Here is a 57,671-nt window from a genome sequence, read left to right as displayed (position 1 = left end):
CCCCAACCAAACCATAGTTTTCTATATTGAGAATCTTAATTCCATTAATAAATAATACGATTAAAAATAATGGAAGCAAAATTGTGGCAAACTGCAACTTTCTTCTAGAGAGAATTGCCAAAGAAACCAACAATGAAAATAAAGTTTGCACACTTCTGAAAGAATCAAAAAAGAAAAATGAAGTAGTAATTAATAAAAAAAATACATATAAAAGTGTATTTATATCAAGTTGTAAAATATTTTTTTTCAATAATTTTATAAATGACATATATTTTAAAATTATGATTAATTTTTGCTTATTTTTTTATTAAAGTAGTAACTCAAGAGTAGAATAGTTGAGTGGCAATAGATTTTTTAGGTTAATTTGCATCGAGATAACTTAGAATTATGTTAACCAATTAGGATCGGCAAAAAATCAGCTTGAAGCAACTGAACTATATTTTAAAAACAAATTTATTCTAATTGTGAATTATTTTGTATTTTTTTGACAATTTGAACAAACTCTTGGCCATATATTTCTAATTGTTTTTGGCATAAATTTTTAGCTATGGCTTCATTCGATAAGTTAGGGCCGGGAATGAGTTGAGGGAGGAAAAATTTGATTTTATCTGCCAAATCTTGAGCAGAATTATGCTTAAAATAATGAGAATGAGGTGGGTTTTGTTCCAAATGGACTGGAATATCTGAAAGAATCATTGGTTTGCCCAATAGCCTTGCGTCTTCAACAACTGTACTCCACCCTTCAAACAGGGATGGCTGAATCACCGCCAGGGATCGTCTCATCAACTGGATTTGATCGAGACGAGGTATTAAACCAATGATTTTGAAATATTCAGATAATTCATATTTATCAATTAAATCAAGGATTTCTTTTTGATAACCTGGAAAACGCATATCATTTAAGTGGCCAGTACAAACAATTACAGGGTTGATATTTTCTTGTTTTAAAATCTTTAAAGATTCAAGAATAATTTGATGATTTTTATGTCTCCAGAATTGATTACTGACTAAAAAAAAGCGATCTGGAAGTTGATACTTTTGCTGAACTAATACTGGATCGGAGGTAAACCATGCCATCTCAGGTATTGTTCTAAAATTTAGCACAAAATTTTGAGCGACACTATCTGGGTAGAATTTTTTGAAATCTTCTAAGGCAATTGCACTGCTGAAAATAATACCTGGAGCCTTTTTTGCCATAAATTTATATACTTGTTCTCGGGCTATAATAATTTTTTTCGATGAAAAGTTGGGTAAATATTTGTGCTGCAAATCAGGAATCCAAGCCGCCCACTTACAAGCAAAATTGCAAGAGAAACCATAAGTTCCAAGAATAGGATACAAAAAATCTATATTTTCTCTCTTAACTATTTGAGATAAACCTTGATCTGGCAAAAAAGGAAATTTTCTTAAAATCATCCACCAAAGGCGGTTTCTAAAATTTAAAGATAAGCTATTTTCTACACATACCTTGTTTACAAGATCCTGAATATCAGCATAAAGTTCCGGTTCTGAGTTTGAAGGAATAATTAAATATAGCTCTACATCAGGTAAGCTCAAAGAAGCGATCGCCTTAACTAAATTTTGAATATAGATCACTCCCCCCATCCATGTCTTATCGGCTGACATAATGAGTCCTATTCTTAGAGGTTTTACCATCCTAATACCTCAGCCCGACACCATTGAGCATAAACTTTCAATCCTCTTTCCAAAGAGACTTCAGGTGTAAATCCTAAATTGGTTAATTGGCTAATGTTAGCTTGCCAATTAAGCGGATCTCCTGTGGGGACAATTCCATCAAACTCAACTTCTATTTTTCTTTCCAGTTCAGGGATAATCAAATCCGGTAATTTTTTAATTTTTGTTTCTAATCCACTAGCTAGATTATAAATATCAGCTTCACAGGGAGACAGTTCTGAAATAGTTTGAATTGCCTTAGCTACATCAATAACATGAATGAAATCTCGACTCTCATTTCCTATGCCTTTTAACTTTACGATAGATTCTGTCAAAGATTTATGACAAATATCCCAAATAACTTGTCGTCTTAAGCCAGGACCATAAGCTGAAAAAATCCTGACAATTGCTGTTGGTAATTGATATATTTTATAGAATTCTTGACAAAGTTGTTCGCAGATTAGCTTATGAAAGCCATAAGGAGAAATCGGCTTTGTTTCTTGAGTTTCTGCGATCGGCAAAGAATTAGGGTTTCCATAGACCGCAGCACTAGACAGATAAATAGTCTTACAGTTGGGGGCATAAAGCCGTAAAGTGTTTAAGAGTTCAAATGTAATTTCTACGCTAGTTTTAAAGTCAGCATTTGGTTCAGTTAAAGAAAGCCCTACTGAAGCCCTACCGATACAGTGGATACAAATTTGCGGTTGTACTTGCTGAATAATCTGAGTTAATTCATTTGAGGGTAAAACCAATTGGTAATAATGAGATAAAGCTTGATTAGGAGCATTCTCCTGCGGACGAGTTCCCAGTCCGACAACTGACCAGCCAGCTTCAGCAAACTGACGGGCCATATATCGGCCTATAAATCCGGTTACACCAGTTATTAGAACAGTTTTCAACATTATTCGGGCTTAATAGCAAGGAATGAATAGAGACGACCAGGAGTTTTATCAATTAAGGAACGACAGGAATTCATCGCAGATACCACGCTTTTTTGAGATCCTATCCAATGAGCTAAAAATTTACCCACATATTTTTCTAGAAAAATAGCTATTTTATTCTGGTTTTGTACTCGCGTTACTGGAAAATAATTGATTACAGAATCAGAAGGTCCATAAACAAGCTTTAAATTTAATCCCGCACCAGTTATAGCCTGACGGTAATCTTTTAGCAAGAAAGCATTTTCTCCACCATAGAGATGATGCAAAGGATGAGATTTCAGAAAAACTGTTAAGTCTTCTGGTTGTGAGATAGTGTGTTCTCGTGTGGCCAAGAAGACACCTCCAGGACGCAAAACTCTGCCTGCTTCCCGACATAGCTGATTTAGATTTGAGGCATGGTGCAACACTTGACGACCATACACAATATCAAAAGTTCCATCGGCAAAGGGTAAAGTCTCAGCAACGGTTTGTTCAACAACAATGCTCAAATCTGCCTGTTGAGCGAGTTGCTGAATCGCCCCTGCGCCCACAATAGAACTAGGATCGGGTTCTATTGCAATAACTGTACATCCTGAACGAGCAAACGCATAACTAGAGATGCCATTGCCTGCCCCCAAATCCAATACCTTCCCAGGAATCCAGGATTGCAAAATTTCCGCAACAGCTTGCCATTCTTCGCTATTGGCAAATCGTTGAGATGCTACTATTAAAGGATCGTCGTAATAACATGCTTTGACCAATTCTTGGGCATCAGGCTGAGTTTTCAGCCATTCCACGGCTTGTTCCCAAGTTAAAAATTTAGCGTTCATCTTCGGGTATCTCTCGAATAATGCGGGCTGGATTACCTGCAACTATTGTCCAAGGTGGAACATCCTTTGTAACAACTGAACCCGCTCCGACAATAGCTCCTTCTCCGATTGTTACTCCTGCCAAAATGATTGACATACATCCAATAAGAACATCATCGGAAATAACAATAGGTTTTTCTTGGAGATCGATGCCTTTGGGATGACCACTCGTAATAATCTGTTTGAATTGCTCATGTCTCAGCTTGGCACTAATTGGATGGGTAGCATTATCAAAAATATTAACGTTATGAGAAATTAATACGCGATCGCCAATTAAAATACTTTTAGCCGACCAGATTCTAGTATCTTCTCCAATAAAACAGTATTGACCAATTTTAATACTTCCTGCGTGTGCGAAAGTTAAAAGTTCTCCCTTAATGTGAGTAAAGGATCCCATCTGTATTGCATCCGTTTGTCCAAGATTATTCAAAATTTTACTGCTGCTGTATAAAACCGCTCCTTCTTTTATTAAGAATTTTTTTTTGATAAACAGCTTTTTAAACTTACTAAGCATAGCTATTTGACCATTTCTAAACATACAATAGCTCGTGAAGCTGCTGCATAATCAGGCTCGTATGTTTTCTGCTGATGGATATCAAAGTAAGTAGCGTTCTTAGACGCTTCTCTCGATGAAGGTTTCCAGCCATCAGCATCGTACCTAAAGTGAAATTCAGTAATAGATGTAGGCGCAAAAGTTTCGATCACTTTATCTAGCATTGGACTATCAAATACCTGAAACCAACCATGATTTTTAGTGCGGCCAAATGGAAATGTTAAATATAAAGTTCCACCTGGTTTTAAAATTCGATTATATTCTTTGATCGCGATTAAATAAGCATCTTTTTGATTTTCTTTTTTTAAGATATCCTGTGTATAAAGGAAGTTGTTGTCTAAACCAATATGCTCAATCGTTGAAATACTGGCAATCCAATCAAAATAATTATCTCTGTAACAAGTTTCTCTTAAATCCTCATAAACATAAGAAATTTTTTGTTTCCAAAAACATACTTGTTCTGGGGCAAGTGTCGAAATAAAAGTTTGTTTATTTTTCAAGTGGTGATGAGATAGCAAAAATTCATGATTGAGAGCTGAACCAGCATCCAGTAATTTGCCTGGATTTTTAGGAAGTCTAGAAAACAACCAGGGGTATTCAAGAACCCTTTCATCAAGCCTCAAGCCATAGTTATCTTCTAGTTCATTAGCCTCAAACTTCCCCGAAGCAAGTACCCGCATTATTTCCCTCCGTTTGTAAACTTCATAGCCACGAATCCAAGGTTTTTTACCTCTCAGTAAAAACCATGCATAATTAATACTATCTTTGATAGGGCGTAAGAATTTCATAAATTGTTTACGGGCATTACAAGCATTTGTTTACACATCGATTTGAACTCAATTAAAGTAGCTTAAATTTACCAAGATGGTAATATTATTATTTTTATTATTATCTCCACAATGACACTGCATATTGACTATTTATGACTTGGATGACAGAGACCTATTGTCAATCAAAAACTATTGCATCTATGATTAACTCTTCTCCCTTTAACAGGCAAAAAACAACTTGGCTTATATTTATTATGTTTTAAAATGTAATTCTGGTGGTTTTTGATCTAAAAATAGTTCCATTTTCTTTTAAAAATTATTTTTCACTACTTGTAAATATATTTTTTGAAACCTATTTTTGAGGAAATTTCTTATCATAGACATTACTTTTATTAATAAGTGGAATTTTTATAATGATAATTTGAATTTATTACTAATTTTCCATGCTTTGTGTAATATCTTGAGAAAGACATTAGGTTGTCTTGTCTCTAATAATATAGTATTAAAAATTTTTTCTTTATAAATGCTTTCTTTTATAAGAGATGGATATCGATATTCTACTTGCTCTTTTTCTAACCTAACAAAATATTCTTTTGTTTGTATGTGACTATAACCACAGTTTGTACCACTACCATCGAAGCCTATGTTTGCTACCAGTGACTTGATGGGAAAAAGACTTAATCCTTCAGCCCTAAAAACAGTTAAATACCAATCTATCCCCCAGGAATCCACTTTTCCTTTGATTTTCTGCTGTAACATTCGGAAATAAGGATAAGATCCATCAAGATCAAATTTTCGTCTTAACTGGGGATTTTTTTTTAATTGCTGATATCCTGTAATGCCTGAATTAAACTGTTTCCAAGCTCTATCCCAAGTAGCCCATCCCCATGTGGTTGTAAGAGGCAAAAAAATCGCATCAGTTTCCGATTGTTTTATATCAAATGGAAACATATGACCAGAAATTTGCATAACTTTAGCTTCAGATTCATATAAATTTAAAGCATCATTCATGTATTTTAAAAAATAAGGAGAAACGATTAGATCATCTTCTAAAACGATAACGCGCCCATGTTGTTTGCACAAACTTGTTGTGGCTGAAATAATCGACTGGGCTAAACCGAAATTAGATTCACGATAAATTATTTCTACTTTTCCACACCATTGCTGACTTCTAACCACCTCTCTAACTTGTTGCACAGGTTCTCTATCTTGAGTAAATTTAGCAGCATCACAAAAAATATAAAGAATACTTTGCTGTGCTAGTTTGCATTGAGATAGAGAAGTCAGCGCTTTGAGTGTATGCTCGGGACGCTTATAGGCAAAAAAGGCGATCGGTGCTAAGTTTAGAGATTGCATAGTGATAGGGCGGCTGGCTCAAATGATAAATTTAATAACTTAATAAATTATAATTTAATTTGAATCAAACTAGAGGTACAACTCTATTTATCATAATTATTACTCATTCCCAAAAATTTTGTTTCATAGACCTATATGATTTGTTTTAGTCTTTGACCAATGTCTAAATTTAGAAATTACAGATAATAATGTCAGAAAAAACCTCATCCAAACTAAACAGTAGCATGAAAGTTTATACCGATTAGGGCAACATAGAAAAACAAATCTAGTAAAAATTATAGGATTGCCTGCTGATTTCAAAGAAAATATTTGCTTTATAAAAACGGAAAAAGATTGATTATCGTATTGATGGTATCCAGTTGATTGTTCGTCTAAGCATAACTTCAAAGTTGAATCAGTAATTAGATTCATCCCCTGGCGCTGGGCTCTTATGGTAAATTCATAGTCTGACAGATAATGAGGCAGTAATCGGGGATAAAAACCACCAATTTTAATGAAATCTTTGATTTTTAAAAAAAGTCCTCTGGTGGAAAGACAATTAATCTCATCTATATTTTCGGATGGGGAAAAAGACAATTTTTTCCAATCGACTTTAACGCCAGCAGTTATTAAACGACCCTGGTCTCTGCTGTAACACTGAGCCTGCAATAATGTATGAGGGCTTGCCATAAGAATTTGTACAGCTTGATCGAGAAAATTGGGGTCAAACTCAGTATCATCATTGGCAATCAAAGCTATTTCATCTAAAGATATATGATTGGATAACAACCATTCATATCCTTCCTGTAAAGAGCCAGCCCACCACCAACTACCATTACCCCTGATAACGGTTAGATTTTTAATTTTTTCCCGTACCATCTCTGCTGTTTCGTCCGTGGAACCATCATCAATTAAAATGAGGTGATAGTTCTGGTAGGTTTGACTTTGCAAGCATTTTATAAAGCGTTCGGTAATTGATCGGCGGTTGTGAACAGGTAAAAGGATATAAACTTTAGGATTCATCAATTTTTTTCAGAAAAAATATATAATTATCCCCCAAGCCAAATATATCGAAAAATCTTGTGCTTAAGTGGTTAAGCTTAGTTTTATGAAAAAGACCCATAATTCTAATGACCAGTTTATGAGTAAATTTTTTTTCCCGTGCATGATCCCAAAACACGGAGGAAACTCCATTTTTTGGGAATAATATCAAATGAATCCACTGGTATAACAACCATTCAGAATTGGTAATCACCTTAACTTTTTCCAAGGTCAATCCTGCTTTTGTGGCAGCTATTTGCATGGATTTTCGGGAAAAATAATGAATATGGTAAGGAGCATGATAGTTGATCCACCGACTGCGAAAAACCCTAGCTCCCCAACCATTAGGATTAGGCGTACTCAAAATAGCGATTCCATTTGGCTGGAGAATCTGACCAATATTTTTTAAGGTTTGAATAGGATCTACATTATGCTCAATTACTTGATCCATTGTTACATAATCAAAAAAGATATCTGGGTATAAAGTTGGATCAAATAAACCCACATGAACTTTATAACCAAATTTTTCGGCTACACGAGTAATGTTACTGTCTATTTCTACTCCATAAGCGTTACAATTTCGAGATTGATAATACCCTAATGATTCTCCAAATCCACAACCAATATCAAGTACAGTTACGTCTGTTGGAACCCAGCGAAAAGCCGAACTATATTTACCATCTAGCCAAGCTCTAATACCTTTAATTTCTTTGTGAGGTTTGTATTTATCAATGTTAAATGTTGACCTGGGGTAATACTCAGAATATAATTTTATTATTTCTTGGCTACTACTAATAGGATTTGCAATAAATTGATGATGACAGTTAGAACAAAAGGCTATTTTGAACTGACCTGGGTATCCATAGCGATCATCGAAAACTGTTAGCTGATGCCGCTGAGATATATTTATAGATTGACAAATGGGACATTTCATTTATTTCGACTCTATATGATAATTTAGGCTATTTAATAGAGAAAATATGTACATATAACTTAACCTAAATTTCATAACTTTAACCTAAATAATGAAATCAAAGAGCCAACTATATTAATTTTTATTAATTATGGCTACCAAAACAATTGAGTGCGTAGATTTTTTATAATTAGTTTGAATAAATGTTTATAAATTTTTATTTTGTTATTCCATTCTAAGTAATTGGAGTTAAATCCCATAATATATTCACATATTTGCGCCGCTTCAAATACATTTTTGACTCCCAACGAAGATGAATCTAAATATATCATCCCATTAAACAACAATCTTTGATATGGTTGTATAAGTTGAACATCTACTTGATTTTTGTAAGGAGTCTTTAATAATTTTCTTTCAAACCACTTTTTTAAAATTTCATTATCAACTATTGACTCTTTAATATAATTAAGACTATCCATCCATTCTGCTTCATTAGAAGCTTGTATAGATTTTACACAATTTTCTAATAACAGAGTTTGATTAACATATAAATCAAAGTCTGTTTTATACAAAACATCCTTAGCCTGTAGAAAAGATTCAGCTATTACTGCTGGGATATACGTCAGATTAGGAACTTGGGGATGCCATTTATAACCAAATTTTTCATTTAAAAAATTAAACTCTTGAGTTATTGAATTATTTTTTCCTAAAAATGTAAAGCACAATCCATTACTCTTAGCTGAACCTCCATTAATGCTCATAGGAATACCTAAAGAAGCATATTTACCGCTCAAATATGCAAATACAAAACCAGAGTAAACGTCAGGCGTTTGAGAACTAAATACTCGACCAGTTTTTTCTATTAACAATTGAACTAAATCTTTATGGATCACCGAATTATATAACATAGGTAAAAAATCATATGGTAATTTATAATTACACACTTTTTTGATAATTTTTTTGCCTGAGAAAATATGATTCATTTGTTCAAATGGAATAGATAGACTATTAGGCTTATTTGGGGAATTAGGCCATCTATAATAAGCTCTGTTCCATCTAATCGCTTTGACATTTAGCACTTCTAATAGCCGATCTAATTGATAAAGCGCATGAAACAATAATCCATCGTCATCGCCAAGTACAATTAAATATTCACCTGATGCATGAGAAACGCCTAATTCCCAATTCTTGCTCATTGCCAAAGGTTCATCTGAACGAAAATATTTTATTTTGGGTGAGTTTAATGAATCAACTACTTGTTTAGTAGATGCAGAGCTACAATTATCAGATACAATAATTTCGTAATTATCAAAATTATATTGATTAAGACAGGTTTTTAATGTGTAAAAAAGAGTGTCATGTCTTTCTCTAGTAGGGACTATTATACTAAAACGTGGATTTAACATAATCAATTTAGGATTTATTTGACAAGTTCAATAAAAACAAATATTTTTGGTAGTAAAGAAGTGCGAAGTGCAATAAACTGCCATTTAAGGCTAATTTTTTATTCGCTTGAGATACCCATCAGGGGCAACAGTAATTAATAGTTTGTGCTGAATGCTTTTATCAATTTCAAATTGGGGGTGGGTTTTTAGATATTCCCACACAGCGGTTTTAGGGTTGTTGCCTACTCCCCAAGGTCGATCTCCAAACATATCATCAGGCAAATCTTCGATGATAGTGTCGAAGACAATGCAATAGCTGCCAACTGAAACTAATGGTGCATAAGCTTCTAGTTCAGCCAAAACATGATCGTGGGTGTGATTGCTATCCAGACAGACTAAGATTTTATTCTTATGTGCCGCTTTAGCCTTTACCTGGGCAATAATTTCTGGATCAATGCTAGACCCTTGAATCATTGAAATGCGCTTAAACATTGGATGAGTCTCTATTGCCTCCCGATTATGTTGACGAATGTCAATATCCAAACCCAATACTGCAGCATCTTGAGGCCCTCCGCAAGCCGCGTTAAGTTCTAGCATAGAGGCTGAGAAGATCAGTGAGCCACCGTGAGCAATGCCAGTTTCGATAATCAAATCAGGCTGAATTGAGTATATCAACTCTTGCATTAACACAATATCTTGTGGATACTGGATAATCGGTCTTCCTAACCATTCAAAATGATAAGAATACTTCAGTGATTGAGCCTGTTGTATCCAGTGCTGTGATACGCTTTGCATTTTATGATTTTGAGTTTGTTGTTCAATTTCTTTGGCACAATCTTCTTTAAATTTTTGATAACTCATCTTTTTCATTTTGTATAACTCAAAACCTTACTGTATTTTTCTAAACTCGTTTCCAAACAATATTCAGGAGCCCAGCCCTTTGCTACAATAGCTGCGTTACTGCCCCCCAAAAAAGAATTTACATCATCAGAAGAATGCCCCATTGATAAAAGAAAGTTCGGATCTTGAGCTAGGATTTTACCAAGTTTCTGAATAACTTCAGCCAGTTGAATCGGACGACCCGAACAGATATTGAAAACATCCGAATCTTCTTGATTAGTGAGAAAAATTAACCCATCAGCAACCAATTCAACAGGCAGAATATCACGCCATTGATAAATTCCTATGGCAAAAGGTGGACGTAACCTCAAAAAAGCCTGGATAATGGAAGGAATTAACCGTTGAGGGCTTTCTCCTAATCCAAACGGCATAAAGATTCTACCCCAAGCTAGAGATACATCCTTAAGATCGCAAATTTTTTCTGCCAAACGACGTACACAATCTTTTGCTACGCCATATAAGGTTGTTGGATGACTTGGTGTTTTCTCTTCATGGCAATAGCCAAAAGACCAGTCATATTCAGCACAAGACCCAGCCACAACTACCCGTTCTCCCCCTTGTTCTACAAAAGCAGGAATTAATTTAACCGTAGCATCACACCAACTTAAGTTAAATGGTGATGTCCAATACTTTCCATGTTCAGCATACCAAGCCAAGTGCAGGAGATGAGAAGGTTGATATTCGGAAATCCACCGATGTTCTTTTTCTTTTAGTAAATCTACCTCAACAAAGGTTAAACGAGAATCTAATGCAGGAGCAGAGCGACCAATCACTAATACTTGATATCCTTGCTCTAACAAAAGACTAAGGACATAGCGACCAATAAAACCAGTAGCTCCGGTAATTGCAACTTTCAAGGTGCTACCTCCAGATGAGGAACTGCCGTTACAAACTCTCCATCCCACTCCCGAATATATTCAAGTTGAACCATTATTTCCTTTTTTAGATTCCAAGGTAAAATCATTACATAATGAGGTTTGGTATTTTTAAGATAGCTTTCCTCCACTATCGAAATACGACTCCCAGGCATAAATTTTCCTTGCTTCGCTGGATTACGATCCACAACAAAAGGAATTAAATCGGGACGAATCCCCGCATAATTCATTAGGGTGTTTCCTTTGGCCGCTGCGCCATAACCTACGACCACTTTACCGTGGCGTTTGGCCTCAAGCAAAAAGATCAAAAAATCATTTTTAACATGATTAAGTTGGGTCTGAAAATCAGCATAGTAGTCAGCATTTGAAATTCCAATTTTCAACTCTTTGTTCATTAATTTTTCGACGCGATCGCTCACCGGATGCACCCCAAAATCCTGCCGTTGAGCAAAGACTCGTAGGCTACCCCCATGAGTCGGGTGTTCCTCCACATCGAAAACAATCAAACCATTAGCAGCAAAAATTTGTTTGACTGCTGTTAGTGATAGATAGGAAAAATGCTCATGATAAATCGTGTCAAACTGGTTTTCTTCAATCAATCTCAACAGATGGGGAAACTCAAAGGTTGCGACTCCTTGGGGTTTCAATAATAGGGCAAAGCCTTCAACAAAATCATTGATATTGGGTACATGAGCTAAGACATTATTGGCGATCGTTAAATCCGCCTGTTTTCCTTCACTCGCTAACTTTTTCGCTAACTTAGTCCCAAAAAACTCTTCTACAATTGAGATACCCTTGCCACGAGCCGCTGCTGCTGTACTCGCTGTGGGTTCAATCCCTAAACAGGGAATACCACGACCCTGAACATATTGCAACAGATAACCATCATTCGCTGCCACCTCAACTACATAACTGTCTGGATTGAGTCCAAAACGCTCAACCATCTCAGAAACATAGCGATCGCAATGAGCCAGCCAACTGCTAGAAAACCCACTGAAATAGGCATACTCAGCATCAAACAATTCATCCGCTTGAGCAAAATCTTCAGTTTGGACTAACCAGCAGGATTCACAGACTAACACCCGCAAAGGAAACCAGCGTTCGGGAGCATGAAGAGTCTGCTCAGTCAGATAAGCATTGGAAGGAGGCGCACTACCTAAATCCACCAAAGGTAATTTCAGTTCGGAACCACAGTGACGACATTTCATATCACAATCCCCCGGAAATCTTCAGACAATAAGGGATGAGACGCATCGCGGGGGGAAACATCTGTTGCTTTCAATGGCCAAGGAATATTAATCTTAGGGTCACTATAGCGAATTCCTCCTTCAGATTTCGGATCATAATATGCGGTGTGTAAATAAAGCAACTCACTCCCTGGTTCTAATAATTGAAAACCATGAGCGCAGCCTTGAGGAATCACCATCATATCAGCATTAGCCGCCGATAATTCGGCTTGATACCACTGCAAGAATGTCGCTGAACCTTCCCGTAAATCCACTGCCACATCCCAAACTCGACCCGTGAGGCAACGGAGCAGTTTCATTTCAGCATGAGGTGGATATTGAAGGTGCAGCCCTCGAATTGCACCAATTGCTTCCGTGCGAGACAGATTGACTTGACGAATGGGTTCCCCTTGCAATAGGGAATCAAGTTCGCGATCGCAAAATGCGCGATAGAAAGTTTCCCATTCATCCTGAAAGGGTGTAGTTTCAACAAGATAAACCCCTTGAATTGGCGGAGAAACAATTTTCATAGGGCATTAACCAAAGTTGATTGAGTTTCTTGATATGCAGCAATTTGCGATAAAGAATATTCCCGCATATCTTGCCCTCGCAACCAAGCCTGATGCCAATCAACAGTAGCTTGGAGTGCCTGTTTTACAGACCAGCAGGGTTGCCATCCTAGCTCAGTCCGAGCCCGAGTAATATCCAACCTCAATAGCCCAGCTTCATGGGGATGATTTTCGCAAGCGTCTATTTCAACTCCTGCATTTTTGCCCCAAAGATGAGCTAGGGTCGTTGCTACTTTACCCACCGTTGCATCCCCTTTGGCATCGGGCCCAAAATTCCAAGCACAAGAATAACGACAGCCCTCTGAACTCAGAAGCTTTTCAGCCAGAAGTAAATAACCGGAGAGGGGCTCAATTACATATTGCCAAGGACGGATGGCATGGGGGGAGCGTAATTTCACCAATTGTCCCTTTTCAAAAGCTCGTAAGCAATCAGGGACTAGGCGATCAACTGCCCAATCACCCCCCCCAATCACATTACCTGCTCTAGCTGTAGCAACTGCAATTCTATGTTCTAAATAATTATCAACATTAAAAAACGAATTACGGTAAGCCCCTGTTACCAGTTCAGCACAAGCCTTACTACTACTGTAGGGGTCGTACCCACCGAGTGGCTCAGTTTCTCGATATCCCCAATCCCACTCGCGATTTTCATAACATTTATCGGAAGTAACATTGACAACGGCCCGGACTCCCTTGGTTTGGCGCACTGCTTCTAGGAGATTAACCGTACCCATGACATTTGTGGCATAGGTATCTACAGGGTTTTGGTAGGACTCTCGGACTAATGCCTGTGCTACCAAATGAAAAACAATCTCTGGGCTAAACTCAGCCATGACTTGCTTTAATCTAGGGAGTTCTCGGATATCTCCGAACACAGAAGTCATTCCCTGTGCCACTCTAGCCAGTTGAAATAAACTCGGTTGAGTAGCAGGTTCCAAGGCATAACCCACGACGATCGCCCCCAAGGATTGAAGCCACAAAGCCAACCAACTGCCCTTGAAACCCGTATGACCTGTGAGAAAAACTCGTTTTCCCTGCCAAAAACTAGGCTCCATTACCATACCTTCCAAGGAGCTTGTCCGGAACACCACAATTCTTCCAACAGATTCCTGTCTCTGAGGGTGTCCATTGGCTGCCAAAATCCATAGTGATTAAACGCAGTTAGTTGATTTTTACGGGCTATTTCTTGCAATGGATCACTTTCCCAACTGGTCTTATCCCCTTCAATAAAATCGAATACCTGGGGTTCTAACACAAAATAGCCACCATTAATCCATCCCCCATCCCCTTGCGGTTTTTCCTGAAAATTCAATACTCGCCCTTGTGGATCAATATTTAATGCCCCATACCGACCAGGTGGTTGTACGGCTGTAATTGTTGCCAATAAGCCGTTTTTCTGATGATAATTAATTAATTTGCTAATATCAATGTCACTGACTCCATCGCCATAAGTAAAGCAAAAAGTTTCATTTCCTACATAATCTTTAACTCGTTTCAACCGCCCACCAGTCAGAGTATTTTCTCCTGTATCTACAAGGGTTACTCGCCAGGGTTCAGTATGTTTATGATGTACTTCCATTTGATTGGATTGCATATCAAAGGTGACATCAGACATATGTAAAAAGTAGTTGGCAAAATATTCTTTAATTATATAGCCTTTATAGCCACAACAAATAATAAAATTGTTAACTCCATAAGCTGAGTAAGACTTCATGATGTGCCAAAGAATGGGGCGTTCTCCAATCTCTACCATTGGCTTTGGTTTGAGATGCGTTTCTTCACTCAGGCGAGTGCCATATCCTCCTGCTAAAATAACGGCTTTCATAGCATTTCTGCAACATTCCATTTCAATTGAGGTCTAACAACTCCTGGAATTGGTCCTATGTAGCCATTTCTACCAGGAGTCCCTTCGATTGGATCTTTTACATTAAAAGAAAGTGTATTTTTTTCGTAAAAATGGACTTTGACCGTTGATTCAAATGAGCTTAAAGCCAAACCTACAAAATAAACTCCCTCATTTAAAAAATTTCCGGGAATCCGACATTCTGCAATGTAATCACCTGGATCCATAATTTTTGCCTCTTGATCTGATGATACGAATGCACAGGTGCCATCCGATTGATAAAAATGAAAATTTGGCACAAACTTAATATGAGTTTTTTGAAGAATTCTATATTTCATTTGCACTTTGATTGGTTCTTGAATTTGAACCTCTGTAGCCAATTTTTCAAAATCTATTTTATTAACAGAACCAGCCAGCAAAATAGCATACTCATCACCTATTGGTTGAGGAAATTTAGTAAAATCAACTGAAGCGGGTGAAGATTCTGGATTAAAATAATAAATTATGAGATCAGAAGTAGAACCCATTTGGGAAATTCGACCAGCATCAAGCAAAATACACTTGGGGCAAAGAGATGTAATCATAGGCATACTGTGACTTACGAATAATACTGTTCTTCCTCCTTTTGCCACCTCCCCCATTTTCCCCAAACACTTTTTTTGAAACTGAGCATCACCTACAGCAAGAACTTCATCTACAATCAAAATTTCTGGTTCCAAATGAGCCGCTACTCCAAATGCCAATCTTACATACATCCCTGAAGAATATCGCTTTACGGGCGTATCAATAAACTTTTCTATGTCAGCAAATGCCACAATTTCATCAAACTTTCGCTTAATCTCCGCCCTGGTCATCCCCAGAATGGCACCACTAAGATAAATATTTTCCCTTCCCGTCAATTCTGGATGAAACCCAGTTCCTACCTCTAACAGGGAACCCACTCGTCCTCCCAAAATGGCCTCTCCTTTGGTAGGTGGCGTAATTCGGGATAAAATCTTTAATAATGTACTCTTCCCCGCACCATTTCGCCCAATAATGCCAACTACTTCACCAGGATAAATATCAAAATTAATATCTTTTAAAGCCCAAAATTCTTCGGTTGTGGATTGATCCAATTTACCATTCCAAAGTTTCCGAAACCCCTCAGCCAACTCATCCCGAAGGGTTAGATATCGCTTCTTTTCCTCCGACCGAATGCGATACATTTTTCCCAAGTCTCTAACAGAGATAATTGGCTTCATGCTCATCCCTAGATAAAATCTGCAAAACTTCGCTCGACCTGCCTGAACACTGTTAAGCCAAGCGCAAACATAACAGCAGAGGTAACGGCACTAATCCCACATCCTATCCAACTAAAACTTCCTTGTCCAGTCACAGCAAAGCGAAATGTCTCAATCAACCCTGCCATTGGGTTAAGATAATACCACATCCGGAGAGAATCGGGAACAATGCTGACTGGATAGACAATGGGTGAAGCATATAGCCAAATCTGGATCAGAAATGGGGTGACATAGCGAAAATCTCTATACCTGACATTTAGACTAGCCAATAATGTTCCCATCCCCGCAGCCAATATCATCACGACAACCATGACCACAGGAATTAGCAAGAGACTGGCAGTGGGTCTAAGTCCATATATATATGTCAGGGGCAAAAGGATAAACAGGGATACAGCAAAGTCAATCCACGCGGAACCCACCGCCGCAAAGGGAATTACCAGACGAGGAAAGTAAACTTTGGTAATCAATCTTTCATCCGCAATGATACTTTCCCCAGCCCTAGTCAGTCCTTGGGAGAATAGCCCCCATAACACCAATGCTGAGTACGCAAAAACTGTATAAGGGATACCATCAGAGGGAATTTTGGCAAAGCGACCAAAAATTAAAGTAAATATGAGTGTGGTCATCAATGGCTGCAAGACTACCCAAGCAATGCCGATCGCCGTTTGCTTGTACCTAACACTAACTTCCCTAGCAGCCAGGATATACAGTAAATCGCGATAAGCCCAAAACTCTCGCACTGCTTGGACTAAAGACTGATTCCCTGGACGAATAATAACTGCTCTATTGCTGGCTTCCACGCCTAAACTCCTTTCAATATGTTCTCCAAACTTAGGCATGGATACATATTACCTTTTTATATTGTTCTGGGCTGGATGAAGGATTAATATTTAAAATTTTCCCTTTACCTTTTTATATTGTTCTGGGCTAGATGAAGGCTCCAGGAGCAATTTTATGATTTATCACTCCAATACTCAGGGGGAATGGGATCGTTGAAATCATCGCTGATCCAACCCATCCCTCGATGTAAGCCAGGGATGCGGGGTTTAGGGGGTTGAGGTTCGATGTATTTTTGAGCCAAAAATTCAATGTAGTCTAAGACTTGTTGCTGCTGCTGAGGGGGTAGCTGTTGGAGTTGACCGATCGCCGTTTCAATTAAATCTTGGGTAGTTGAAGTGGACATTTTGACCTCCAGAAAGCTTGTCGGGTGGACAGTTTGGATGAATTTAGCTTAACACGCGGGTTCTGACTCCTGAAGGCGATCGCGTTCAGGTCCCTGATAGAAAAGTAAGGTCTTGTCTGAGCGATCGCATCCCTACTCATATCTTGTAACTCAAGCGCGATCGCCTCTGGGATTTTCTCTCGTGACGTTTAATCTCTATCTATATGACTATATGGACGAAATTCAAGCTGATGTTTTAGTGGTGGGTGGCAGTACGGGGGGGACTATTGCCGCAATTCAAGCGGCGCGACGTGGTGTTCAAACGGTTTTAGTCAGCGAATTTCCTTGGTTAGGAGGAATGCTCACCAGTGCAGGGGTAACGGCCCCTGATGGGAATGAACTAGCGGCATTTCAAACTGGTTTATGGGGTGCTTTTTTAAAGTCTTTGGAATCTCGTCAAGTAGAAGGGTTGGATCATGGGTGGGTCAGTTTTTTCACGTTTGACCCACGCACTGCAGCCCAAATTTTTGCAGATTGGGTGAAAGATCTGCCGAATTTGCACTGGATTTCTGGTCAAGTTCCTGTGGAAGTGTTACGTGACGGCAATGCGATCGCAGGAGTTCGTTTTCAAGATTTTCTTGTCAAAGCGCAAGTCACTTTGGATGGGACGGAACTAGGAGATTTGCTGGAGTTGGCACAAATTCCCTATCGTTGGGGTTGGGAATTTCAAGGAGAGTGGAATGAACCCAGTGCACCTGTTGGCCCCAATTCCCTTACAAAACGATATCCCGTACAAGTGCCTACCTGGGTAGTGGTGATGCAGGATTATGGGGAAGGGGCGACTGCTGCGGAAATTCCGGTACCTCCGATTGACGATGCCGATCGCTTTTTGCAGGCTTGGGAGAACTATGGCCCTGAGGCTTTTCTCAATTACGGCAGATTACCTGGAAATCGCTTCATGATAAATTGGCCGATCCAGGGGAATGATTATGGAGAAGGGGTTGGGCGACTGCTGGAAACGGCAGCATCTCGTTTAGAGTTTTTTCAGGAGGCGCGATGGCATTCCCAAAGTTTTGCGCGTTTTATCCAAACTGAGCTGGGGCCTCGCTATGGTTTAGCAGAGGGAATTTTCCCAGTTGATATAAAAGAAGTCAAAGGCCACTGCAATTTTTTTATAACTCCTAGTTTGGGGGGTGGAGCCTATGCTTTGCATCCCTATTATCGAGAAAGCAGACGTCTGGTAGGGGTCAAAACTGTTATAGAACAGGATATTTTGCCTGCGATTGGGGGACGAGTCGCTCAATTATCTGTGGACAACGCAGGAGTGTGTGATGCGATCTCTTTGGGGAATTATGCCAATGATCATCATTATCCCCATTTAGAAAGTTTGGACCCTGTTTTCAAACTGGCCCCCAAATCCATTCGTTGGGGTGGGCGCTGGACTGGGACTCCCTTTACGATTCCTTATGGTTCTTTGGTGCCATTGGAAACAGATGGACTGTTAGTTTGTGAAAAAAATATTTCTGTGTCTCATATTGCAAATGGGGCCACTCGTCTGCAACCTGTGGTGATGGGAATTGGACAAGCGGCAGGAATGGCAGCAGCCCTTTGTGTGGAAAAAAATTGTCAACCTAGGGATTTGCCTGTACGAGTCTTGCAAATGGCGTTACTCAAGGATGCGATCGCCCCAGCAGCCCTGGTCCCTTTATTTAATCTGACTCCTGATCAGGAAGACTGGTTAGATTGCCAGAAATTTTATTTGGAAAATCCAGACCAATATCCTCTTAGTGGCGATCGCCCCATCAAAAGTAAAATTCATCCTCCAGGTTATCGTGACGACTTGAGTTTTCTTTCCGTTCTTAAATCTGAAATCCCAGAGACTCAAAAAATAGTTTCAAGTCATATCAAATCCTCAGTTGCACATCACTCGGTTAATAATTGCCAACAATTTACAGGAATATTGCAATACAAAGGATTGCAGGATTATTCAATTATTTTGACGCATCCAGTAGAAATGGCAGGTCAAACTTGGAGTCTCGTTACCTTGCGTGCAGAAATAGACTGTCAATTACAGCAGTGCCAGGATGAACGACCCCTAACTATTTTGGGCCGTCAGAATTGCGCGGGAAATTGGATAATTGTTGAAGAACTAACCCCTTAAATTTCTATCGTCTTTCTCACCCATTGGGGATTAAGATGAACCTATTTTTTTAAAAGATGAAGAAGGCTGATAGAATACCCCCCGATTTAGTGCGATCGCGCCCTCATAGGTTCAAGAGTTGGATCGGCAAAAGTCTCTGTTGCCATGATTATTCAGGGCAAGATATAATTTTAGAGAATTAATCAATCAAAAAGCGATCGCCGACTAATTGGGACAGGGGGGTTTTCGGGTGAGAAAAGAGGTCTGTTCCTAAAGTGCAGAGGATGCAGGAGTGGAAAGATCAACAGGTCTTGACAACGATGCCCTTGGTGTGGGAAATTATCGCGGTTTCTGTCGCACCCTTTGTCAGCCATTGGAGTGATCCGTAACTGCATCGCGTCCGAGAGCCAAGTTCTAGGAGCGATCGCAAGTTAAGAGTCCGGTGATGCTTTTACCCCTGGTAATAGGGTAAGCTACTGTTATTCATCGACAGCCTAATCCTTCATTAGAAGGAGTCGGAGGTTGCGAGTCTGGCTGCAGTCCAGTCAGCCCTAACCGGCAAAAACAATTGTCCGGTGAGTTGCAACCATCATGGACAACAATAAACGGAGAAGGGTGCAACTACCTTGACCTATCCGTAATTGAGGAATGTGATGAGCAACGACTTAGATCTGATCAAAAGCCTTAGCCCCAGCGCAATGGATCAGATCATGATATATCTGGCCTTCAGTGCCATGAGAACCAGTGGGCACCGGCACGGCGCATTTCTGGATGCAGCGGCAACAGCAGCCAAATGTGCCATTTACATGACCTATTTGGAGCAGGATGAAAACCTGCGGATGACAGGTCACCTCCACCATATTGAGCCGAAGCGCGTTAAAGCCATTGTTGAGGAAGTTAAAGAAGCCTTAACAAAAGGCAAGCTCTTAAAAATGCTGGGTTCCCAGGAGCCTCGCTATCTGATTCAGTTTCCTTATGTGTGGCTGGAACAGTATCCGTGGAGACCCGGACGGCCTCGGATTCCGGGAAACAATTTGACGAGTGAAGAAAAACGCCAAATTGAACGTCAGCTTCCCAACAATATTCCCGATGCTCAACTGATCAACTCCTTCCAGTTTATGGAATTGATTGAGTTTCTGCACGCCCGATCGCAAGAGGATTTTTCGGCAGACAGACGGATGCCTCTGAGTGAAGCTTTAGCAGAACATATCAAGCGGCGTTTGGTTTACTCGGGAACAGTAACGCGGATTAATTCCCCTTGGGGAATGCCCTTTTACGCCCTAACCCGGGCTTCTTATTCTCCCGTAGATGACCAAGAGCGCACCTACGTGATGGTAGAGGATACGGCGCGATACTTCCGTCTGATGAAAGATTGGGCGGAACGGCAACCGAAAACGATGCGACTGTTGGAGGAATTAGATATCCCCTCTCATCGCATGGGTCAAGCGATGGAAGAGTTAGATGAAGTCATCCGCCAGTGGGCCGATCGCTATCATGAGGAGGGGGGTGAACCCATGTTGCTCCAAATGGTATTCGGTCCCCAAGAAGAGTCCTAAAGTTGTATTGGGATTCTCCTGATTCAATCCGGGCTGAATCTGGAAAGAATATCCCCTGCTAGAAGCGTCAATCAGTGTGTTTCGGACCCCTGTAGTCTAAAATCTATAAATCTCCTTTAACGCCCCTTTACAGGGGCGAAATATTGGGGATAAGCAGAAAAAAAACTTCCCCATTTAACCCTAACAAGAACGAGTCGAGAAACGTGGTTTTTTTAAGACTTTAGAAGGGATGAAAAGCTAAAGTAAACTCGTTAAGCCAGTTTGCAAGGTAAAGAGTTGAATCAGGGGAGTTACCGGGCGATCGCCCCGAAAAAACTCAAGTTTTACGAGTGCTGATTCGTCTGGAACTCCCCTGTTGACGCTCTAAAATTTCTTTCCCAACTAAACTGATCAACCCCAGACAGGCTAACAATGCTGCTGCGGAAAATGCTGACTGGGTTTGATACTGTTTATAAGCTTCCTCCACAAATAAGGGTAACGTTTGAGTTTTTCCAATTAAGTTGCCAGAAACGACAGCAACTGCCCCAAACTCTCCCATTGCTCTGGCATTGGTTAAAATCACTCCATAGAGTAATCCCCAGCGGATATTCGGTAAAGTAATCCGCCAGAAGATTTGCCAATCATTTGCGCCCAAGGTTTTGGCAGCTTCTTCCTGTTCGGGTCCCGTTTCTTCTAACACGGGAATCACGGAACGAGCGACAAAGGGGAGGGTTACAAATAAACTGGCAATTACGATTCCGGGTAAGGCAAAAATAATTTGAAGATTAGCGGATTGAATTAGGGGACCAAACCACCCATTTCGTCCATAAAGTAGGACAATCATCAGCCCAGCAACAACGGGTGAGATAGAAAAGGGCAAGTCAATGATACTCAAAATGAAGGCTCGACCCGGAATTTTGTGGCGGGCGATCGCCCATGCCGCGCATAATCCAAAGACGGTATTAATTGGCAGTACAATCGCTGCAACGAGGACGGTTAACTTTATCGCTTGTAAAAAGTCGTGGTCCCTAAAGTTGGTAAAGAAGGGGCCGAACCCGGTTCTAAAGGCTTGATAAAAGACATTCAATGCTGGAACGAACAGAACCAATCCTAAGTATGCGATCGCCACCCCAATAGCAATCCTCTGGACCCATTTTTCTTGCTTTTGGGAATTGCCGCTTTTCTGTACCGGATCATCACTCATGGATTTATGCATAACGTCTTCCCCAAGCTTGCACGAGATTAATTGCGAATAAAATCACTAAAGAAACCCCTAAGAGCACAACGCCTATCACCGTTGCTCCATAGTAGTCATATTGTTCCAGACGTTGGAAAATTAAGACCGGGGCAATTAAATCCTTAAAGGGAATATTGGACGCCACAATTACAATAGAACCATACTCTCCCACTGCCCGGGAAAATCCCAAGGCTATTCCAATTAAAATGGGTGAAATTAACTGGGGAATAGTAATTCGCCAAAAAGTTTGTGAATTAGAAGCACCTAAACTCCAAGCAGCTTCTTCTACTTCGGGTTCTAGTTCCCTTAAAACAGGTTGCACAGTTCGCACAACAAATGGAAGGGAAATAAATAACATAGCAATACCTACTCCTAAGCGGGAAAAGGCAATTTGAATCCCAAAGGGTGCAAGGAGTGAACCAATCCAACCCGTAGGGCTATAAACCGTGGCGATCGTCAAACCGGCCACCGCTGTGGGTAAGGCAAAGGGCAAATCAATTGCTGCATCAATAATCCGTTTAAACGGAAAGTCATAGCGCACTAATACCCAAGCAATCAAAGTACCAAATACGCCATTTATTAATGCTGTAACAAAAGCGGTAACAAAAGTGACATCATAAGCAGACATCGCTACCGGACTGGTCGCAATTCGCCAAAATTCCCCGGGGTCTTTTGTAGCCGACGTCCACAACAATGCACTCATCGGGAGTAATAGCATGATGCTCAGATAGCCAATTGTGATCCGCCAAGGCCAAGATAGATTGAGTAAGCTACCGAGGGGGGTTAGTAAATTTTTGCCACGATTATTTAAGGAAATACCCATAAGATAACCAGAATGAATCACCCTAAAATTTAATAGAATTTGACAGGCAGAGAAGTCTAATATTTTTGAGGAGCCGAAGAAAATATTAATTCCCGTTTTAGGAAAACCAAAGCACTCAAAAACAACTTATTTCCTTTTTTAAGATTTCATTTGTACTCCAATATCCCTGGAAATATTTTGGTTTCTTTAGCCTTCACATAAACCCACTGATTGGCTTCAAATTGAAGTTCATCAAAACGTTCTCGACTTAATTGCGCCGTCAAAATTGCTCCAGATTGTAAAGCCAATTCTACTTGAATTTCCCATCCTAAATGAACCAATCGCGTTACCTTGGCCGCCATAAAATCAGGTTCTGGTTCAGTTTTAATTAATAAATCATGAGGACGCAAAAATATTTTATCGGAGGGGGAAATATGAGCCGGAGTTTTACAGAGTCCTGAATTAATGGGAAGAACATTTACTGGTCCAATAAAACTCATCACAAATGAGCTGGCAGGTTGATCATAGATTTCACTGGCTGTTCCCACTTGTTCCACCCGACCATTGTTCATTACCACAATTTGATCGGCGACTTCCATTGCTTCTTCTTGATCATGGGTGACAAAAACTGTAGTGACATGAACTTCATCATGTAACTGTCGTAGCCAAGCCCGCAGTTCTTTGCGGACCTTAGCATCTAATGCACCAAAGGGTTCATCGAGTAACAAAACTTTAGGTTGTACGGCTAACGCTCGGGCTAATGCAATACGCTGGCGTTGACCCCCAGAGAGTTGCGCTGGATAGCGATCGCCTAACCCCTGGAGTTGAACCAACTCCAACAACTGCTCTACCCGCTCGCGAACTTGGGGCTGGGGTACTTTACGAATTTCGAGGGGAAAGGCAATATTTTTACGAATAGTCATGTGTTTAAACAGCGCATAATGCTGAAACACAAAGCCAATATTTCGCTCCTGGACACGAACTTTAGTCGCATTCTCTCCAGTCAAATAGATTTCACCTTTATCGGGTGGTTCTAGTCCTGCAATCAGTCGCAGTAATGTCGATTTACCGGAACCAGAGGGTCCTAAAAGAGCTACGAGAGATCCACTTTTAATGTCGAGGGTGACGTGATCAATGGCTAAAAATGAACCAAAATTTTTAGAAATGTCTTGAATTAAGATTCCCATGATTACAACTTGCGAGGTGAAGTCAATAAAATGCCTGATTTCAGAGCATGATTGGAGTGAACGTATGACCTTGAAACTGCTCAGGTTTTAGGGACGATATAAATTAGCTTGAATCTCGTCAAAAATTGCCCCAGCGTCAAAGAACTGTTTTTGTACAGTATCCCATCCGCCCAAATCTTCAATGGTAAATGAGGTATCAACAACGGGAAAGCGATCGCCTTGTTTACTCTCCACATTTGGATCTATAGGCCGAAACCCATAGCGAGCAAAAACTGTTTGAGCTTCAGGAGTAAATAAATAGCGCAGGAATGCTTCAGCTAGTTCTCGATTTCCATGTTTTTCCACATTTTCATCGATAATTGCTACTGCATTTTCGATCCCAATATTAACCTCGGGGACAATGTAAGGTAATTGGCGATCGTTCAGTCCCGCTAAAATCATTTCATTTTCATAGTTAACCAATACATCTCCCTGGTCTTGCCCAACAAAAGCATCTGTGGCTTCCCGAGAGTCTTTAGATAAAACCACTGCATTCTCATACACTTTCTGGGTAAAAGCCCTGGCCTCCTCGGGTGTTCCTCCAGTTTGGGTGACGGAACCCCAAAGCGCTAGAAAACTCCACCGCGCACCCCCAGAGGTTTTTGGGTTAGCCAGGACAACCTTGACATCATCTTTGGCTAAATCCGCCCAAGTTTGAATGCCTTTGGGATTATTAGGTCTAGTGGCGATTGTCACAACAGATCGAGTGACAATGGAATTATTAGGGGCTTCTTGTTCCCAACCCGGTTCAATCAGTCCCACTTTTTCCAGTTGTTGGATATCCAATGCTAACGCGAGGGCAACAACATCGGCATCCAGTCCATGTAGAACGGTCCGGGTTTGGGTCCCGGAAGGGCCGTAGCTTTGGCGAATGACTGCCTTGCGATCGTGCTCCCGGTTCCAAGTATCTAGGAATTGTGGAATGATTTCTTGATAGGCAGAAGGGGTCACCATGTAGGAGACGAGGGTCAGTTCTAGGGGATTAGTATTACTCGGATTACCTGTGCAGGCGGCGATCGCCCAACTCAGACTAACTCCCGCAAAGAAAACAACGCCCCACCGGATTAAAAATTTTGTGGACCAAAAGCGACTCATTTTCAGAAAAACCTAAGTATTTTGGCAATAAAATTAAGCAGACCTATAGAGCAAAGGATGGGTGAATCAAGTCCCGCTTATCCCCTGCTCAAAATTATATTCTGTTAATTAGACCTCTTGCAAAAAAATAGGAATTATGCTTGAAAGTTTAGGGGCAGGAAGGGGCGAATGAGCCAGAGGTTGAGCTTGCCTTTTACCCAGCCCTAGAGAAGGAGTTGAACTTTCTAATATAGCATAAAATTATTTTGGAAGAGGTCTATTAATCTCCTGGCAATTACCAGTTCTCCTCATTCGGGTCCGTTGATTTACTCCAAATTTCTACATCTAGATCGTTCAGATAAATCATTGCACTATCAATCTGGGATTTTTTCCCCCGGAGATCGAGGTCAAACCACCCATCATTTTTGATATTGGCGGACAACAGTGCTGCATTTAGGTTAACGGTCACTCCATACTCAGAAATCAGTCGAGAAATGATCGGTTCCTCCTGGTACTCTTTCGGAATCCGAATCCGAATTCGGAGGTGAGTCGGTCGGGAGTCTCCCGTTGAAAGGGGTAAAGATGGTGGCTGCAAACTTGAGTCTAGTTGAGCCTGAGAATTCGGTTGAGCTGGCATAAATCCTCCTTTGGGCTAATTGAATTTAGGAGTTGATGTTGATAATGCAGGGAATAATATTTTGGGTGGCTGTAAGAGAGTCTCATCGGCTGACTTGACTCAAAATGGTGTCAAAGACTGCGCCATCATCAAAGAATTTAGTTTGTACCGCATCCCAACCTCCTAAATCAGCAACGGTGAATAAGGTTTTGATGGTTGGAAATTGACTGGTAAATTCAGCGGCAATGTTAGGATCTACAGGCCGGAATCCCACCTTAGCAAATTCTCGTTGAGCAGTTGGGGTAAATAAATACTCGACAAAGGCTTCTGCAACTTCCCTCGTGCCATGCTTATCCACATTGGCATCAACCACAGCAATAGGATTATCGATAGAAATATTAACCTCGGGAACCACATAGGGAAGTTCTTGACCGCTTTGTTTAGCCAAAATTACTTCGTTTTCATAGTTGATCAAAACATCCCCTTGACCCTGCTTGAAAAAGACATCACTAGACTCGCGAGCGTCTCTGGGAAGCACAGGGACATTTTGGAAGACTTTGCGAGTAAATTCGTTAGCCGTTGTATCATTCCCTCCGGTTTGGGTCACCGCACCCCAAAGACCTAAGAAATTCCACCGAGCACCGCCAGAAGTTTTGGGGTTAGCGGTAATCACACTAACGTCATCTTTGGCTAAATCTTGCCAAGATTGAATGCCTTTGGGATTACCGGCTCGGGTGACTAGAGCCGCAACGGATTTATGCACGATCGCATTGTTGGGAGCTTCTTGTTCCCACCCGGGTTGAATCAGTCCAGCTTTTTCAATTTGTTGGGTATCTAATGCCAGCGCTAAGGCAACGATATCGGCTTCTAATCCATCAACGACGGCTCGGGTTTGGGAACCGGAACCCCCATAGCTTTGGGTAAAGGTAACTTCTTGGTTGTGTTCTTCTTTCCACTGCTGTGCAAATTGGGGAATGATTTTTTCATACGCTGCACGAGTGACGGCATAAGAAACCAGGGTGAGTTGTACATTATCACCGCCTCCTGTGGAATTACCGCCGCAAGCTGCGATCGCGGCAGTTAAGCTGAGTCCCACGAGAAACAATGAAACGGATTTTTGGATTCGTCGATACTTCCCTTTCGCTGTCCAGAGTTCTTTGCACCAACGAACGAGGGTCCCTTGCTCTAACTCCCAACTCCATAATCTGCGGGTTTGATGCTGGGATTTTTTCCTGTCCCGAATCGGCTGCTTTTGATCCATCATATCTACCTCTGTTGTAATCTCCGGTAAACTGGTCGGGATACCGTATATTAGTAATCGAAAACAATATTACTGGAAAAATCAAAAAAAAGCAAGGGTTTTTTTAAATCTCTCTACCATCAGGAATTGATGACAAAAGGATCACGGATTCTCTCCCTGACTGGGGCCTTACTTAAAAAATCAGTTGGTAACTTGTAATTTTGGGTAGGAAAGAGCTAAAAGCCTCTTCCCATAAGGGTTTTCAAATAAATGGAAGAAATCTCAAAAAACCTCTTGCTTTTTTCCAATACCCTGTGCTACATTTATAAACTGTTGGCAAGGACGCATAGCTCAGTTGGTTAGAGCACCACGTTGACATCGTGGGGGTCACTGGTTCGAGTCCAGTTGTGTCCATTCAAAGCTTGATTAGAGAAACGTAAACTAGGAATTAGTCGCCGATCCTCGATCTGCGGCGATTCTGTTGATCTGAGCGACTAAATCAGTTGCCTTTGACTATCCAGTGTTCAAAGGGCCTTTTTTATGTTCAAAACTCTATGGGTTTCGGACTGATGCAGAAGCGATCGCCTGTCCAGTCTCTCCGGTGAATATAGTTACTTGTCCACAGTCCAACCAGCAAGCGATCACTTCTGGGAACCACAAATATCCAAACCCTAGGGCGTTGGCATAACTTCAACAGTTATGAACAGATTTTTTAGGGATTTGAGGGATAGTTTATGATTAATTTAGATGAAATTAGTAGGGTTTATTAAAGGGATAAACCTCAAAAATTTAACCTAAACCCTAGATATTTTATCGAGTTAAAAAACATTTATCGCTTAAATTATAAATCTTTTAGGGTAAAATAGAGAGATAAAGAAAGTTGATGAACTCCCCTAAAACTAGCCAAGGTTCACCTGTGAAAACATACTTGATGAGGTGCAGGGTCATTAAGGAGGGGTATGTAACTTTTACCCCTTCCACAATGCCACTGAAGGAATCGGGCATGAAGGAGCGGTAAGACCTAGCCTATTCCACCGAACTAACCCCTCTAAGGGTATAAATAGTGATTAAAGAAGAACTTTTCAAAAAAAAAGAGTATCTTCATTGATCACAAACCAAAGAAATATAGAGGATCGGACCCTGAACATGAGATTATCTTGGCGCTGGTTTTTACTCCCGAGCTTAATTAGTTTAACTTTCGCGATCGCCCTCCAGGATCGCTCGCAAGTGGCCCATTCGCAAATCCAGCCTCCCTCCACCGAGAGCCTGAACCAGCAATCCGGACCCCTCTTTATTTTAGACAAAACCCTCGAAGGACATACGAGCTGGGTCGGAACCCTCAAATTTAGTCCGGATGGCAGCATCCTTGCTAGTGGGAGTCGAGATAATACGATCAATCTTTGGAATTGGACGAGTGGGGAATTGATTCGCACCCTGCTGGGACATTCCTCTGATGTGAATTCCCTCGCTTTTAGTCCCGATGGACAAGGTTTAGCGAGTGGTAGTAGCGATCTCACCGTCAAGTTGTGGGATGTCAATCAGGGCATTTTAACCGGGACTCGATTGGGTCATACCTTTGCGGTTCGCGGCGTCGCCTTCACCCCAGATGGACAAACTTTAGCCTCTGCCAGTGCCGATCGCAGCATCATCCTGTGGGATGTCAACACGGAACGAGAAAGGCGGACCCTGAACTGGCATTCTAGCTTTGTGTGGGCAGTCGCCGTCAGTCCCGATGGCAATACCTTGGTGAGTGGCGGCTACGATAATACCATCCGCTTTTGGAGAATGCCCAATGGGAAAAAGTGGCGCTCCATTGAAGGGCATTCGAGCCCGATTACCGCGATCGCCTTTAGTCCGGATGGACAAACTCTCGCCTCTGCCAGTGCCGATCACACCATCAAGTTATGGGATCTCAACACGGGGTCTTTGAAAAGCACCTTAACGGGTCATGCAGATTGGGTTTTAGCGGTGGCGTTTAGTCCCGATGGTCAACTGCTTGCCAGTGGGGGTGCCGATCGCACCCTGCGCCTTTGGAATGTGGAAAATGGTTCTCTACGAACCCTGTTTAACAATCATCAAGGGCGAGTGCTCTCCGTTGCCTTTAGTCCCGATGGACAGGCCCTCGCCAGTGCCAGTGCCGACAAAACGATTAAAATTTGGCGCACCACCCAATAAAATTAGTTGAATTTAAAGCCAAAAACCGGGATATTTCTCCAGATTGGCAGCTCTTACATTTTTCTATAAAAGCTAGGATGATTCTCATCTTTATGCCATCCAACTGGAAAGGAAATTATCCCGGCTTTTACTACATTTTTATAGCTTGAGGTTGAATAAAACTTGGAGTAGGAGTGATCCTTTTTAAAACATCAAAATTTTATTTTCGGGGAAGGATAGCGAAAAATGAACCTATGGGAAAGCTTAGATATGGCGACTAAAACCCTAGTCGCCAACAAAACTCGAAGTACCCTCACCATGCTGGGGATTATTATTGGGAATGCAGCCGTTATTGCTACGATTGGGGTCGGGGAAGGAGCGCAAAATTTTATTGGAGGACAAATAGAATCCTTGGGAACCAATGTGCTGATTATTGCCCCAGGGAATCGGAATAGCCGTAGATTGGGAGGACCGCCACAAACCTTGGTGTTGGACGATGCAGAGGCGATCGCCTCCCAAGTCCCGGGGATTAATGGTGTGTCTCCCGAACTCAATGGTAGCGAGTTAGTGCGCTATGGCAATCAAAACTTTTCCGCGTTGATATTTGGCATCAGGCCAGATTTTCTGAACGTCCGTAACTTTGAAGTAGAAAAGGGAACATTTTTTAATGAATTAGATGTTCAGCGCAGCAATCCAGTAGTAGCCTTGGGTTCAGATTTAGCAATTGCTTTATTTGGGGAAAACAACCCCATTGGAGAAAAAGTTCGCATTAAAAATGTCAGCCTAGAAGTAATTGGGGTGATGAAACCTAAAGGAGGATCTTTTGGTACAAACTACGATGAAACTGCCTTAATTCCTATCACAACGATGGCGAATAGAATCTTAGGACGACAATCGCCATACGGACTACCGCTTTCTTTTATTTGGGTGACGATCGCCAATGAAGAAGGGATGGCAATGGCGCAGTTTCAGATTGAAAATTTGCTGCGTCTGCGTCATAAAATCACAGAGGAAGATGATTTCTACGTTCAGAATCAGCAAGATTTAATGAATACTTTTGATGCGATTACCGGGGCCTTAACCGTGTTACTCGCAGCAGTGGCGAGTATCTCCCTACTGGTGGGTGGAATTGGGATTATGAATATCATGCTGGTATCGGTGACTGAACGGACTCAGGAAATTGGGTTGCGCAAGGCGATCGGCGCAACTCAGCAAGATATTTTAATTCAGTTCATCATAGAAGCAGTGATTTTATCGGTAGCGGGGGGTGCGATCGGCATTGGTATTGGGGTAGGAGGTATTTTTTTGATTGCCCTAGTCACGCCCTTTGAGGCGGGCGTTTCGGGAATGGCGATCGCTCTAGCAACTAGCGTCTCTGGAGGCATCGGCTTATTTTTTGGAGTGGTTCCTGCCCGTCGTGCCGCCCAACTAGACCCGATTATAGCCTTAAGAAGTGAGTAATTGTCATTGCTCTTTGGTCCTGGGTTGAGCTGTAAATTTATTGAATTAAAGATTACTATGAACTCTCAAAATCAACTCCAATCTACTCTACCGAGTCCGGAACAAAAAGCGGCGATCGTAGAACTGAAAGATGTTTACAAAATTTATGGGTCAGGCAATACAGAAGTTCAAGCCCTAAAAGGGGTTGATTTAACCATTTATGAAGGAGAATATTGCTCAATCATGGGGGCCTCCGGATCGGGAAAATCTACGGCCATGAATATTATTGGCTGCCTGGATAGACCCAGTAGCGGATATTATTATCTGGATGAGGTAGATGTTACCCAAATGGAAGATGCCAATTTAGCCAAAATTCGGAATTTAAAGTTAGGATTTGTTTTCCAGCAATACCATTTGTTACCTCAATTAAGTGCGTTAGAAAATGTGATGTTGCCGATGGTATATGCGGGAATTCCTAGCGCAGAACGGCGGGAGCGAGCGAAGGAGGCATTAACGCGGGTTGGGTTAGAAAACCGGATGAATAATAAACCCAATCAGATGTCTGGGGGACAACAACAACGGGTAGCGATCGCCCGGGCGATCGTTAACCAGCCCGTTTTATTATTAGCAGATGAACCCACCGGCGCTTTAGATACTAAAACCACTGAAGAAGTCATTCATATTTTTTCCGAACTTAATGCGAGTGGCATGACGATCGTGATGGTCACCCACGAACCGGAAGTCGCCCGCGCCACTAAACGAATTGTCATGTTTCGGGATGGAGAAGTCATCCAATCCCACCTGACTCCGGCTGATTTGCATGGAGCAACGTTTTAGAGGTTATGATGAGACGATTTTGCCCGGTTAAATCACCGGGCAAGGCTCAATCTTGATGTTTTAAAATGAATATCCCCTTTAAAAATGCGATCGGTCTGAGGGGTTTGGATGGGATTTATCAGGAGTCTCACTCCGATTTAATTAAGTTAGTCATGTTACCAGTTATTGACCGCCGCCTCATCAATTTGAGTTCAAATTGAGTTCAAAAAAAGGAATAATTTCCCCCATAGCTGCTCGTATAAAGAAAATTTTGGGGAATTCTATAAAGCCCGAGTAACAGTCGAAACAGGATATCACAGAAAAAACGCCTGAATTCCCTGATAAATCTACCTATAGTAGAAGGTTTTGGGCCATTAATTTTTTTATGATGGGAAAGAGATTAAAGGGCCGTTCTGTCCAAAAGACAGGATAGAATCTTGTTCTCACAAAAGTGAAAATATCTGAAAACTAGCCAATCACCGTGATAAAAGCAGGCCAGTTTAGTCACCCAACGTTTGGAGTTCTGATTTCCTAAAGCAGGAAGGAAGTCAATCGGCTCTATAGGAGTGTTCGATGGGAGCAGTCTAGGTCTACTAAAACCTCCAGCCTTTTGGGCTGTAGCTAAATGGACCCAGCTTGCCTCAGGCTGGGAAAGAAAAAGCAGATCTGTGACAGCCGGATTGGAGAGGAAACCTTTGCTGGAAGGGAAATACCCATTGATTCGGGCTTCAAGCCTGGGTCAGAGGGTCCTCGCTGCCCAGGTCAAGTCCCCGGGTTTACGGCTGGTGTAGGTGATGGAAGTCACGCCGATCTATTACGGAGGGTCACTTCCGGCAGCTACAGCGATCGCTCACAAGGTAGCAACCGATGATTCATAATAAGCTCAAGGGAGTTATTTACTAAAAATGCCATCGTTAAAATACAAAACGACGGGACTTGAAAGGGGATGGACTAGGGCAGTCAATGATAGGCGAATGGAGAATCCGATAGCTGGTGTGAGTAAAAAATCATCGACCCCGGATAAAGAACCCCCTCTGATCTTGGTCGTCGATGATGACCGCTTTATGAGGGATCTCCTCCGTCAAGTCATGGAAAAAGAGGGCTACCGAGTAGCCGAAGCAGAAAATGGCCTTCAGGGTTTAGAGGCGTATATTCGTTTGAATCCCGATATGGTTTTGCTGGATGCCATCATGCCTGTTATGGATGGTTTTACCTGCTGTACTAGGCTGCAAGCCATGTTTGAGGATGATTCTTCAGGGGAGTATGACTTTGCATCCCATACCCCCATTTTAATGATTACCAGTCTTGAGGACAGTAAATCGGTGGATCACGCATTTGAGGTAGGTGCTGTGGATTTCGTCACCAAACCGATTCACTGGGCTGTTTTGCGTCAAAGAGTTAGACGATTGCTGGAACAAGCACAGCTTTATCGAGAACTACAAGCGGCGAATGAGGAGTTGCAGCGTCTGGCGTTTCTGGATGGGTTGACTCGGGTTGCCAATCGTCGCGGTTTTGATCAAGCATTAGAACACGAATGGCGGCGACTGATTCGGGAAAGTGTGTCAGCGAAAAATGCTGGGACAGAGACTCATTTTGTCCAAAATCCTTCATCTCTATCTTTGATTTTGTGTGATGTAGACTTTTTTAAGCGCTACAACGATTCCTGTGGGCATTTAGCGGGGGACGAATGTTTACAAGAAGTTGCAGAGGCATTACGGCGATCGGTAAAGCGCCCCGGGGATTTGGTGGCGCGTTATGGGGGAGAAGAATTTGCGATTTTGCTTCCCAATACGGATGCAGCAGGGGCAGTGAGTGTGGCCCAAAAAATTCGGACTGAAATCCGCAATTTACAAATTCCCCATCCCACTTCGTCGGTGAGTGAATTTATTACGGTGAGTTTGGGAGTGACTGCCACAATTCCTTGTTCAAGTACGGTCCCCTCTGAGTTGATTTCTATTGCGGACAAAGCTCTTTATCAGGCAAAAGAATCGGGGCGCGATCGCCTGATTTTAAAAATTTTTATCTTGCCCAATTAAGAAAACTTCCCCAATTAATATTTCTCGAATATCTGGGTCAGTTTGGGTCATCCCCAAATTTGGACTGTCTTAACACCGTAAATCCATTGGTTGAGGAGATGTTAATTGGGAGTTTGTTCTCCTTTTCAAACTTTTCAAAGATAAAAAAAGAGAGACAAAGAGAGAGAAAAAGGGTGGGAATTTCCCACCCTTTTTCTGTTCAAACCACGGCGGATAAACTCACTTGTGCCGTTTGTGCCACCGGAGTGACTTCATCTTGGGCTAATGTTTCTAAGATGGGACGAACTTCAGGACCCCCAAGCCGTCCCAGGGCTTGAGCGACGCGATGGCGAATTTGCCAATCCGCATCGCTGGCATAGGGAATTAATAATGCAGTTGCTCGCTGATCACCGAGTTCCCCAAAAGACCCGATCGCCGCTGTTTTGATGAGACTTTCTGAAGAATTTAGAGCATCTTCTAAGAGGGTAAAAGACCGACTATCTCCTAATTCTCCTAAAGCAGCAACAATACTGAGTTTTAGCAGCCATTCAGAAGTATTGTGATAGATCTCTTGCAACTCTTCAAATGCTTCCGTTAATTGCAAACCTCCCAGAGAGTCTGCCGCTGCCGCTTGTACGTCAGTTTCAGAATCATTTAAAAGGCGATCGCGTAGGACCGTTAAAGCCACATCCCGATCTAGCTGGCCTAAACTTGCCATTTGACTCACCGCTGCATACCGCACCCGCGCACTACTATCTTGAATGGTCGGGAGAATCAGTTCTAACGCGATCGCCGGTTCAAGCTGTCGCAGTTGATTCACTCCGCGTAGGCGATCGCCCATTGTTTCTGAATGCAGTAATTCCCTTACTGACTCTGGAGTAACGTTCATTTTTTATGATCTGTTCCTTATCTGATATTCTTTCACCGAAATAAAACGGATCTTTAGTTTCTTTGATCCATTACTTCCTAATGATCATTCACCATCTTTTATCCCTTCGGACCTCAAGTCTATTCCCTTGGGAATGTCAACTCTTATCCTTCCTCGGTTGCCATCGCCCGCACAATATCTCCCCGAGTCAGGATACCGATTGGCTTACCTGCTGAATCGATGACCGGCAAGCGATGTACTCCCTTCTCATGCATCAATTCTGCCGCTTCTCGTAAAGACTTCTCCGGTCTAATCGTTTGAGGATTTTTGGTCATCACTTCCCCGACAGTTTGTCCCAGTGCCTTATGTAAATCCCGCTGATATTTAGCTGGATTTTCTAAATAAATTACACTATCAAGCACCATAATATAGGGCGGTGGTGTGACCCCACTTTCCCGCCACATCAGGTCTCCCTGGGAAATAATCCCCATCAAATTTCCGGCACCATCTACCACGGGAAGTCCGCTGAAGCGCCGTTCCGCCATAATCTGAATCGCCTCATCCAAAGATGTCTCTGGAGTCACGACGATCGGATCTTGGGTCATAATCTCGGCAACTGTTTTCGCCATCTTTTTTTATCTTTATCTCAAGCTAATTTGTGACCGTCATCTAAAACATTGAGTGCTTGATCCGGCTGCATCTACAGGGTCAAACTTGATGGCTTAAACCCAGTCTGAGCTGTTTTTTCCCCCGATCCCAAGTTGTAGAGCGGTCAGGTCACTTTAAAAATTCAAGTGACCGTAAGAGAGATTTTCTCAGATATGCGGACAAAAGTCGATGTTTCAGCCGGGGGTCAAAGTTCGGGTAGATCTGCACTTGACCACGAAACCACAGACTTCGGCAGTTAGAATCAGTATTGTAAAGATTTATTTCCCTCGGAGGCTATGACACCCCTCGATTCCCCAGACCCTCAGTATCAGAATATTTCCATTTGTCAGCATCAATCTTGTCAACGCCACGGATCCCCAGAGGTTCTGAAAGCTTTTCAGCAGATACAACTCCCCCCAGGAGTGACGGTTAATGGCACGGGTTGTCTGGGACAATGTAGCTCGGGTCCCACGGTTAAAGTCAACCCGGATAATATTTGGTATTGTCGCGTCACACCGGCTGATGTGCCGGTGATTGTAGTCCAACATTTAGAAAACGGTGAGCCCGTGGATGCTCTGCTCAACCCCAGAATTCACTTCAAATTTTCGTTTTAGCTTGTCCCAAAAAAAAGGGGCGATCGCCGCGATTCTCCTAAATAACAAGGGGACTTCCGATGACTCGCGCCCTTTTGGAAGAATTATTACCTTACCTTCGACAGAACCCAATCGCGAATTAATTCATTAACGCGATCGGGAATTTCATCATGAGGACAATGACCTGCTTGCAGAAAATATTCTGTAACCTGGGGATAATGTTGGCGAAACTTATGGCTGCGTTCCTGGATTTTCATCCAAGGATCTCCTTCTCCCCACAGGGTTAACAGCGGAGTTTTGAGTTGGGAGAGCAAAACATCTACTTTTTCCCCTGGGGGTGTTTTAAAAATCGAGGCGAATACTTCTGCTGCACCGCGATCGCAAGAAGGACGATAAATTTCTTCAACCAGTTGATCCGTGACTGCCGAAGGGTCGAGATAAACTTTCATCAAGGTCTTCCGAATCGTGGCACGGCGGCGGGTCCATTGGAACAATAAGAAACTGACCCAATTTTGGCGAAATGCTGATTTCAAGGCGGCATTCAGAGCTTTGCGATGCAATGGAGGTTCCGGCAGGGGTTCCGTTTCCGTAAAGGGACCCGCACTATTGAGCAAAACAACTCCGGCAACGGATTCAGGACATTGGACACCCACACATAATGCGGCATACCCTCCCAGAGAGTTGCCGACAACTACCGTGGGTTTGCCGATATGGGTTTGAATAAAATCCTGTAGCTGGTCCCGCCAGAGTTCGCCACTGTAAATACAATTGGGTTTAGCCGATCGCCCGAATCCCAACAAATCGATCGCCCAAACCTCAAACTCCTCTTGTAACCCAGCGATCGTTTTGCGCCAGTGATCCGTAGAGGCCCCAAAACCATGAATTAGCAGCAGGGGGGGTCTATCAGGATGGTGATCGCCTGCACGGACATAATAAATAGCGCGATCGCCCCATTGCCAGTATGCACCCGGTATTGGCTCAGTGTTGATTGACGAGGTTACCTGCATCACTTAATACGATTTTTAGTCATAAATACAAACAACTTCCTTCATTGTAAAGCGCGACTGCCTACACTGAAATTCTATCCCGCCCCGGCTCCTCCCAAGGTCAATCCTCCCAATTACTTTTCGGTCAAACCCTAGCCTCACCGCTTTTCATCTGCCTCCCCTAAACTCTTATTTCCCTCTTATCTCTCTTCTTTTACTGAGAATCTACCTTCACAATTTTTCCATCGGATTCGATAGATAGAGGAGTTTCGGGAAAATCGCTTTGGGTTAGGTTTTGCATTAACTTAACCGTGCGATTTTGGGAATCATAACTGGGAATTCCTTGACTATCTAAATGAATCGGAATAATTTGACCTTCTATAAAATTACCTTCTATATCAATTTTTGCTTCCAAAATTAAAGAATACCCCAGTTCCGCTACCGTAGACAAACTGCGATATCCCATGAAATTACCTAAAGAATAGGCAATTAATTTTCCCTGATAAACTTCTAATGCCCGAGGAACATGGGGACCATGACCTAAGACTAAATCCGCCCCGGCATCAATCATCTCCCGGGAAAATTCTACCAAATTCCCTCGGTTTTCACTAAAAAAGGTTTCCGTTCGGTTTTTAACATGGATAGCGCCGGTTCCTTCTGCACCCCCATGAAAGGAAATCACAACCAAGGTCGCCTTTTTCTGGGCTTCTGCAACCAGCGCTTTTGCTGCCTCTAAATCAAGAATAGAGTTGTGATAAGAGTAGGTACTAAACCCAATAAAGGCAATGGGAATATCATTTACGGTGGTATAAGCAATTTCTCCTTTCCGGCTGGTAGCAACCATTCCCGCAGCTTCAATATTTTTGATGGTGTCTTCAAACCCTTGTTCGGTAAAATCTAATGAATGATTATTTGCGACACTTAAAATATTAAAACCCGCCTCTTTTAATAGGCGGGTATAACTGGGGGGAGTGCGAAAGGCAAAAACATTAGGGCGACTAACATTTTTTCCAGAATAAGGATGGTCTGTTAACGTACTTTCAAAGTTACCAAAAACTAAATCAGCTCCTTGTAAATAAGGAGTGACTCCCTGAAAAAGTTTTTCAGGCTGGGGGTGAAGCTTATTGCTGGGGAAGTCCACTCCTGGAATAATATCTCCCACCGCTTTAATGGTAATAGGCTGGGTGGGAATAGAAGAATCAACCAGTTGAGAGAGTGCTTGGAAGTTGTTAAGAATATTGTCAACTTTTAAGGGTTCGAGGGAATCGGAAGGGGTGGCAAAGGAAGGAAATTCTGGGGGTTCAGGTAGTTTGACTGTAGCTAGGGTTTCAGATGCGCTCGATAAAAGAACAGCCGGATGGAATTTTTCACCGTTTCTGAAGAAGTCCCAACCTGTACCCAGGATCAGGCTCATGATTCCCAGGGTGGGTAATACAATTTTAAGGGTATGGCCGATCGCCCGGGATGTTTTGGAGGGGATTGTTTTTTGGGGTGGGGCGTTCTCTATTTCCGCGATCGCAGGTTGGGGAATAACGGGCTCACCGACAGCGCGATCGCTCTCTCGGTTGCTACTCTGCCTGGGACTCGGTGTCGATGTCTGTACAGGCGTTAGGGAAGGAGTCGCAGAGATTGGAGTTTGGTCTGTAGCAATGGGCAAGGATTCCGGAGTGGGGGCTGGTTTGGTAGCGGGTTTCTCGGGGACTGCCGAGGGAGAAGACAGAGGGCTAATGGTTGCATTGTCGAACTCAAAGGCTTCATCCCATGCCGGAACTTTTTGCCCAATTTGTCGGGCATAAACCCTTACGGAGTCAATGGAACGGACATTGAGACGAGTTAATCCATCCTGAATGTAGGCAATATAAGCTTCGCGATCGGGGATGCGATCGGCTTCTAAGAGGATATGCAGCCGATTGTCGTTGCGAACCACTTGGGCGGTCATATTTCTGATTCGTAATGCTTGATTCAGCAATAGGGCGATCGCCCCTGGATCTCCTTGTTTGGCTAAACTCACGATATTTTGCGCGTCCACAATCCGTCTCCTCACACCAATAAATAGAGTAAATCGAGTTGGTAAGGCTAGGGGTAGAAGTTAGACTGGGTACGCCCGCTCCTGGGATGGCAATTGAGCCGTTTAGAGTAGCCACTTCTTTATTCAAACCCCTAGAAGTATCGAATACTGTGCCAATAGTGATCTATTACAGGATCGGGGTCACGCTTCGCGGCGATTTTCAAGGTATTTTTGAAGAAGTCTGCTAAGAAATAGAGAAGCTATCTGCATGACCTCTAGTCTGAACTCTCCTCAAAATCGAAAGTCCCGTCGCGTATTAGTGACTGGCGGTGCTGGGTTTATTGGCGCTAACTTCGTTCATTACTGGTGTCGGCGCTATCCCGACGATCGCCTCGTGGTCCTTGATGCCCTCACCTATGCGGGTAATCCTCAAAATTTAGCCAGTCTCGAAGGTAGCGAGAACTATCGGTTTGTTCAGGGGAATATTTGCGATCGCCCCTTGGTGGAAAATCTGCTCAAAGAGGAGGCGATCGATACCATCGCCCACTTTGCCGCCGAATCCCATGTAGACCGATCTATTTTAGGTCCAGCAGCATTCATTCAAACCAACGTCGTTGGTAGTTTTACCCTATTAGAAGCCTTTCGCAACCACTGGCAAACTTTACCAGTTCCCAACTCCGGAGAACGGGGACCGATTTTCCTCCATGTGTCCACCGATGAAGTCTATGGAAGTCTAGGTCCCGAGGATCCGGGATTTACGGAGAGGACTCCCTACTCCCCCAATAGTCCTTATTCCGCGTCCAAAGCAGGAAGTGACCATTTAGCCCGTGCTTACTATCACACCTACGGTCTCCCAACGTTGATTACAAATTGTTCCAATAATTATGGCCCTTACCATTTCCCTGAAAAACTCATCCCCCTGATGTGCATTAATATGCTACTGGGTAAACCTTTACCTGTGTATGGGGATGGGCAAAATATTCGGGACTGGTTGTATGTGGAGGACCACTGCCGAGGGTTAGATGTGGTAATTCACCAAGGGACTCCAGGGGAAACTTACAATATTGGGGGGAATAACGAAGTCAAAAATATTGACTTGGTAAGGATGTTATGTCAGTTAATGGATGAGTTGGCTCCTGATTTGCCGGTAGGCCCTTGCGAGTCCTTAATGACCTTTGTCAAAGATAGACCCGGCCATGACCGCCGCTATGCGATCGATGCGACGAAAATTAAGACTCAGTTAGGGTGGACCCCTACAGTCACAGTGGAAGAGGGTCTACGGCAAACGGTCCAATGGTATTTGACTCATCAAGAGTGGTGGCGTCCTCTACTCTCTCCGGAGTACCAGGACTATTATCGCCAGGTTTATGCCAATTAAAAGGTCAGAAAGTTCAAATGACTGAGGCGATCGCCATCATCAGTGCCATCCTCTTGCAGCGTGTTTTACTCCCTAATGGCGATCAGACCCAATGTGTCAACCCCTCTAGGCCTTAAAACTTTGAATATTCGGGGAGTAAATCTCCGTAAAACTACGGAGATTTTACCCTATTTTTTTAGTTCACTCAGTAAACTCCGAAATGCCTGTTTTAAACCGGCGATCGAGATCACCAAGACTAGACCGCAGCGATCGCAGCTTTTATCCGCTTAAGGGAATATATTATTTAACAAGGGCAAGTCGCTCACACCCTAAATTTGGGGGGCCAGAAATTATTGTGAAGATTCCATAAACCCTCTAGCCTATCGCCAGAAATTAGGTCATTATAGAAAAATATATAGCAATCCCAATTCACTTTTGACAGAAAGTTAATGGTTCGGATAGTTATGAACCCACCCTTTTTGGGGAAACGGGAAACTACCCCATCTGGTTCAATCTCATTCGATTGCTATATAACCTTTAAGCTTCAATGATGCAAGACACAAACAAAGGAGTGCAACAAGTGAACAAAACACTAATTATCGGAATCACAGCAGCAACAGCAATCTTGGGAATTGCGGGTCCAGCGAGCGCCTTTACTTTTGGTACTAATGGGATCAGCTTTGAGAAGGAACAACAAGTCAAATTTAATTTTGTCCATTCTTACGGGGCTTACCAATCTACACTGAAAGTCTTTGAAGTTCTCAGTAATGGGTCCCTCCAAGCTGTAGAGAATGGAGTCCTATTTCAAGAAGTAAAAGCCTCTGATAATAAGAGTGCCAACAATTATCAGTCAACTCTGGGTAATGCCATGCAAATGGTAAATGATACCTTTACCTTCTTGGCAAATAAAGTCTACACCCTGGGACTGGTTAGTACATATAACGGAAAAACAGTGGGAAGTGCTTTCAGCTCTTCTGAGTTCAATGCTAATAATTCCCAGCGTGCTGTTTTTGGCTCACTGGGTGGAGACGAAGGCAAAGCGTTCACTACAGCCAGTTCCTTCCAATCAAGTAATCCCTTTAGTGGACCTGTAGCATTGGGCTTTGAAGACCGAAGAAGCGCCCAGGCCGATTTAGACTTTAATGATTTTGTAGTTACTGCAGAAGCTGTCCCGGAACCTCTAACTATGGGAGGTTTAGCATTGGGTGCTGCCGGTCTTGCTGCCGCTCGTCGCTCTCGTACACGTCGTAGCACTGACGCCCAGTAAATAAATCATCAAAGGGAGTTGCTATCTCCACATGGAGGTTAAATTGATTAGAATAAGGCAGTTGGCATTAATGCCAACTGCTTTTGCTTAACGCCGATCGCGATCGCTTATGACCAAATCTCTCAGTCGGGGCGATCTCCTCTTTCTGGAATCATCGGTAGCATTGCAGATCCATCCTATTAATAGTGTGTGGTGAATTCAATATGTCTTTTGTACAAGTGACACAAGAACCCAAATATTGGTTATTGGGAATCGCTGCTGGATTAATGATCATCAATCTCACTTTGATTTCGAGATATGCGCCAGCAGATTTCGTTGGGACCAGTCTGCTATTTTTAGGAGGGGCAGCATTTTTAATCTGGGAAAGATATAAATCATTTGAACTCCAAAGCAGTCTACCTTCCACCATTTTAGGGATCGGGATCATCTCTTTAGTCCTAATGAAAAGTGCCACTCTGAATACCTATGATATCTTCCTTCGTTTATCTCCATTTATGTCAGGTCTTGGCCTAGCCCTACTGGCTTCGGGAATTAAGGGTATTAAGCAATATTGGCAAGAGCTTTTTATTTTAGGCTTTATGTCAATTTCCACCGGCTTCTTATTGAAAATATTTAATATTTCTCCCCTAACCGCTAAATTTGCTGCTATGATCCTGTGGTATCTGGGATTTCCAGTAACTCATAAAGGAATATATGTAAGTTTACCTACCGGAAGCATTGAAGTTTACTCGGGCTGTTCTGGGTACAGTGCAATACTTCAGCTTTTAGGTTTATCCATACTATTCTTATTTATGTTCCCTACCACAGTAAAACAGAAAATTTATATACCATTTTTAGCAGGAATTCTAGGGTTTATTATTAACGGAATCCGGGTCGCCCTGATGGGCTTTTTAGTCGCTTACTCTGATAAAGATTCTTTTGAATACTGGCATTTTGGAGAAGGTTCGCTTATTTTTTCAATGATTGGAGTTTTACTATTGGGAGTATTTTGTTGGGTTTTCATCCTGCGACATGAATCGCCAAATACAACACAAAAATAGATTCCTGATTATGGCAATGCTTTACGGGGAAAAACTTAGGATTTTTTTGTTGGCGCTGATTCTCGGAGGCTTAGTATCAGTTTTAGGAAAAATACTACTCTATCCGACCTCAAGTAAATCAACTGTAACTCCCTTTAACTTCCCACAAAATATCCCTTTAACTGACTGGCAAACACTTCAGAGCGAGCCAATTCAACAAGATCAGGAGTCCAACATAGTAGCGGGTACTCTCTATCAATATCATAAAAATAATCTATACCTTGATATTGAGATGCGCTATCTCATCAAAACGAATGGCGACATCCAAAAAATGAGAGAGAAGCACCTTGATGCGGAGACCTCCCCTGGTAAACTAACGATACATCACCAAGAAGGAATAGGGTTCTACGGTCTTGCTGCAACAGCAGAGCGAGCCTACCTCAGTTCCTGTATCAACCCATACGGGGGCAGTACCGTCACTAACGAACAGTTTCGGAATAACCGTAATACTTATGATTTGCAACTTTCTCGTTTGGTCCCTTGGTTGCTGGGGCAACAAGAACTACGAGATTTTCGCTGCCTCTGGACTATTCTCTCTATGCCCTTAGAGGAGACTACGGCTGAGCAAGCCTATCCAGTCTTGGAAAATGCTTGGGTTTCTTGGTATGCTTGGTGGCAGCCGCGCTTTCCTAAGCCTTAATTTATTTTAACCCTCTTGTCAACAGGGATGCAAAATTTATGACTAAATCTGAAGGTTTCGATTTGACTCGTTCCGTTGATGAACTTTTGCGGTTTAGTGCCGATCAATTGCGCTCGATTGGTCGGCTTCGCCTGATTGGTTATGGCTTGTTAGTATTAGCTTTGTTTGATACGATCCAGCTTTTTATTGCCCCCAGTTTCATGAACCCGGCGTGGGAATTACAAACAATGGGAGGCTTAATTGAGCGAGTGCCTGTGCCCTTATTGGGTCTAGCACTTGTTTTTTTTGGGGAAGACTATAACCGCAATGGATTAGAAGATTTTCTTTTAAAATTTCTGTCTTGGTTAACCCTACTGCTTGCGGTGTTATCTCTATTATTGATTCCGTTAGGTGTTATCAATACGGGGCGGATTAATGCCAATACCACTAATCAAATTAACACCCAGGCTCAACAAGAGTTGTCTCTCTTACAACAAATCGAGGAGCAAGTCCAAACAGGAACCCCGGAACAACTACAAACTTTGGCCCTAGAACTGAATCGATTGGGTTTGCCGGTGGATGGACAAAATACGGAACAGCTTAAAGCAGATATTCTGACTAATATTCCGACGGCGAAGGAACGAGTGCAGGTTCAATCGCAACAACAGATCCAAAATCAGCGCCAGACTTTACTCAAAAATTCCGTGAAGTGGAATCTGGGGGCATTGGTTGCTAGTGTCCTATTTTTTATGATTTGGCGGGGAACGGGTTGGGCACGTTAAACCCGTAAATTAGGGAAAAGAGACTGGAGTCGTTTCCAGTCCCTCTCCCGATTTTTTCTATAAGCCCAACCCCGGAGGCGGCCAAGTTGTGACTACAAAAAAGATAACGACGGCTAGGGCGAGGATTCCTTGAATTAAATTCCCGAGGACGGAACTCACGACAACGGCAACCCCGGCTTTAATGGCAATGTTGAGGTCCCGTCGGTAGAGGTATTCTCCGATGATGGCTCCTAACAGAGGACCCAGAAGAATGCCGAGTAAAGGTCCGCCAATGGGTAGGGCGGGGAGTAGCCCTAAAAAGCCCAAGAGAAAGCCCACGATCGCCCCAATTTGTCCCCACTTACTGGCTCCGCCTCGTTTCGCCCCGAAATAGGTGGCGAGTAAGTCAATGCTAACACTCAGCACTAAAACGACGATCGCCACCCCTAATGCCCAACCGACGGTCCCAAAACCCTGGACGATCGCCCAGATGATAATCGATCCCAAAATTAAACTCGATCCCGGAACCCCCGGAACCACAGCGCCGATGACGCCCAAAATCATCACGGCAATCAGTACCCAATACAAAATTGTCATAAGCTCTTCAATGAATGCGGCTGCAAGGCTATTTTGAACGGTGATTCTTCAGTCATTTTTTAGTCACTCTCTAAATAATGACTCAAATTTTCGGCTATTTTCTGAGCAATCCCCTCAATCCACCGTTCATCTTGTTTCGTATAACTACGCGGAGCATTCGCCCCCAAAATCAGCACCCCGCGACTGCCCAACGGTTGACAAATCACCCCTTGGGTATTTTCCGGCAAATAGTCAAACTCAATCCTTCCGGGATATAACTTGAGCGCCACCAAATAAACCGGCTTCTGCTGGACGATCGCCCGTTGCACGATCGCCCCTGGTTTGACTTCCTTTTCCGGCCCTAAAATCCCCCGGCGCAGCAAAACTCGTCCGTCATACCACACCACCACCGATCGCGTTACCGTATTGGTCAGCAACATCAGGGACGCCCATGCCAGTTCCGTTTTGCTCCGTTCGGGCAAATCCGGGGTCAGTTCAAACCCCTCTTCCCCAATTAACTCCACCGATTCCGGCGCTTTGGGTTGAACCTGTTGCCAAAGTAACCCCGTTAAAATTAACAACGCACTTAAAATCACCCCCAAGACATCCGATCGCGCTTGGGAATCGGTAATTTCAACACTTAAAACCCGGTTGGCAAAAAAAAGCACCCCACCTAATCCACCAGCAACCAAGGGTAAGCGCCGTAATACTACATTTCCATCCGGTTTAGCCATAGTCAAAGAATCATCCCATCAGAGATGCGGAACAGCGCCAGGAAAATTCTTGAGAATTTAGAACTTAAAATTCTAAATCCTCAACTGCTTACGCCTCCTCTGCCTCAATAATGCGCTGGAACAGATATCCCGTTCCCCTCGCCGTCAAAATTAGCTCCGGATTGCTCGGATCATCCTCTAGCTTGGCGCGTAAACGAGAAATATGCACATCCACCACCCGAGTATCCACATGGCGCTCAGGGGTGTATCCCCACACCTCTTGCAAAATTTCCGATCGCGAAAACGGATCCCCTGACTTGCTCACCAACAGTTCCAACAAACTAAACTCCATCCCCGTGAGACGAATCCGCTCGTCTCCCTTATAAACCTGGCGCTTATTCGTGTCTATTCTGATATTCGCCACATGAATGACGCCCGAGCTGGGAATGCCAGAAGCACCCGTTTTCTCAACTCGCCGTAGTACCGAACGGATCCGGGCTTCAAGTTCCTTGGGTGAAAACGGCTTGACCACATAATCATCGGCTCCCAACTCCAATCCGGTGATGCGATCGGCCACATCTCCCAGGGCTGTTAGCATGATGATAGGGACATCAGATTCCTTTCTCAACTCTTGACAGACGCCATAGCCATCTAGCTTCGGCATCATCACGTCCAGTACCACTAGGTCTGGATTCTCCGTCCGAAAGGTTTCTAGTGCTTCTTCCCCGTCTGCCGCTGTGACCACATCGTAGCCAATCATGGAAAGCCGTGTTTCCAAAATTCGACGAATACTGGCTTCGTCATCAACTACGAGTATTTTTTCCTTATGGTTTTCCAAGATACTCAAGGCTCCTTAAGCGTCTTATCTAATCTTTAATTTTTAATACTGTACCATTTGGATTGTCTTGCTCTTAGCCAGCAGAGTAATCTGATGGCTCCCGGCTCATTCATCAAGCCTGTTTTTTGCCTCCACTCATTACTCAGGGTCAATATCAATAACGAATGCCTAAGCAGCGAACTCAATATATTTGTGACGAGTGCGGAGCCGAATTTCCCCAGTGGTTTGGCAAGTGTCCCGCCTGCGATACTTACGGGTCTCTCACCGAACAGGTAGTTCCCGCGACTTCTAGCAACCCTTCCCGGCCTAGCTTAAGTGGAAATTCCTGGATGCGGGAGGGCGGGGGAGATCAAAACAAATCTGAGGGACAGCCGCGATCGTCGTTTAAATTATCTCAGATTGCCGAACAGAGCATCGCTCGCTGTTCTTCGGGATATGGCGAGATGGATCGGGTCCTTGGAGGTGGCATTGTCCCGGGTTCTTTGGTCTTGATTGGGGGGGAGCCAGGAATTGGCAAATCCACCTTGCTGCTACAAGTGGCGAGTAATCTGGCCCTAGACCATCGGATTCTGTATGTTTCCGGGGAGGAGTCGGGACTGCAAGTCAAATTGCGTGCTCAGCGCTTAATCAGCGGTGTTGACAATGGAGTGCTGGAGGAGAATCCTCCTCAACTTCCTGCGATCGCCGATGAGATGGTAGATATAGAACAATTCAATAGCAACGAAGAAGAACTGCTTAGCCTCTCGGCTGCTCTCCCCCAAAATCCATTTGGACCTGACTTAGTACCCGAATCCTTACGGGAAAATGATAATCAACTGACAGAACGCCTAGAAGACACCGAGCCTTTAGAGGAAACCCAGGCGACTTTAGAAACGGCAACTGAGTCGGTAAAACCCGCTAAAACGGCTCAATCCAATGAAGAACCTCGATTTTATTTATTGCCGGAAACGGACCTAGAAGAAATACTGCGGGAACTGGAATCTCTGAAACCCTATTTAGCGGTAATTGACAGTATTCAGACGATTTATTTTCCCTCTCTGACTTCTGCACCGGGTTCTGTCGCTCAGGTTCGCGAATGTACCTCAGCGCTGATGCAGGTTGCCAAGCGCGAAAATATTACCTTATTTATTGTTGGCCACGTTACGAAAGAGGGAGGGATTGCCGGACCGAGGGTTTTGGAACATTTAGTGGATACGGTGCTGTTTTTTGAAGGCGATCGCTTTGCCAGTCACCGTCTCCTGCGTTCCATGAAAAATCGATTTGGGGCCACGCATGAAATCGGCGTCTTTGAAATGGTGGCGAATGGACTCAAAGAAGTGGCTAACCCGTCGGAGTTGTTTATCGGCAGTCGGGAGGAATTTTCTTCGGGTTCTTCGACCATTGTGGCTTGTGAAGGGACTCGACCGATTGTGGTGGAGTTGCAGGCATTAGTCAGTCCCGCCAGCTTTGGGTCCCCGCGTCGTGCCACTACCGGGATAGATAGCAATCGATTGGTGCAAATTTTGGCCGTTTTAGAAAAACGAGTGGGGGTCCCCCTGTCTAAGTTGGATACTTATGTTAGTTCCGTGGGAGGTTTGAATGTTAGTGAACCAGCGGCGGATTTAGGGGTAGCGATCGCCGTGGTGGCGTCTTTTCGCGATCGCATTGTCGATCCCCATACGGTGATTATTGGAGAAGTTGGCCTGGGGGGTCAAGTTCGTCCGGTGTCTCAATTAGAATTGCGCCTGCGAGAAGCAGCGAAATTAGGATTTAAACGGGCGATCGTTCCCCACGGCCAAAATCCTCCAGACTTAGGATTAGAAGTAATTTCTGTCTCTAAAGTGCTTGACGCTATCATTGAAGCTATTCCCGGTCCGGCGAACCAAGCCTTTGCAGACACTCCCAATTCGCCTGAATCTAGCACCCTCCTGCCGGGTGAGACCAACGTTGACAACTTTGTAAATGAGTTTGACGATGATTTTGATGATGACTTTGATTCAGAAAATCCCGTTTTTTAATCCAATCGGTGGCCCCGAATGGCTTCTGGATTAAAGACATTGATACCCCGATTGCTAACCCGGGTCAGAGAGACTGGCCGATCGCTACTTGTCCGATCTATTCTTTATCTCTAACCCTAGAGTTGCGATACCAAAACCTTAACTTCAATCCCATCGTTCATCTCATCCCTAACGCAGATGGGGCGATGACCTTTCCCGAATTCCTCCATAGGGGTAAATCGTTCGTTGAACGAAACCGTGAATGACTTGGATGGCAACACCTTGAGTAATAGCAACAAATCCGTGCTAGACGAACTAAGCGCCTTAATCTGGGGAACCTCCTTATTTGGAGGTAAAATTACTGGTGCTTTAAACTCTGGGATTTTAGGCCAGCTTTCCCTTGCTCAATTAAGTCATTTATTTATCATTTGGCGAAATGCTACCTTCTCTCCCCAAAATTCTCGGGTGCGGCTAGTATTTATCGAAGCGCTGATTAAGGGAATTATTGTAGCCCTCCACCCTGCCAAGTTTCAACCAACTGACTTGTTTTCTGATCCTACTCCCATCAAAGGCTCAGAGTATAGTCAAATTCAAGCCTGGTTAAAGCGGCGGGTAACTGCTTTACGACAAGAGGCATTTGGCACTTATGAAAGCAAATGTTGGCTTAAAAACATTACTCAGAGTCCAATGCTTTGTGGGACTGCCGAAGAAATCTCTAGTTTGGATATTCGGACACGGAGTCAGCAACTTCAGGACCTCAAAAACCAGATTGAGGCTGAACTTTATATTGATGCCTTACCGGAAAACATTAGAAATTGTTTTCGCTCCGAATGGTTGCCTTGTGTTAGCTTAATTTTGGCTGAAACTCTTCAGAGTAATCAAATACTTGTAGATTTCTTAGAGGATGAAACGGAAAATTTTGCAGTGTTTCAATGGGATGTAATTTCTACCGTTGAAGATATCAAAAAAGTTATTCATCAAACCCAAAAGCTATTAAATTACCCTCAAAATTATTTGAGTTTTATTCAAATTGTTGATTTTGATAGTGAAGCTCTCTATCAAGATTTAAAAAAATTAGATAATAAAGATTCGGATTTATCCAGTTTAATAGAAGATCTATCTAAGCCTAATAATCAAAGGATTTCGCTGATTGATCCTAAAGTAGAAAAAGTTTTAGAACTGTTAGAAAGTAGTCAAGAACTTGAGGACTCTCCCTCTAAACAAGAAAGATTAAAAGAAGATTTGACCAACCCCCCTAATTTTTCTCCAAACCGTTATAATTCTGAGCGAAAACGAGTACCCATAGCATCGGTGGTACTGACGGGACTCCCAGTTTCCCGAGGGGAATCAAGCCTGAATGTGATGCGTCCAATCTGGCGATGTATCAATACCCTGATCGGTCATTCGGATTCCGTGGTATCTGTCGCATTCGGTCAGCAAAATAGTGATCCCGAACGGCGATCGCCTTATTTGGTAGTCAGTGGTAGTTGGGATAAAAGCATTAATATTTGGCAATTAAAAAACTTAGAACAATCTCCGGGATTACCCGATAGCATCACGGATAATTCGGCTTCTATTTATTCCGTCGCAATTAGTCCCGATCGCCAGTTTTTAGCGACAGGTTGTGCGGATTCCACTGTTCGACTTTGGCATCTACCCACCAATCGGCGGCTACATATTTTAACGGGTCATTCTGTCCCTATTTATTCCGTTGTCTTTAGTCCTAATGGAGAAATTTTAGCCTCGGGTAGCGGAGACCAAACTATCAAGCTTTGGCAAGTTTCTACCGGAGAATTACTAGGCACTCTCATCGGACATTCTAGCTTTGTTTATTCAGTCACCTTTAGTCCTGATGGTCAGCTTTTAGTAAGTGGAAGTACCGACAAAACCATTAAAATTTGGCAGGTAAAAACTCAACAATTGGTCCGGACCTTGATTGGGAATTCCCCAGTGACTTCCGTTGCTTTAAGTCCCAACAGTCATGTTTTAGCAAGTGCCAGTCGCGATGAAACCATTAAACTCTGGCAAATCCAGAGAAGCCCTTCGGAAGGAGGCACTAGAGCAGCCCCTACCCGGACCTTGCGGGGTCATACCGCCGAAGTGCTGTGCGTCGCTATTAGCCCGCGATCGCCCGTATTAGCCAGTGGATCTCATGATAAAACCATCAAACTTTGGCATTTGGAAACTGGCGAATTGATTGGCACTCTCACTGGACATTTTGATTCCGTAAATGCCGTGGCGTTCAGTTCGGATGGTAATTTTCTTGCCAGTGGATCTCATGATAAAACCGTAAAAATTTGGCGACCATTTTATTAATTATTCGCCCTTAATAAAGTCTAAATAAGCGTGAGTTAACTCTTGAACGGCTAAATCATAGAATTGCTTCCCTTGTTCAGGCGTTGCCAACGCCGGATTAGAACCCATTCTGCCATCTGGATATTTGCGGCGAAAATCTACCGCACCATAAATCGGATAACCGGAAGCAACTTCTTTAGATAAAGGAGCTTGTTTAATTGATTCAGGATAAACATACTGGGTAAGCGCAACTTCGCTGGGAGTGGCATGAGAACCTTCTTCATTCCCATATAGCACTTTGGCGAGTTTATAAACCGAACTGCAAGTAAACCAATTAGCAATTTGGCACTGGATAGAGTCGCTATTGGGGAGGTTTAAACCCCCGATAGTATGATAGCTTTCGGAAAATGCAGCTTTGAGCGTGGCAATATTTCCGCCATGACCATTAATAAAGAAAAATTTGGTAAATCCGGCCTGAGCTAAACTGGTCAGATAGTCCTGAATTACCAGAATTAAGGTACTGGGACGGAGGCTGATTGTACCCGGAAAAGCAGCATGGTGCAACGCCATTCCCACATTAATGGTGGGACCTACGACAGCTTGGGTTGCTTCCCCAACCCCTCGGGCGATCGCCTCAGCACAAATTGCATCAGTACCAATTAGTCCCGTAGGGCCATGTTGTTCCGTCGAACCAATCGGTAGAATGATTCCACTGTGATCCTTGAGATACGCTTCGACTTCAGGCCAGGTACTTAAGTGCAATAACATGAGGGTGCTGGGTAAAGTGATCAAAGTGCCAGTTAAATGAAGTCCCGGAATTTAAACCAGAATTCCTAACAAGCCTGGATATTTTACCATTTTTAGGGCTAAATAGCGCGAGGAAAAATGGCGATCGCTCCCTTAACCTTCAATCCGTAAAATTAGATACCTTAACCGAAACAAATTTCATGGCCGTTTTGTTGTAACAATGGAAATGATATTAATCACAACACTCATTAATCATGTTTTCTGTGGAAGCAACCAAAACCCTTCCTAGGGCAGAATTCAGCAAAAATCATCGGATCTTAGTTGTAGAAGATGAAGACCTGATTCGGGAAATGCTGGTTTTAGCCTTAGAGGAGGAAGGTTACGAAGTCAGCATTGCCGCAGATGGGCAGAGCGCCCTCAACAGTTTGTATCGAGCCGAACCTGTCTCAACGGATTTTCCCTTTGACTTAATTGTTTTAGATATTATGCTCCCCCAGGTCAACGGACTGGATTTGTGTCGCCTCCTCCGTCAACAAGGGAACCCGGTACCGATTTTGATTTTGAGTGCCAAAGGGAGCGAAACCGATCGCGTATTAGGTTTAGAAGTAGGGGCCGATGACTACCTGACCAAACCCTTTAGCATGAGGGAGTTTATTGCGCGATGTCGAGCTTTGTTCCGTCGTCAACGCCTGAATGGGTCAATAGATCCGCAAGTCTTGCGATTTGGAGAGATTACGTTATATCCCCAGGAATGTCGGGTGATGGTTTCCACAGAAGAGGTGAACTTATCTCCGAAAGAATTTCGCCTGATTGAGCTGTTTATGAGCTATCCCCGGCGGGTGTGGTCCCGAGATCAGTTGCTCGATCGCGTTTGGGGTCCGGATTTTGTGGGAGATAGCAAAACCGTTGATGTTCATATCCGGTGGTTGCGAGAAAAATTAGAGCGGGATCCGTCCCAACCGGAGTACATCATTACGGTTCGGGGATTTGGCTATCGGTTAGGCTAAAACCGGCGATCGGTTCATCGGTTAAACGGCGTCCTCGGTTTACCTCTGGCGACCATCCCGCAATTGCTTATATCATGAGACCAAGAGCGATCGCGCCGCCTTCATGAGAGTGAGAAAATCCTTACAGCTCAACCTGATGGCGCTGTGGGGTCACAGCTAAACCCTGGGTGGGATCAATCACTTTCCAAAAAGCGATCTATATCGAGGAAGCGAAATGGCTATAGTCGCATTTTTCCTGGGCCTAGCTGTGGGAATTGGATTTTGGCTGTGCCAACAATTTTGGATGCGCCAGCAGTTACAACATTGGTTGGGGGGGTTGCCGATCGATTCTTTTGGCTTATATATGCCAATGATGTCTCGATTGCGTAGAGCGATCGCATGGATGAAACAAGAGCGACAACAGCTAGAAGCCCAGGTAGAAGAAGGACGGCAATTATTACAAGTTGCTCCCGTGGGGTATCTCCAAGTTGACGAAGAAAACCAATTAGTCTGGTGCAATTCCCAAGCGCAGGAGATCCTCCAGATTCAGAAGTGGGAACCGAGTTCCCCGCGTTTATTACTGAAGTTTGTGCGGTCCTATGAATTGGATCAGCTTATTGACAATACTCGACAACAGCAAAAAGCCCAGGTGCGGGAGTGGGTGTTTCATCCGGCTTGTCAAAATGGGTCAGAAATGGGCAAAACGCGATCGCTCACCTTACGAGGGTGTAGTTGGCCCCTAGGTGAGGGACAAGTCGGGGTATTTTTAGAAAATCGCCAACCCTTAGTCACCCTGGCGCAAAATCGCGATCGCTGGATGAACGATTTAGCCCACGAACTAAAAACCCCCCTCACCAGTATTAGCTTAGTGGCTGAAGCCTTACAAGGCCGGTTAGAGCCCCCCTGGAGTCAGCGAGTTGAGCGGTTATCGGGAGAAACGAATCGGCTGATTAAACTCGTACAGGACTGGCTCGAACTAACTCATTTGGAAGTTGATCCAGGGGATAAACTTGTCCTCAAATCTGTGGATCTCTGTGCCTTGATTCAGTCCGTCTGGCAAACCTTAGAACCGTTAGCCCGTCCGAAACAAATCAATTTTGAGTATTCGGGACCTGAACAGGTATTCATTGAAGCAGATGAGTCAAAACTCTATCGTGTCTTTTTGAATATCTTGGATAATAGTATTCGGTACAGTTCACCCCAGGGCAAAATTCAAGCCCTAATCGCGACTGAAATTTTGGGTGAGCGTAGTAGCCCTCATAGCCAGCTAACCTGGGAACGAGAAATCGTCCAAATTGATATGATCGATTCAGGATCGGGCTTTAGTCCGTCGGATATCCCTTATATCTTTGAGCGCCTCTACCGAGGAGACCCAGCGCGCGCTAGACAGTCCCTTGACCCCAATCAAAGCCAGGGTAAAGCCTATTCTACCAGTCCAGGATCGGGACTCGGCTTGGCGATCGCTGAACAAATCGTCATAGCCCACGGGGGAACCATTAAAGCCAACAACCATCCTGACACCGGCGGAGCTTGGTTGCAACTGCGACTACCCGGCGATCGGGCTGTTCTCCATCCCCATCCCTAAAATTCTATCTCATCCACTGCCATCCTTTTAAACGTATCCCCTAATACCGTTTTTAAAACCCGTTTTGTCAAATTATTAACCCGTTGTAGCGTTATGTTTAGAACGAATGGCTAGTCAAGCCGAACTCCTTGCTTCGTCCTATAGTAAAAATTTTAGATTGACTCATTTTAGGCGGAAAGTAAAACGCTTAGAGCGGGATATCTTGCGGATGGGTGCCTTAGTGGAAAATTCTTTTCGTCTAAGTCATCAAGCCTTATTTGCCCGAGATTTGTCCGCTGCCGAAGCGATTCCCTTACTCGACAAACAAATTGATCGCTTTTATCGGCAAATCGAATCCGAATGCGTCATGCTCATGACCTTGCAAGCCCCAGCCGCAATGGATTCCCGGTTACTCGGGGCCTTTATGCAGCTCGTGCGAGACCTAGAGCGCATTGGTGACTATGCTCAGGATATCTCCGAAATTGCCGTTAAACTCTTTCCTTATCCCCCTCATCCCTGCATGGCGGAAATTGAGGAAATGTCCCACCAAGCCAGAGCAATGCTGGCAACCAGTCTCGTGGCTTTGGCTGATCTCGATGCCGAAGTAGGCCAACGAATGAAACAACTGGATTCGATTGTAGATGATGCCTACCATAACCTTTATCACATCCTCGCCAATCAGCGTGATATTAAAGGGGTGGTTGAACCGCTGTTATTAATGGCGTTACTGATTCGCCACCTCGAACGGATGGCTGATCATGCTACCAATATTGGACAGCGAGTCTCTTATATCGTTACAGGTCATCGATAATGAATATTAAACGGCGCGAATTCTTGCTGTTCTTCAGCGGATTTGCCGGTACCCTCGCCCTGAGTTCCCTGCAATCTTGCAATTTACCAGGATTAAAGTCCTCCTCTAAATCTCAAGGTTTTAATTTTAAACCCGTAAAAGGGCCACTGCCAGTTCCCACCGATGGGATTGTACCTGCTCAACAAATAGCCGAGTACAGCAGCTATGAAGTCCTTGACGATCTAGTTCTTCCTGAAGGGTTTACTTACGATGCGATCGCCCAATGGGGAGACCCTGTGGGCGATTCTCGTTTTGGCTACAACAATGATTATCTTTCTTTCATTGAAACCGCACCAGATCAAGGCTATCTCGCTATTAATTTTGAATATGTAAGTCCAGAAATTTGGATGCAGACCTATCCCTTAGTTATTCAAAAACCCTTACCCTTAGAAGAGGTTAAGACTGGAATATCTAAGGCTTCCAAGGGAGAATCAGCCACCCTGATTAATGCCTTTGCGTTGGCTGATAACAATCCGCTAAAAGCCCAAATTCAGCAAATTTGCGAAGAAGCCTTAATTGATCAAGGACTCGGGGTGATTTCTCTACGACGCACCCCGGAAGGCCAATGGGAAAGAACTAATTCCCCCGCAGATCGTCGAATTTCCGGCATTTCTGGGTTAAAAAATGGCCGGTATTTAAAAGCAACAGGTCCTGGGGTGAAGATTTTTCAAAAACAGCAGATGCAAGGGTACCGGGATGAATTGGGCGATCGCATCATTGGTACCTTTGGCAATTGTGCCGGTGGGACGACCCCCTGGGGAACGGTATTGAGTGCGGAGGAAAATTTTCAATCCCAGGTGCCAGAACCCGTCTATGCCGATGGGACATCTTTTGACCCAGGGGAGTTACCGTTTGATTTGGCTGCTAATAACCTGGACGGACAAGGCAATGTATTTGGGTTAGCAGGGAATAAATATGGATGGATTGTAGAAATTGACCCCACCGACCCCAACGATTATGGGACCAAACACACTTGGTTGGGCCGCTATCGCCATGAAGCGGTAGGCGTGCGGGTGGCATCGGGAAAACCCCTAGCGTTTTATTCAGGATGCGATCGCCAGGGGGGTCACCTTTATAAGTTTGTCAGTCAAGGGGTTGTCACCAATCCTACAGATAAAGCTAACTCCAAATTATTGACCGACGGTCAACTGTATGGAGCGAAATTCAACTCCGATGGGACTGGAACTTGGATTCCTCTGATTCCGGAAACAGCGATCGACCCCCAGCTTCCCAGTCAGCTAGTAGGGAATCTCATTTCTTTACCCAAACGAGAACTACCAACCTCCAGACAGGGGAACCAACGCCAAGGGGGTTATTTCATTAGCGATCGCGACGAAGAGATCCAGTCCTTTAAACAGCAGTTTAAAACCCTCGGGGACCTGTATATAGGCAATCCCGAAGAAAAACAAGGAGCCATTTTAATTGATGCTCACTATGCGGCGAATGCTGCTGGCGTCACCTGCACCGCTCGTCCTGAAGATACCATCATTGCTCCCGATGGTTCTCTTTATATCGCCTTTACTGCTGGAGGGTCTGCACCGGAAGGTGGTCCCGATAACCGAATTTTTACAGGACCCAAAGGCGAGACTCCTTATCCCTTTGGGTGGATTTTCCGCCTCAAGGAAGACGGTAACGAGCCCGCTTCCCTCTCCTTTACATGGGAAAAATTGGCTCTAGGGGGCGAACCCACACAGGGGGGAATAGGATTCTCTAACCCCGATAATTTATTAGTAGATTCCGGAAGTAATCTTTGGATAGTAACGGATATGAGTACCGGCGGACTCAACGGTGCGGTTCCCACTCGGGTGGATGATTCGGGACAGGCGATCGGCCTTGCCAAGCAAATCGGCATCTTTGGCAATAATTCGATTTGGTTCATTCCTACAACGGGACCCAATCTTGGAAACGCCTATTTATTCGGATTGGGACCAATGGAGTGTGAAACAACCGGCCCATTTTTAACCCAGGATGAACGTACTCTATTTTTAGCCGTCCAACATCCCGGTGAAGCGAATGGAATCCGGATGAATGGCGCAGTAGAAACTCGGCAGTTCGCCATGATCACAACAGAGGGAGAGGAATTTATCCAAACTCGTCAGGTCCCCGTCGGTTCAAACTGGCCCACAAAACAACCGAATGACCCGCCCATACCCGCAGTTGTTGCCATTCGTCGTCTGGATTCCCAGCCGATTCCTCCAGGGATGACTTCTATATAGATAGATCGTTGGTATATGGAGGGACGAATTGCAGTCCCCTATATTGGAAAACAGGCGCTTGAAGCGCCTGTTTTTGGTTTACCCTCTAATTTTCATACTCAAGTCCAACCAGGGCGATCGGGTAATCGGGGCACTGGTTGAGATGTAGTCCACTCCCGTTTCTCCAACTAAGCGGATGGTTTCTAAGGTGATGTTGCCAGAGGCTTCAATGGAAATCCGGTCGTTATGCTGACGAATCAAGGGGACCGCTTCCCTCATCTGCTCAACACTCATGTTGTCCAACATAATAATATCGGCTCCATGTTCCAGGGCCTCTTCCACATCCTGTAAGGTTTCAGTTTCCACTTCTATGGTTAAGGGATAGGGAATTTGAGAACGGACTCGGGCGATCGCTGCTCCAATTCCTCCTGCCGCCACAATATGGTTGTCCTTAATCATTACCGCATCATCCAATCCCATGCGGTGGTTTCTAGCGCCCCCCACTTGAGTGGCATATTTTTCTAAAAGTCTCAGTCCCGGGGTGGTTTTGCGGGTATCCACCAGTTGCACCGGCAAATCGGCAATTTTTTCCACATATTTCCGAGTCAGGGTAGCAATACCGCTCAGACGCATCACCAGATTCAGAGCAACTCGTTCTCCTGTCAAAAGGGCATTCACAGGGCCGGTGATTTGAGCGACCACCTGTCCGGGTTGGCAATACTCCCCTTCTGCGATCGTGGGAGTGAACTCCACCGCCAAATCTAACAGACTAAAGACGCGACGGGCGAACGGTAATCCCGCCAATGCACCCGGTTCTTTGACAATCCATTCCGCCTTTCCTGGGGGAACTCCATCTATATAGATAGCGCTCGTAGTGCGATCGCCCCGACCAATATCCTCTAATAACCATCCCTGGAATAGAGGGTCCAAGACAATCCAAGGGGGCAACGCAGCTTGAGAATTTACTGCGATCGCCCCCTTATCGTTTCCTGTATGAGGAAATACCAAATTTTTTGTCACCTGAAACTCCTTCCCTGCATGGCTTCCAGACTTTTTTTCCAAAAAGTCAAAAAAAATCCTCAAAAACGCTTGACAAACCCCGGTGGGTTAGTTAAAGTAGTAAAGCGCGGTGAGG

The 57,671-nt window shown here is 43.5% G+C and carries 52 protein-coding genes and 1 tRNA gene (1 of these 53 running past the window's edge); 19 read left to right on the top strand and 34 right to left on the bottom strand.

Annotated elements, in window-relative coordinates; all coding sequences use genetic code 11:
* From NG796_RS09970 to NG796_RS09880, 19 genes are all read right to left on the bottom strand, one after another.
* A protein-coding gene (locus NG796_RS09970) for a hypothetical protein (RefSeq protein ID WP_261206359.1) crosses the window boundary here: on the bottom strand, nt 1-268 show its 5' portion. The gene continues 983 nt to the left of window position 1, outside the view; the window shows 268 of its 1,251 coding nt (coding positions 1-268); the start codon lies at nt 266-268; its stop codon lies off the left edge, out of view.
* A gap of 185 nt (nt 269-453) precedes the next feature.
* Complete coding sequence (locus tag NG796_RS09965; protein ID WP_261206358.1) at nt 454-1,626, bottom strand: glycosyltransferase family 4 protein; 1,173 nt, start codon at nt 1,624-1,626, stop codon at nt 454-456.
* A 23-nt stretch (nt 1,627-1,649) separates the two neighbouring features.
* The gene (locus NG796_RS09960) at nt 1,650-2,576 is read right to left on the bottom strand and encodes an NAD-dependent epimerase/dehydratase family protein (RefSeq protein WP_261206356.1); all 927 of its coding nucleotides are present in this window, start codon (nt 2,574-2,576) and stop codon (nt 1,650-1,652) included.
* On the bottom strand, nt 2,576-3,424 hold the full coding sequence (locus NG796_RS09955) for a class I SAM-dependent methyltransferase (RefSeq protein ID WP_261206354.1): 849 nt from the start codon (nt 3,422-3,424) through the stop codon (nt 2,576-2,578). Before NG796_RS09955 ends, NG796_RS09960 begins: the two co-directional genes overlap by 1 nt.
* Entirely contained in the window at nt 3,414-3,860 is a 447-nt protein-coding gene (locus NG796_RS09950; RefSeq protein ID WP_411268797.1) for an acyltransferase, read from the bottom strand. Before NG796_RS09950 ends, NG796_RS09955 begins: the two co-directional genes overlap by 11 nt.
* Nucleotides 3,861-3,979: 119 nt before the next feature.
* On the bottom strand, nt 3,980-4,804 hold the full coding sequence (locus NG796_RS09945; RefSeq protein ID WP_261206351.1) for a class I SAM-dependent methyltransferase: 825 nt from the start codon (nt 4,802-4,804) through the stop codon (nt 3,980-3,982).
* Between the two features lie 390 nt (nt 4,805-5,194).
* A complete protein-coding gene (locus tag NG796_RS09940; RefSeq protein ID WP_261206350.1) occupies nt 5,195-6,142 on the bottom strand; it encodes a hypothetical protein in 948 nt (315 codons plus the stop codon).
* Between the two features lie 123 nt (nt 6,143-6,265).
* Nucleotides 6,266-7,144 (bottom strand): glycosyltransferase family 2 protein, encoded by an 879-nt coding sequence (locus NG796_RS09935; RefSeq protein WP_261206349.1) that lies wholly within the window; start codon nt 7,142-7,144, stop codon nt 6,266-6,268.
* Nucleotides 7,134-8,096 (bottom strand): class I SAM-dependent methyltransferase, encoded by a 963-nt coding sequence (locus NG796_RS09930; RefSeq protein ID WP_261206347.1) that lies wholly within the window; start codon nt 8,094-8,096, stop codon nt 7,134-7,136. The genes NG796_RS09935 and NG796_RS09930 overlap by 11 nt, the downstream gene beginning before the upstream one ends.
* Before the next feature lie 134 nt (nt 8,097-8,230).
* A complete protein-coding gene (locus NG796_RS09925; RefSeq protein ID WP_261206346.1) occupies nt 8,231-9,481 on the bottom strand; it encodes a glycosyltransferase family 2 protein in 1,251 nt (416 codons plus the stop codon).
* Between the two features lie 90 nt (nt 9,482-9,571).
* Nucleotides 9,572-10,330 carry a cephalosporin hydroxylase family protein gene (locus NG796_RS09920; protein ID WP_261206344.1) on the bottom strand — a complete coding sequence of 253 codons (759 nt, stop codon included), beginning with the start codon at nt 10,328-10,330 and terminating at the stop codon, nt 9,572-9,574.
* Entirely contained in the window at nt 10,327-11,217 is an 891-nt protein-coding gene (locus tag NG796_RS09915; protein WP_261206342.1) for an NAD-dependent epimerase/dehydratase family protein, read from the bottom strand. Before NG796_RS09915 ends, NG796_RS09920 begins: the two co-directional genes overlap by 4 nt.
* Nucleotides 11,214-12,443 carry a class I SAM-dependent methyltransferase gene (locus tag NG796_RS09910; protein WP_261206341.1) on the bottom strand — a complete coding sequence of 410 codons (1,230 nt, stop codon included), beginning with the start codon at nt 12,441-12,443 and terminating at the stop codon, nt 11,214-11,216. The genes NG796_RS09915 and NG796_RS09910 overlap by 4 nt, the downstream gene beginning before the upstream one ends.
* Entirely contained in the window at nt 12,440-12,991 is a 552-nt protein-coding gene (locus NG796_RS09905) for a dTDP-4-dehydrorhamnose 3,5-epimerase family protein (RefSeq protein WP_261206340.1), read from the bottom strand. The genes NG796_RS09910 and NG796_RS09905 overlap by 4 nt, the downstream gene beginning before the upstream one ends.
* A complete protein-coding gene (rfbG, locus tag NG796_RS09900) occupies nt 12,988-14,085 on the bottom strand; it encodes a CDP-glucose 4,6-dehydratase (RefSeq protein WP_261206339.1) in 1,098 nt (365 codons plus the stop codon). Before rfbG ends, NG796_RS09905 begins: the two co-directional genes overlap by 4 nt.
* On the bottom strand, nt 14,085-14,855 hold the full coding sequence (gene rfbF / locus NG796_RS09895) for a glucose-1-phosphate cytidylyltransferase (protein ID WP_261206336.1): 771 nt from the start codon (nt 14,853-14,855) through the stop codon (nt 14,085-14,087). Before rfbF ends, rfbG begins: the two co-directional genes overlap by 1 nt.
* Nucleotides 14,852-16,114: an ABC transporter ATP-binding protein gene (locus NG796_RS09890; protein ID WP_317619292.1), complete on the bottom strand. Its 1,263-nt coding sequence runs from the start codon at nt 16,112-16,114 to the stop codon at nt 14,852-14,854. The genes rfbF and NG796_RS09890 overlap by 4 nt, the downstream gene beginning before the upstream one ends.
* Before the next feature lie 8 nt (nt 16,115-16,122).
* A complete protein-coding gene (locus NG796_RS09885; protein WP_261206333.1) occupies nt 16,123-16,992 on the bottom strand; it encodes an ABC transporter permease in 870 nt (289 codons plus the stop codon).
* Between the two features lie 113 nt (nt 16,993-17,105).
* A complete protein-coding gene (locus NG796_RS09880; RefSeq protein ID WP_261206331.1) occupies nt 17,106-17,336 on the bottom strand; it encodes a DUF2281 domain-containing protein in 231 nt (76 codons plus the stop codon).
* 211 nt (nt 17,337-17,547) lie between these two features.
* Here NG796_RS09880 and NG796_RS09875 point away from each other — a divergent pair, with 211 nt between their 5' ends.
* Both NG796_RS09875 and hetR read left to right on the top strand, forming a co-directional pair.
* Entirely contained in the window at nt 17,548-19,476 is a 1,929-nt protein-coding gene (locus NG796_RS09875; protein ID WP_261206480.1) for an FAD-dependent oxidoreductase, read from the top strand.
* A gap of 632 nt (nt 19,477-20,108) precedes the next feature.
* Entirely contained in the window at nt 20,109-21,011 is a 903-nt protein-coding gene (hetR, locus tag NG796_RS09870; RefSeq protein WP_261206329.1) for a heterocyst differentiation master regulator HetR, read from the top strand.
* A 316-nt stretch (nt 21,012-21,327) separates the two neighbouring features.
* Here hetR and cysW read toward each other — a convergent pair whose 3' ends face one another.
* The 6 genes from cysW to NG796_RS09840 all read right to left on the bottom strand — a co-directional run bounded on the left by cysW (nt 21,328) and on the right by NG796_RS09840 (nt 27,206).
* A complete protein-coding gene (cysW, locus tag NG796_RS09865; RefSeq protein WP_261206327.1) occupies nt 21,328-22,206 on the bottom strand; it encodes a sulfate ABC transporter permease subunit CysW in 879 nt (292 codons plus the stop codon).
* On the bottom strand, nt 22,199-23,050 hold the full coding sequence (cysT, locus tag NG796_RS09860) for a sulfate ABC transporter permease subunit CysT (protein ID WP_261206325.1): 852 nt from the start codon (nt 23,048-23,050) through the stop codon (nt 22,199-22,201). Before cysT ends, cysW begins: the two co-directional genes overlap by 8 nt.
* A gap of 146 nt (nt 23,051-23,196) precedes the next feature.
* Nucleotides 23,197-24,216 carry a sulfate/molybdate ABC transporter ATP-binding protein gene (locus tag NG796_RS09855; RefSeq protein ID WP_261206323.1) on the bottom strand — a complete coding sequence of 340 codons (1,020 nt, stop codon included), beginning with the start codon at nt 24,214-24,216 and terminating at the stop codon, nt 23,197-23,199.
* 87 nt (nt 24,217-24,303) lie between these two features.
* On the bottom strand, nt 24,304-25,350 hold the full coding sequence (locus NG796_RS09850) for a sulfate ABC transporter substrate-binding protein (protein ID WP_261206321.1): 1,047 nt from the start codon (nt 25,348-25,350) through the stop codon (nt 24,304-24,306).
* 274 nt (nt 25,351-25,624) lie between these two features.
* The gene (locus NG796_RS09845; protein WP_261206319.1) at nt 25,625-25,966 is read right to left on the bottom strand and encodes an NIL domain-containing protein; all 342 of its coding nucleotides are present in this window, start codon (nt 25,964-25,966) and stop codon (nt 25,625-25,627) included.
* Nucleotides 25,967-26,048: 82 nt separating this feature from the next.
* Nucleotides 26,049-27,206 (bottom strand): sulfate ABC transporter substrate-binding protein, encoded by a 1,158-nt coding sequence (locus NG796_RS09840; protein ID WP_411268796.1) that lies wholly within the window; start codon nt 27,204-27,206, stop codon nt 26,049-26,051.
* Between the two features lie 319 nt (nt 27,207-27,525).
* Between NG796_RS09840 and NG796_RS09835 the strand changes: the two genes are divergently transcribed.
* From NG796_RS09835 to NG796_RS09815, 5 genes are all read left to right on the top strand, one after another.
* A tRNA-Val gene (locus tag NG796_RS09835) sits at nt 27,526-27,599 on the top strand.
* A gap of 732 nt (nt 27,600-28,331) precedes the next feature.
* Complete coding sequence (locus tag NG796_RS09830) at nt 28,332-29,360, top strand: WD40 repeat domain-containing protein (RefSeq protein ID WP_261206315.1); 1,029 nt, start codon at nt 28,332-28,334, stop codon at nt 29,358-29,360.
* A 225-nt stretch (nt 29,361-29,585) separates the two neighbouring features.
* Nucleotides 29,586-30,800, top strand: a complete 1,215-nt coding sequence (locus NG796_RS09825) for an ABC transporter permease (protein ID WP_261206313.1) — start codon at nt 29,586-29,588, stop codon at nt 30,798-30,800.
* A gap of 57 nt (nt 30,801-30,857) precedes the next feature.
* A complete protein-coding gene (locus tag NG796_RS09820) occupies nt 30,858-31,616 on the top strand; it encodes an ABC transporter ATP-binding protein (protein ID WP_261206312.1) in 759 nt (252 codons plus the stop codon).
* Between the two features lie 953 nt (nt 31,617-32,569).
* Entirely contained in the window at nt 32,570-33,631 is a 1,062-nt protein-coding gene (locus NG796_RS09815; RefSeq protein WP_261206310.1) for a PleD family two-component system response regulator, read from the top strand.
* Between the two features lie 199 nt (nt 33,632-33,830).
* Here the strand turns inward: NG796_RS09815 and nblB are convergent, their stop codons facing one another.
* Complete coding sequence (gene nblB / locus NG796_RS09810; protein ID WP_261206309.1) at nt 33,831-34,499, bottom strand: phycobilisome degradation protein NblB; 669 nt, start codon at nt 34,497-34,499, stop codon at nt 33,831-33,833.
* A 143-nt stretch (nt 34,500-34,642) separates the two neighbouring features.
* Nucleotides 34,643-35,107, bottom strand: coding sequence for a CBS domain-containing protein (locus tag NG796_RS09805; protein WP_261206308.1), 465 nt, complete (start codon nt 35,105-35,107; stop codon nt 34,643-34,645).
* 315 nt (nt 35,108-35,422) lie between these two features.
* Between NG796_RS09805 and NG796_RS09800 the strand changes: the two genes are divergently transcribed.
* Nucleotides 35,423-35,740, top strand: a complete 318-nt coding sequence (locus tag NG796_RS09800; protein WP_261206307.1) for a (2Fe-2S) ferredoxin domain-containing protein — start codon at nt 35,423-35,425, stop codon at nt 35,738-35,740.
* An 86-nt stretch (nt 35,741-35,826) separates the two neighbouring features.
* Here NG796_RS09800 and NG796_RS09795 read toward each other — a convergent pair whose 3' ends face one another.
* Both NG796_RS09795 and NG796_RS09790 read right to left on the bottom strand, forming a co-directional pair.
* Nucleotides 35,827-36,726 carry an alpha/beta fold hydrolase gene (locus NG796_RS09795; protein ID WP_261206479.1) on the bottom strand — a complete coding sequence of 300 codons (900 nt, stop codon included), beginning with the start codon at nt 36,724-36,726 and terminating at the stop codon, nt 35,827-35,829.
* A 193-nt stretch (nt 36,727-36,919) separates the two neighbouring features.
* Nucleotides 36,920-38,734, bottom strand: coding sequence for a CapA family protein (locus NG796_RS09790; protein WP_261206306.1), 1,815 nt, complete (start codon nt 38,732-38,734; stop codon nt 36,920-36,922).
* Between the two features lie 247 nt (nt 38,735-38,981).
* Here NG796_RS09790 and rfbB point away from each other — a divergent pair, with 247 nt between their 5' ends.
* From rfbB to NG796_RS09765, 5 genes are all read left to right on the top strand, one after another.
* A complete protein-coding gene (gene rfbB, locus NG796_RS09785; RefSeq protein ID WP_261206304.1) occupies nt 38,982-40,091 on the top strand; it encodes a dTDP-glucose 4,6-dehydratase in 1,110 nt (369 codons plus the stop codon).
* Nucleotides 40,092-40,650: 559 nt separating this feature from the next.
* Nucleotides 40,651-41,337: a PEP-CTERM sorting domain-containing protein gene (locus NG796_RS09780; RefSeq protein ID WP_261206302.1), complete on the top strand. Its 687-nt coding sequence runs from the start codon at nt 40,651-40,653 to the stop codon at nt 41,335-41,337.
* 203 nt (nt 41,338-41,540) lie between these two features.
* Nucleotides 41,541-42,377 (top strand): cyanoexosortase A, encoded by an 837-nt coding sequence (crtA, locus tag NG796_RS09775; protein WP_261206300.1) that lies wholly within the window; start codon nt 41,541-41,543, stop codon nt 42,375-42,377.
* A gap of 10 nt (nt 42,378-42,387) precedes the next feature.
* Nucleotides 42,388-43,056, top strand: a complete 669-nt coding sequence (locus NG796_RS09770; protein WP_261206298.1) for a cyanoexosortase A system-associated protein — start codon at nt 42,388-42,390, stop codon at nt 43,054-43,056.
* Nucleotides 43,057-43,094: 38 nt separating this feature from the next.
* Nucleotides 43,095-43,817: an HpsJ family protein gene (locus NG796_RS09765; protein ID WP_261206296.1), complete on the top strand. Its 723-nt coding sequence runs from the start codon at nt 43,095-43,097 to the stop codon at nt 43,815-43,817.
* 57 nt (nt 43,818-43,874) lie between these two features.
* Here the strand turns inward: NG796_RS09765 and NG796_RS09760 are convergent, their stop codons facing one another.
* The 3 genes from NG796_RS09760 to rpaB form a co-directional block, all read right to left on the bottom strand.
* Nucleotides 43,875-44,393, bottom strand: a complete 519-nt coding sequence (locus NG796_RS09760; RefSeq protein ID WP_261206295.1) for a DUF456 domain-containing protein — start codon at nt 44,391-44,393, stop codon at nt 43,875-43,877.
* A gap of 59 nt (nt 44,394-44,452) precedes the next feature.
* On the bottom strand, nt 44,453-45,106 hold the full coding sequence (locus tag NG796_RS09755) for a cofactor assembly of complex C subunit B (protein WP_261206293.1): 654 nt from the start codon (nt 45,104-45,106) through the stop codon (nt 44,453-44,455).
* Nucleotides 45,107-45,194: 88 nt separating this feature from the next.
* A complete protein-coding gene (gene rpaB / locus NG796_RS09750) occupies nt 45,195-45,923 on the bottom strand; it encodes a response regulator transcription factor RpaB (protein WP_254565506.1) in 729 nt (242 codons plus the stop codon).
* A 164-nt stretch (nt 45,924-46,087) separates the two neighbouring features.
* Here rpaB and radA point away from each other — a divergent pair, with 164 nt between their 5' ends.
* Nucleotides 46,088-47,920, top strand: a complete 1,833-nt coding sequence (gene radA, locus NG796_RS09745; RefSeq protein ID WP_261206291.1) for a DNA repair protein RadA — start codon at nt 46,088-46,090, stop codon at nt 47,918-47,920.
* Between the two features lie 225 nt (nt 47,921-48,145).
* The gene (locus tag NG796_RS09740; RefSeq protein ID WP_261206289.1) at nt 48,146-50,215 is read left to right on the top strand and encodes a WD40 repeat domain-containing protein; all 2,070 of its coding nucleotides are present in this window, start codon (nt 48,146-48,148) and stop codon (nt 50,213-50,215) included.
* Here the strand turns inward: NG796_RS09740 and NG796_RS09735 are convergent, their stop codons facing one another.
* On the bottom strand, nt 50,216-50,962 hold the full coding sequence (locus NG796_RS09735; RefSeq protein WP_261206288.1) for a creatininase family protein: 747 nt from the start codon (nt 50,960-50,962) through the stop codon (nt 50,216-50,218).
* 233 nt (nt 50,963-51,195) lie between these two features.
* On the opposite strand from NG796_RS09735, the gene NG796_RS09730 reads away from it, so the two are divergent.
* The 4 genes from NG796_RS09730 (at nt 51,196) to NG796_RS09715 (ending at nt 56,557) form a co-directional block, all read left to right on the top strand.
* Nucleotides 51,196-51,948, top strand: coding sequence for a winged helix-turn-helix domain-containing protein (locus NG796_RS09730; RefSeq protein WP_261206287.1), 753 nt, complete (start codon nt 51,196-51,198; stop codon nt 51,946-51,948).
* 214 nt (nt 51,949-52,162) lie between these two features.
* On the top strand, nt 52,163-53,512 hold the full coding sequence (locus tag NG796_RS09725; RefSeq protein ID WP_261206285.1) for a PAS domain-containing sensor histidine kinase: 1,350 nt from the start codon (nt 52,163-52,165) through the stop codon (nt 53,510-53,512).
* 106 nt (nt 53,513-53,618) lie between these two features.
* Nucleotides 53,619-54,302: a phosphate signaling complex protein PhoU gene (gene phoU, locus NG796_RS09720; RefSeq protein ID WP_261206284.1), complete on the top strand. Its 684-nt coding sequence runs from the start codon at nt 53,619-53,621 to the stop codon at nt 54,300-54,302.
* Entirely contained in the window at nt 54,302-56,557 is a 2,256-nt protein-coding gene (locus NG796_RS09715; protein WP_261206281.1) for a PhoX family protein, read from the top strand. Before phoU ends, NG796_RS09715 begins: the two co-directional genes overlap by 1 nt.
* A gap of 78 nt (nt 56,558-56,635) precedes the next feature.
* Here the strand turns inward: NG796_RS09715 and nadC are convergent, their stop codons facing one another.
* Nucleotides 56,636-57,508, bottom strand: coding sequence for a carboxylating nicotinate-nucleotide diphosphorylase (gene nadC, locus NG796_RS09710; RefSeq protein ID WP_261206478.1), 873 nt, complete (start codon nt 57,506-57,508; stop codon nt 56,636-56,638).
* Between the last annotated feature and the right edge of the window lie 163 nt (nt 57,509-57,671).

Source organism: Laspinema sp. D2d (assembly GCF_025370755.1).
Lineage (GTDB): Bacteria > Cyanobacteriota > Cyanobacteriia > Cyanobacteriales > Laspinemataceae > Laspinema.
This window is presented reverse-complemented; position numbering and strand designations above follow the sequence as displayed.

Excerpts from the sequence above, each read along its gene's own strand:
- NG796_RS09935 (WP_261206349.1), bottom strand. The coding sequence starts at position 7,144 with ATGAATCCTAAAGTTTATATCCTTTTACCTGTTCACAACCGCCGATCA.
- NG796_RS09940 (WP_261206350.1), bottom strand. The coding sequence starts at position 6,142 with ATGCAATCTCTAAACTTAGCACCGATCGCCTTTTTTGCCTATAAGCGT.
- rfbB (WP_261206304.1), top strand. The coding sequence starts at position 38,982 with ATGACCTCTAGTCTGAACTCTCCTCAAAATCGAAAGTCCCGTCGCGTA.
- NG796_RS09910 (WP_261206341.1), bottom strand. The coding sequence starts at position 12,443 with ATGAAATGTCGTCACTGTGGTTCCGAACTGAAATTACCTTTGGTGGAT.
- NG796_RS09930 (WP_261206347.1), bottom strand. The coding sequence starts at position 8,096 with ATGAAATGTCCCATTTGTCAATCTATAAATATATCTCAGCGGCATCAG.
- cysT (WP_261206325.1), bottom strand. The coding sequence starts at position 23,050 with ATGGGTATTTCCTTAAATAATCGTGGCAAAAATTTACTAACCCCCCTC.
- NG796_RS09890 (WP_317619292.1), bottom strand. The coding sequence starts at position 16,114 with ATGAAGCCAATTATCTCTGTTAGAGACTTGGGAAAAATGTATCGCATT.
- NG796_RS09825 (WP_261206313.1), top strand. The coding sequence starts at position 29,586 with ATGAACCTATGGGAAAGCTTAGATATGGCGACTAAAACCCTAGTCGCC.
- NG796_RS09725 (WP_261206285.1), top strand. The coding sequence starts at position 52,163 with ATGGCTATAGTCGCATTTTTCCTGGGCCTAGCTGTGGGAATTGGATTT.
- rfbG (WP_261206339.1), bottom strand. The coding sequence starts at position 14,085 with ATGGAGCCTAGTTTTTGGCAGGGAAAACGAGTTTTTCTCACAGGTCAT.
- NG796_RS09965 (WP_261206358.1), bottom strand. The coding sequence starts at position 1,626 with ATGTCAGCCGATAAGACATGGATGGGGGGAGTGATCTATATTCAAAAT.
- NG796_RS09920 (WP_261206344.1), bottom strand. The coding sequence starts at position 10,330 with ATGAAAAAGATGAGTTATCAAAAATTTAAAGAAGATTGTGCCAAAGAA.
- rfbF (WP_261206336.1), bottom strand. The coding sequence starts at position 14,855 with ATGAAAGCCGTTATTTTAGCAGGAGGATATGGCACTCGCCTGAGTGAA.
- NG796_RS09840 (WP_411268796.1), bottom strand. The coding sequence starts at position 27,206 with ATGGATCAAAAGCAGCCGATTCGGGACAGGAAAAAATCCCAGCATCAA.
- NG796_RS09805 (WP_261206308.1), bottom strand. The coding sequence starts at position 35,107 with ATGGCGAAAACAGTTGCCGAGATTATGACCCAAGATCCGATCGTCGTG.
- NG796_RS09760 (WP_261206295.1), bottom strand. The coding sequence starts at position 44,393 with ATGACAATTTTGTATTGGGTACTGATTGCCGTGATGATTTTGGGCGTC.
- NG796_RS09715 (WP_261206281.1), top strand. The coding sequence starts at position 54,302 with ATGAATATTAAACGGCGCGAATTCTTGCTGTTCTTCAGCGGATTTGCC.
- NG796_RS09800 (WP_261206307.1), top strand. The coding sequence starts at position 35,423 with ATGACACCCCTCGATTCCCCAGACCCTCAGTATCAGAATATTTCCATT.
- NG796_RS09955 (WP_261206354.1), bottom strand. The coding sequence starts at position 3,424 with ATGAACGCTAAATTTTTAACTTGGGAACAAGCCGTGGAATGGCTGAAA.
- NG796_RS09765 (WP_261206296.1), top strand. The coding sequence starts at position 43,095 with ATGACTAAATCTGAAGGTTTCGATTTGACTCGTTCCGTTGATGAACTT.
- NG796_RS09815 (WP_261206310.1), top strand. The coding sequence starts at position 32,570 with ATGGAGAATCCGATAGCTGGTGTGAGTAAAAAATCATCGACCCCGGAT.
- nblB (WP_261206309.1), bottom strand. The coding sequence starts at position 34,499 with ATGAACGTTACTCCAGAGTCAGTAAGGGAATTACTGCATTCAGAAACA.
- NG796_RS09730 (WP_261206287.1), top strand. The coding sequence starts at position 51,196 with ATGTTTTCTGTGGAAGCAACCAAAACCCTTCCTAGGGCAGAATTCAGC.
- NG796_RS09845 (WP_261206319.1), bottom strand. The coding sequence starts at position 25,966 with ATGCCAGCTCAACCGAATTCTCAGGCTCAACTAGACTCAAGTTTGCAG.
- NG796_RS09950 (WP_411268797.1), bottom strand. The coding sequence starts at position 3,860 with ATGGGATCCTTTACTCACATTAAGGGAGAACTTTTAACTTTCGCACAC.
- NG796_RS09755 (WP_261206293.1), bottom strand. The coding sequence starts at position 45,106 with ATGGCTAAACCGGATGGAAATGTAGTATTACGGCGCTTACCCTTGGTT.
- NG796_RS09880 (WP_261206331.1), bottom strand. The coding sequence starts at position 17,336 with ATGTCCACTTCAACTACCCAAGATTTAATTGAAACGGCGATCGGTCAA.
- crtA (WP_261206300.1), top strand. The coding sequence starts at position 41,541 with ATGTCTTTTGTACAAGTGACACAAGAACCCAAATATTGGTTATTGGGA.
- phoU (WP_261206284.1), top strand. The coding sequence starts at position 53,619 with ATGGCTAGTCAAGCCGAACTCCTTGCTTCGTCCTATAGTAAAAATTTT.
- NG796_RS09960 (WP_261206356.1), bottom strand. The coding sequence starts at position 2,576 with ATGTTGAAAACTGTTCTAATAACTGGTGTAACCGGATTTATAGGCCGA.
- NG796_RS09875 (WP_261206480.1), top strand. The coding sequence starts at position 17,548 with ATGGACGAAATTCAAGCTGATGTTTTAGTGGTGGGTGGCAGTACGGGG.
- NG796_RS09925 (WP_261206346.1), bottom strand. The coding sequence starts at position 9,481 with ATGTTAAATCCACGTTTTAGTATAATAGTCCCTACTAGAGAAAGACAT.
- NG796_RS09855 (WP_261206323.1), bottom strand. The coding sequence starts at position 24,216 with ATGGGAATCTTAATTCAAGACATTTCTAAAAATTTTGGTTCATTTTTA.
- NG796_RS09945 (WP_261206351.1), bottom strand. The coding sequence starts at position 4,804 with ATGAAATTCTTACGCCCTATCAAAGATAGTATTAATTATGCATGGTTT.
- hetR (WP_261206329.1), top strand. The coding sequence starts at position 20,109 with ATGAGCAACGACTTAGATCTGATCAAAAGCCTTAGCCCCAGCGCAATG.
- NG796_RS09905 (WP_261206340.1), bottom strand. The coding sequence starts at position 12,991 with ATGAAAATTGTTTCTCCGCCAATTCAAGGGGTTTATCTTGTTGAAACT.
- NG796_RS09795 (WP_261206479.1), bottom strand. The coding sequence starts at position 36,726 with ATGCAGGTAACCTCGTCAATCAACACTGAGCCAATACCGGGTGCATAC.
- NG796_RS09770 (WP_261206298.1), top strand. The coding sequence starts at position 42,388 with ATGGCAATGCTTTACGGGGAAAAACTTAGGATTTTTTTGTTGGCGCTG.
- radA (WP_261206291.1), top strand. The coding sequence starts at position 46,088 with ATGCCTAAGCAGCGAACTCAATATATTTGTGACGAGTGCGGAGCCGAA.
- NG796_RS09850 (WP_261206321.1), bottom strand. The coding sequence starts at position 25,350 with ATGAGTCGCTTTTGGTCCACAAAATTTTTAATCCGGTGGGGCGTTGTT.
- cysW (WP_261206327.1), bottom strand. The coding sequence starts at position 22,206 with ATGCATAAATCCATGAGTGATGATCCGGTACAGAAAAGCGGCAATTCC.
- NG796_RS09735 (WP_261206288.1), bottom strand. The coding sequence starts at position 50,962 with ATGTTATTGCACTTAAGTACCTGGCCTGAAGTCGAAGCGTATCTCAAG.
- NG796_RS09820 (WP_261206312.1), top strand. The coding sequence starts at position 30,858 with ATGAACTCTCAAAATCAACTCCAATCTACTCTACCGAGTCCGGAACAA.
- NG796_RS09830 (WP_261206315.1), top strand. The coding sequence starts at position 28,332 with ATGAGATTATCTTGGCGCTGGTTTTTACTCCCGAGCTTAATTAGTTTA.
- NG796_RS09885 (WP_261206333.1), bottom strand. The coding sequence starts at position 16,992 with ATGCCTAAGTTTGGAGAACATATTGAAAGGAGTTTAGGCGTGGAAGCC.